The sequence below is a fragment of the Flavobacterium sp. LK-23 genome (genome assembly GCF_058135255.1).
Genome location: NZ_JBYUVT010000015.1, coordinates 57,672 through 115,342, shown reverse-complemented (window position 1 = coordinate 115,342; position 57,671 = coordinate 57,672). Strand labels below are relative to the sequence as shown.

Below are 57,671 nucleotides of genomic sequence, written 5' to 3'. Positions count from 1 at the left end.
ATCAATAATTTTCCCTTCTTTATTTAATATTGAAATTTCAGCCCATTCTAAAGATTTGGTTTCACTAGTGACTTTTCCTTTTAATGTTGCTTGTGCCAAACAAAATAAAGGCAATAGTAAAAAGATTAGGAGATTTAATTTTTTCATGATTTCTAATTTTAACTTGTTCGATTAATTTGAAGCAAAGTTGCCTTAGAAAATCTTCCTACGCGACCGATAAAAAAAGTCGAACCATTTTCTCAAATAGAAATTGGTTCGACTTTATATACGTAAGGCGTTCGACTTTTCACAAACCCTTTATTTTTAGCTATTTCTGTAGGCTGTTGGGGTTAAATTGGTATACTTTTTAAATGAAGTATTAAAAGAAGATTTGGAGTTAAAACCAACTTCGTACAATATTTCTAGAACAGTTAATTGATTTTTTGATTGATCTCTTAAAATTTGCATGGCTTTTTGAATGCGATATTCATTCACAAAATCAAAAAAATGCTGATCGATATGATGATTTATTAAAATCGATAAATCGCGAACAGGAATACTAATCTGATTGGCCAATTCCTGAATAGTAAGCGACGGATCGAGAAATGGTTCTTTCTCAGTCATATATTGTTTTAAAGTACTAATTTGTGTAGTGATCAAATCATTTTGCTGATTTACAGCTTCTGGCTTTTCATCAATTTCTGGCAGAATATCTTTTGTTAACACTAACTTAGAATTTACACCTCTAAAAAGTTCTGGATATTTTAAAGCTTTCATTATAAACCAGCACGTTATAAATAAAGCTATAGTTCCAACAAGGACATTTGCCCACAAAAAAACTTCTTTGAAACCACTATACCTCAATATATTTTTTGAAAGTACAATAGAATGTGCAACAAGAAACACGCATGTCATTTGAAAAAGCCATTTATAAGTAGAAACGCTTGGATTGGCGTAGTTTTCTAGATAAATTTCTTTGTATTTCTTCAAGATCAAAAACACACTTACGATATAAAAAACGTACTGAAATTCTATTAAAATCTGTATAAAATAGATCTCAGACATTTCATTTAAAGGACCTATGAAGTTGCCATTTACAATACTTAAATATATTCTTGGCATAAAAATTAAATTGACTATTACAAAAGGAAGCAAATGAATGAGATGTTTCCATTTTAACTTAAAGTCTGAATAACATACAGATAAAACGTACAAATAAAATGATGGCATTCCCAGTAAACAGAAAGTTGCTCTGAAAATTTCTAAATTCCTGTGATCTTCTGTATACAGATACATAAAAAAGCCACTGAGATCTATTGCCGAAAAAATAAAGAACAAAGCAAACAAGCGGTTTGCCAGTTTATTTTCTGTTTTAACGGTTAGCAGAAAAAATGCCATTAATAAGGAAACGAAAACAGAAATTCGAGCAATTCCCTGTAGTAAATCTAATTGATCCATCTATCTTTTTATATTAGACAAATATAATATTTTCGTTTTTGTAACAAAGCCACAATAAAACAGTCTTTAGAGAGAAAAAATAGAAGAAAAAAATTGATTTTAAATCTCTGAGACTTTGCAAGATTGAAATAAAATATATTAATTTTGACGAGTCTAAATAACGATAAAATGACATTTACGAAAACTACTGAACAAGCCTCAAAATATGAACATTTAGAGAAGATGTCTGTTCATGAATTGTTATCTAATATAAACCAGGAAGATAAAACGGTGCCTTATGCAGTCGAAAAAGCTTTACCACAAATAGAAGCTTTGATTCCGCAGATAGTCGACAAATTAAAACTTGGCGGCAGATTGTTTTATATTGGAGCAGGAACTTCTGGCCGACTTGGTGTTGTTGATGCTTCTGAATGTCCGCCCACTTTTGGCGTTCCTTTCGACTTAGTAAATGGCATTATTGCAGGTGGTGACACAGCAATTAGACGTGCAGTAGAAAACGCAGAAGATAATCCTACACAAGCTTGGATTGATCTTCAAAACCATAAAATCGATTCTAATGATGTTGTGATCGGAATTGCTGCTTCGGGAACAACTCCATATGTTATCGGCGGATTAGAAACTTGTAACCAAAACAATATTATCACCGGTTGTATTACTTGTAATGCAGGAAGTCCGTTGGCACTGACGGCGCAATTCCCTATTGAGGTTGTAGTTGGACCAGAATTTGTAACCGGAAGCTCAAGAATGAAAGCTGGAACTGCACAGAAACTGGTTTTAAACATGATTTCGACTGCAGCTATGATTAAGTTAGGAAAAGTAAGAGGAAACAAAATGGTCGATATGCAGTTAAGCAATGTAAAGCTGGTTGATCGTGGCGTAAAAATGATTATGGATGAAATTTCGGTTTCGTATGACGAAGCGTCTGAATTATTGAAAAAATATGGCAGCGTAAGAAATGCTGTCGACAATTATAAAAAATAAAAAGGCTTCTGAGTGGCTGTTTAACTGCAAAGTACGCTAAGATTTATGCTAGGTTCGCAAGGTTTTTGTCCAAAACTTTGCGAACTTTGTCATTATAAAAATATATCATATAAAAAACTTACCGTACTTTGCGATAAATACAAGCCAACAGCTTGCAACCTTAAAATTGAAACAAAAAAGATGGCAACAAATAAAGAATTACTAAAAAAAGGAGTGAAATATTTATCAGGCGCTCTGCCTTTAATGTTTCTTGGCCCAACATTGATTTATAATGCTTTTATGAATCAGCATACCAACTGGCATTATCTTGTTTTAGGAATTGGAATTGTGGCTTGTCTGAGTTCTATGCTTTTGATCTTTTTGGGATTGAAAATTATTATGAAAGGTATATTTAACGATTAAGAACTGAAACCCTAAATTTCAAAAACACTTATGGAAGCTCTAATTCACATTCAGAAAACATTTGAGAAAGTTGTTTATATTGATAAGAAAATAAACAATCGCGAGTTTGAAGATTGTGTTTTTAAAAACTGCGACTTTTCTAACAGCAATTTCAATTCTAATACCTTTCTTGACTGTGAGTTTATTGATTGTAATTTATCAATGACAAGTTTGGCAGGAACAAGTTTAAAGAACGTCACTTTTAAAAACTGTAAACTTCTCGGAATTGCATTTAACGAATGTGACGATTTTCTATTCCAGGTTTATTTTGATGAATGCGTTCTCGATTATGCATTGTTTTCAAACAAAAAAATGCCAAAAACCAAGTTTATAAATTCTTCTGTTCGCGAAGTAACTTTTATTGGCACCAACTTAACGAGTTCTGTTTTTGATAATTGCGATCTTGATGGCGCTATTTTCAATGAAACACAATTAGCATCGGTCAATTTTAAAACGGCTTACAATTACAAAATCGATCCTGAATTTAATCCTATGAAAAAAGCACAATTTTCTACGGAAGGAATTGTCGGATTATTAGATAAATATGATATCAAAATCGTTTAGTTATGAGTGCCGATCAATCTTATTTAAAAAGCGTTAAAAAGCAGTTTTTATATTATAAAATGCTTGGCGAAAAAGCCATTGACCAACTTGAACCTCAACAGCTTTTCATTTCAGTAAATGAAGACACCAACAGCATTGCTACAATAATAAAACACATTTCGGGCAATATGCTGTCCCGCTGGACTGATTTTCTTACAACAGATGGTGAAAAAGAATGGCGCAACAGAGATTCTGAATTTGAAAATGATTTACAATCTAAAGATGAAGTTCTTGAACTGTGGAATAAAGGATGGAATTGTCTCGAAAATGCTCTTGAAAGCTTACAACCCAATCAGCTTTCGGACATTATTTATATTAGAAATGAAGGCCATACGGTTATAGAAGCTATAAATCGACAATTGGCACATTATCCGTATCATGTCGGACAGATTGTTTTTTATGCCAAACAGCTGAAAAACAGTGAATGGAATAGTTTATCGATTCCGAAAAACAAATCGGGAAATTATAATGCTGAAAAGTTTGCCAAAGAAAAAGAAATCAAGAACTTTACCGATGATGAGTTAAAAAGATTGAAATGACCCGTTTGTCAGTCTGAGCGAAGTCGAAGACCTTTTTGTGACATAAAAATGAAATCTCTAGCTCTAAAAAAACAACTTAATTAAAATGAAAAAAATAGCATTCTTATTCCCTTTTCTAGCTTTAGTTTCATGCTATAATGCAGAACACAATTGCAAGGATTTTAAAACCGGAAAATTCAAATTTGAAACAGATGTCAATGGCGTAAAAAAAACAACTTACTTTGAGCGTAAAGACGATATTGAAATTGAAACTTACGAAGGAAAAACCGATACTGCTACAATACGTTGGGTAAGTGACTGTGAGTACGTGTTGCAAAAGAAACATCCTAAAAATATGGCTGAAGAAAAAGCAATCAGCATGAAGATTTTAAATACTTCAAAAGATTCTTATACGTTTGAATTTGGCTTGGTTGGTTCTGAAGAAAAACAGCGAGGAACGGTTTATAAAGTTGATTAAATAATAAAGGCTCCAATTGGGAGCTTTTTTTATGCCACAAAGGCACAAAGGCTCCAAGTTTTTTTATTCTCATTTTTTAAACTTTGCAACTCTGAATCTTTATCCCTCTGTAACTAAAAAAACAAACGTGTTTCTTTTACATTTCTATTTTAAATAGTACATTAGAACTCTAATCTAACCAAATGAAAAATACCATTTCGCAGAGAGTTGCCGATTTTTTAAAGAATTATCCGCCGTTTAATTTTCTTCATCAGAGAGATTTAGAAAAGCTTTCTGAACAGATTTCTATTATTTATAAAGAAAAAGATGCTGTCATTTTTGCTGAAAATGACAAAACCCACGATTCTTTTTATGTAGTTCATAAAGGCGCTGTTGCACTTAAAAAAAGCACTAAAAATACCGTTTTAGATATGTGCGATGAAGGCGATATTTTTGGATTGCGTCCGTTATTGGCACAAGAAAATTATATCATGGAAGCGGTCGCTCACGAAGAAAGCATTTTGTACGCCATTCCTATTGCAGTTTTTAAACCTTATGCACTCGAGAATAGAAACGTTGGTAATTTCTTGATTGAAAGTTATGCTTCGAATACTCGAAATCCATATTCCGATATTCACAAAGATAAATTATATGGTGATGATCAGTTAAATGAAAATCTGCATTCGAGCAATCATTCTTTTGATCTAGCGCCCATAAAATATTCTAAAAAAATAGTTACCTGCAGTCCGTCAACTACGGTAAAAGAGATTGCAAAAATTATGAATAAAAAGAAAGTCGGTGCAATTTTAATCGTAGACGAAATGCTTCCGATTGGTATTTTGACGGATAAAGATCTTCGAAATAAAATCGTTACAGGAGATTTTCCTATTACAACGACTGCCGAAACGATAATGACAAAACCTGTCATTACGTATCCTAAAAAAATGACGGTTACTGAGGCACAAATGGCTATGATGAAAAGCAACATAAGCCATTTATGTTTAACAAAAGACGGAACGGTAAACACCAAAGCGGTCGGAATTTTATCGAAACACGACGTAATGGTGGCGCTTGGAAATAATCCGGCAGTTTTAATAAAAGCGTTGAAACGCACTAAAAAAATCAAGGAAATAAAACCGATTCGCAACCGAATTATGCAATTGCTTCAAGGCTATCTGGATCAAAATATTCCGATGACTTTGATTACCAAAATCATTACAGAATTGAATGAAGCCTGCACTACTCGAGTTATCGAAATTTGTTTAGAAAAAATGAGCAGTCCGCCGCCCGTTAAATTTGCTTGGCTCGCGCTCGGAAGTCAAGGTCGCGGCGAGCAAATGTTGCATACAGATCAAGATAATGCGATTGTTTATGAAAATGTGAATGAAGTTTTTAGAGAGGAAACTAAAATCTATTTTCTAAAATTTGCCGGACTTGTCAATAAAGGGCTTTTTGAAATTGGATACGATTATTGTCCTGCCGAAATGATGGCCTCGAACCCAAAATGGTGTATGAGTGTAGACGAATGGAAAAGCCATGTGCATCATTGGATTACAAATCCGGGTAAAAATGAGGTCTTATTGTCCTTTATTTTCTTTGATTATAGTTTAACTTACGGAGATACCGAAGTAGCAAATCAATTGTCTGATTATATTTTTGAAGATTTAAAAGCAAATCCTATTTTTTATATGCATTTGGTGAGTGGTGCTTTGCAAAGCCCATCTCCTACTGGTTTCTTTAGACAATTTTTGGTAGAGCAAGATGGCGCAAACAAAGATAATTTTGATATTAAACGAAGAGCTTTAATGCCATTGACAGATGCGGCACGTGTCTTAATTTTATCCCACTCGATAAAATCGATTAGCAATACAGCAGAGCGCTTTGAGAAATTAGCAGAACTGGAACCTAACAATAGAGAATTGTATTTATCGTGCTCCTATTCGTTCAAAGCTTTACTGAAATTTAGAACCAAGCAAGGTCTTCTGCATCATGATTCTGGTCAGTTTATCGAATTGGAATCTTTGACCAAAATGGAAAAAATTAAGCTGAAACGTACTTTTAAAACCATTAAGGAACTTCAGGAACTTATTTCGGTGCGTTTTAATATCTCAAATCTGGTATAATAATGAGTTTATTTAATTTTTGGAAAAAAGAAGAGACTAATATATTCGATGAAAGCATTACGATTGAAGAAACTCGTTTTGTGGTTTTGGATACCGAAACAACTGGTTTTGATTATGAAAATGACCGTATTCTATGCATTGGCGCATTGGTTCTTCAAAACGGAATTATTAATGTTCAGGAAAGTTTCGAAGTGTATTTAGAACAAGATCATTACGATAAATCGACCGCTCAGATTCATGGTATTTTAAAAGATTTACTGATTAAACGCCCTACTGAATTGGAGGCATTACAGCAATTTTTAGATTTTCTAGGAGACTCCATTATCATTGCGCATCACACTATTTTTGATGTTACAATGATCAATAAAGCTTTAGAAAGAAACGGACTTCCTCATTTAACGAATAAAACCTTAGACACGGCATATTTGTATAAAAAGACTTTAATTCAATCTCATTTATTTGAACGAAAGGATCATTACACCTTAGATGATCTTGCAGACAAATTTGATATTTCTAAGAAAGATCGCCACACAGCACTGGGCGATGCCTACATCACTGCCATTGCTTTTCTGAAGATTGTAAAGAAATTGAGAGAGAAAAAAGCAATTAATTTAAATCAGCTTTTCAAACCTTAAGATTTTTTTATGAATCTTAACTTTACATTTAAGTACTATAATTTACCATTTAATAATACTAGACTTATAAAAATTAGCAAAAAAGAAAAATAGCCATAACCTGTATTTTGTTTTTGAAAGATAGCTTTGTCATAATCAAAAAAAACACAAAAACAATTATGAAAGCTAACTTTTTAAAATCAATTACCGTGCTTGGAATTGCAGGCCTTTCTGTAATAAGCTGCCAAAATGATGACAAAGATTCGAATAGTGTAAATGCTAGTATCGATTTTACTTCACATTCAAAAGTGCCACCTTTTGTTTATCCAATGACAGGTTTTGAAAATCTAAAAATCAGTACTTTAATTGCTAGTACAGATGTTCTTCCAGAATCTCCTTCTTTTGTGTATGGTGCACAGCCTGATGGAGCTGGATTAATGAAAGATCCAAATGGTGATGGATATATCATGATTACTAACCACGAAATTCTGCAATCTGTATCAAGAGTTTATTTAGACAAAACTTTCAAACCAGTAAAAGGTGACTATATTGTTGATGGCGTTGGTGGTTTAACTCGTTTGTGTTCTGCAACATTGGCAACTCCAGAAATTCACGGCTTTGGACCAATCTTCTTAACTGCTGGAGAAAGCGGACAAGAAAGTATGGTGCACGGAATCAATCCGTTGGGACAATCTTCAGATAAAGCAAGAAAAGACAGAGTTTTACCAGCTTTAGGAAAAGCGAGTATGGAAAACGCTGTTCCGCTTCCTAAAGAAGCTTATCCAGGAAAAACTGTAATTCTAATTGGTGAAGATCAGTCGTACGCAACTTCACACGTAAGTGCTGGACAATTAATTATGTATGTAAGTACTGTTGGTGATTTATCTAACGGAAAATTATATGCTTTAAAAAGAACTGATGGAAATCAAGTTGAAACGGATATCAAATTAAATAGCAGTTATCCCGTTGAATTTGTTGAAATTCCAAATGCAAAAAACCTTACTGGCGCTGTTATCAATACAACTGTTAACGACTTAAAAGCGATTCGTTTTTCTAGAGTTGAAGACGTAGATTACAGAAAAGGAAGCGCAAGCAACAATAGAGAAGTTTATTTTACTGCTACAGGTCAAGCAACTAACAATGCTCCTGTTGACGGTTACACAATGTGGGGAAGAGTTTACAAAGTGAAACTAGATGCTGCAAATCCGTTAAAAGGAACTTTAGAATTAGCCGTTGAAGGTGACAGTACTCCAGGAACTGGAATTATTAACCCAGATAACTTATGTGTAACAGAGAACTACGTTTACATTCAAGAAGATGGTGACAGCTACTATGCCGATGCTAAACACGATTCATATATCTGGCAATATAGCATTGCGACAAAGCAAAATAAACCTTGGTTAAATATGAACCACAAAAGAACCGATGCAGCCTGGAATGCTTTATACAACCAAACTGGCGAAATGAGATTAGGAAGCTGGGAGTTTGGTGCTATGGAAGATATTTCAGATATCATTGGTGTTCCAGATACTTTTACCGTAAACATTCACCCGCACACATGGCAAAGTGATGCATTTAAAAATGCAGACGGTTCAGGAACTCAAACCAACAAAGAGGGAGGACAAACTGTAATTATCAGAAACGTACAGAGATAATAATTTCAGTCAAAATCTATTAACAACCCTTATTTTTCGATAAGGGTTGTTGCTATTAAAACACTATTATGAAATTAAAATATTTTTCATTTCTATTTTTAGCACTTTGTTTGTTCTTTTCGTGTCAAAAAAATGAAACTTCTAAAACAACAATCAAACAGAATCTTCTTGTTGACTTAAACAAATTAAGCAATGAAATTACCCAATTTCAAAAGCTGATAGATAGCAATGCTTCTCCAAAAGAAATTGTAGAACAGTTTAAAAAATCACGCTTATTCTATAAAAAAGCGGAATGGGCAATTGAATATTTTATTCCCGAAACAGCTCGTTTTATGAATGGTCCAGCCTTGGATGAAATGGAATTGGAAGAAAACAGATCTTTTGAGCCACATGGTTTTCAAGTAATCGAAGAAATGATTTATCCTGAATATAAAATCGAGGATAAAGAAAATGTAATAAGAGAATTGAATATTTTTCAATCTAACATAAAGCAGTTGACAACTACATTTGAAGTAATCACTATTTCTGATGATTATGTTTTGGATGCACTTGAACAGAACATATTTCGTGTTATTGCTTTAGGAATTACAGGCTTTGATAGTCCAATTTTACAATCTTCAATTCCTGAAACAGGAGAAAGTTTATTATCAATTTCTAAACCTCTTGAAATCATTAATTCCGATAATAAAACATTAGTAGATTTAAAGAAATTGATCGTAAAGGCACAGCAATATTGTAACGAAAACAATAATTTCAATGCTTTTGACCGAGCCTTTTTTATTACAGAATATTTGAATCCGATTTCGAAAAAAATTAAAACTTTTCAGAAAGAAGAGAATATTAAAAACGTTAAGAAGACAAGTCCATTAAAACCAGAAATTGAAACTTTGTTTGACAAAGATGCTTTTGATGTAAATGCGTTTGTACTTTCTAAAGATTACAATTATAGCACAGATAAAGCAAAACTGGGAGAAAAATTGTTTTATGACACCAGCCTTTCTAAAAATAACGACAGAAGCTGCGCAAGTTGCCATCATCCAGAAAAAGCATTTACAGATGGTTTAAAAACAAACGTTTCCTTAACAGGATCTAATCTTGCACGAAACACACCTACTCTTACGTACGCTTCTTTACAAAATGCTCAATTTTGGGATATGCGTCAGTTAGACTTAGAGAAGCAGAGTGTAGATGTAATTCAGAATAAAGAGGAAATGCATGGTTCAATGGATGCCATTCATGCTAAAATTCTACTAAATAAAGAATACATCAGCCTTTTCAAGAAAGCATACCCAAAAACTTCAAAACCCGAAGCCTGGCAAATTCAAAATGCTATTGCGAGTTATGTGCGTTCTTTAAATGCTTTCGATTCAAGATTTGACGAATACATGAGAGGAAACAAAAATGCTCTGAACAATCAGGAAATAGAGGGAATGAATCTTTTCATGGGAAAAGCAAAATGTGCAACCTGTCACTTTACGCCTTTGTTTAACGGAACTGTTCCTCCGAGTTATTCTAAAAGCGAACATGAAGTTATCGGAACTCCTCAAGATGCTTCCGGTAAGAAATTGAGCGTAGATCAAGGGCGATATTTATACAATAAAATGACTCAATTGGTTGGCGCTTTCAAAACTCCAACAGTTCGAAATGTAATTGTAACAGCTCCTTACATGCACAATGGTGTTTTTAAAACTTTAGAAGAAGTCGTTGATTTTTACAACAAAGGAGGCGGTCAAGGTTTAGGCTATGAAGTCGAAAACCAAACTTTGCCATTCGATAAATTAAATTTAACTGTGAAAGAAGAACAATCGCTTGTTGCATTTATGAAAACGCTTACGGATAAAAAATACCAGTAAAAACCAAAATAGATTTCAGTAAATCAAAAACGCCAGAACTTTAAGTTTCTGGCGTTTTGTTTTATTCATTTTCTATAAAAAGGCGGTACGGAAATACATTTGATGATCTGTTTTTTAAGTTCTTCATAAAACTCTCACACAAATAATCCCATTCTGTTGCCGATAGATACTCTTTCTCAATCGGATTTACTTTTAAATGAATATCGACCGTTCGGCTAAAACCTGCTTTTACCGAAATCTCTTTTCGAGTTCCTTTCTCTATTTTAATATCTAAAATACAGCTTTTAAAATGATTAAATCCAAACGCCTTTATATCTGCAAACGTCACAATTCTACCGCGCGTTAGCAAAGCATTACGGTATGCTAATATTCTATCTTTATTGTTTTGTTTGTTCATTCCGCCAACCGTATTGGTAATCAGTACAGCTTCTTTACTTACAAACTGCATATCTTCTTTGGTTTCTAAAACCGTTCCTGCTTTTATATCATTCCCCTCTTCTGCACAAGTAGACCAATAATGTATTGAAAATGATTTTCCTAAAGATTCATCAAACTTAGGTTTAATCATTAAATAAGGATCATTATTTTTAGAAAAGCTACTTTCTTTAGCCTGCTGCTCTACAGAAGCCAAAAGCTGATTAATTTCGACCAAAGAACTGTTCATAAAGTCTTTTCCTAAACCTGCAAAAGAAGAACTTTCATCTTTTAAAAGATCTAATACATTTTGAAGCAGTTCTGATGCACTTCTAGAATCGAATCTTGAAACTCCACCCGTTCTTAATACTGCATTTCCTTCTTCAATAACACCATCTTTAAATTCTTTTATTTCGTAATGATTATTGAATCCATCGACAACAGTATCAACATCCAAATAGATATTATTGTCTGTTTCCAACGCAATGTACGACAAGAAATTACCTAGTGTTTTATTTATAATGTGCTTCTTTTTGTTAATTACCGGAAAGCAATTTGCGGTAAAAGAAACATTATCTAATATTTGAGGAATTAAAGATTCTGGAAAAACCATTTTCACCCAAATAATAGGATTATCATTTCTATTTGTTATCGCTTCAAAACATTTGTACTCTTCACCATATTCACTAATAGGCTTATGTTTTAACGCTCCTTTTAGTGTGTAAAAGTTATCAAAATAAAACTCATTTACCTCCTGCATTATCTCACTCAAATGCGTATAATTACGGTTTATAATGCTTTCTATATCAATGTTATTTATAGGAACATTATATCCCTCTTCTACCGTGATTTGTACCTCATCCTGAAAACACTTCATTTGCTTCAGGTAGTAATGAAACATCTCTTTCTGATGCGTGTTCTTAATATCGATGTACAGCATTAAATCTTCCAAATCCAATACTTTTGGATTTTTTAATTCAATTCCCATAAACACAATACCAGAAGGAAGAGAATGTTTATAATCACGAATTGCATCTTTATAAAAAAGATTCGAAATTTCGAATAAGTTTCTCTCGTAAGCAATATACTTTACCTCAGCAGACGCTAATTTTACTTCTAATGTCGGCGAAAGTGCAATTTCTTTGGTTATTGGAGCTAAAGGATTGTAAATATTATGAATTCTTCTACTTGCCGACATTTGATTCTGCAATGAAACTTTCATATTATTATCTATTGGCAAAGCATGCAAAATAGCTCTTGCCGGCTTTACTCCCGCCGTAACTTCTGGAAACATAATTTCTAAAACCCTTTCTACAACTCTTGTTTTAGAGTCTTCAAGTTCATGAGCTACTTTCTCCAGTTCGTAAGACAATGCATTAAGCATCATTGACACCACAGGGTCAAAAGATGTTTCCATCTCAACATCTGAAAAGCCCCATGACCTAGCTGCTCTTTTTAGCACTCTGTCTTTTATTCGATCTTGTCTCATGGTATTATTTTAATTCTATTTTTGTAATTGGCTTGTAATTTTTATAAGATACTTTTCTATATCCTAATACTAACAGCATTTAAGAATGTACTGCAAAAAATTATTCTAGAAAAACATCAATATTATCAACATTCTCAGAACTATTTTCAAAATCTTTGCTAAAAGGAATGCTCTTATAATAAAGATTACAATAATACTCACCTCTATTCTTTCCTGCATTGATCCTTGAAGCAGTATTTATAAAATCAAAGAATTTGTATTTTTTATTTTCTCCTACATCAATTATGAGAGTATCGGACTTTAAGATTTTAGAATCTATATAGTATTGACTATCTGAATCTTTAATTCTCTGATATTCAACTTTCTTAGTTTTCCCATCTCTTCCAATTAAGATTATTTGAAAATTTTTTATCATTTTCGTTTTACTTATATTTCTATAAAAAGAAATATAAATTCTTTCTCCATCTGCAATGAATTGAGATGAATTACAACGATTACTATTGGTATAATCTTGTATTTTAAAAAAACAGTAGCGGAAAACAAAAAAAGAAATGATACCTCCTAATAAGATTGATACTATTTTTTTCATTTATTTACATTTAATATACCCATTATAATTATTCGCTTTATCTTTTACAATCCACTACTTAATACATATGTAAAGCGTTATTTGTTTAATGCTTTTTTTATAATTCTTTTGATCCATAAAAATTAATACAGTTGCAAAAAACAATGTTTTTATCACCTGTTTCAAAGTGCAAATTATTCTTTTGAGAGTAATATTTCTCAGTTACAGAAATAGTATAATCTATTATTCTATTCTTTAATTCATCATCTTGTAAAAAATTGCCATCAATTGAGATCTGAACTGCTGAAGCATCTTTATAAATTTGATAAAAAGTTGAATCAATTTTCTGATAATTATAATCTAAGCATTTACTAAAGGCATATTTTTTTAATTCTATAACCTTATTCTGTCCTATACATTTTAGTGAAATTAACAATATTACTAAGATATATTTTGCCTTTTCTATTTGAGCTCCCATAATTTTATCCCTTTTGATAAATCATCAAAACTTATATCTCATCGAAATCAACTATAATAATATTATTACCTCGATCTTCTATTTTTTTGTTATTGATTGTCGATGTACAATATCGGCAAACTCTAATTTTTCTATGACTTTGATCAAATCCTTCCTCAATCAGATTAGAGAAATTATGTATTTTGATTATCTCATCTTTAATATTAATTATTAAGGTATCCTTCAATAATATTTTCTCTGATATACCGATATTATAATTATTTGCGTGCAAATAATCTTCTAAATCTTCTTTGATATATTTAACATTTCTATTTTTAACATAAATCTTAAGATGTTTTAAATCTTTCTCTGAATACTTCTTTGAAAAGTTTTTAAAAGATATCCAAAAGCCTTCTCCACCGGCCACGTAAGTATTGCAGTTATTAGCTTCTTGTGTGTTGCAACTAAACAAAACAAGAAAAAATATGCATAAAATTCTATTTAGCTTTAATGTATCCATTATAATTTTCCCGATAGTGCAGATTTGCAATCCTTGCCCGAAACAGTTTGACAGAATAAAGATCACTAAAACAAATTATAAACAATTCTTTGTGGGCACGGATTATAAATCTGCGCGATCGGGTTCATTGCGGAGACAAATCTGCGCAATCGGGTTGTAATTTTTATAGGATACTTTAGCTCACATAAATATTTATGGCCTAGTTTCTTCTGCATATGTTCTGCTGATTATTTTACCAGAGTTAGCATCTATATTTAATTCAATAAGACCAAAAGGATAAATATCTTTAATAACATTCCAACTTTTTTCATCCTCCGACAGTTTTAAAAAAACATTTTCAACATCAGGTCTGCTATCTGGATCAAGAATAAAATACTTTTTTAAAGCTTTATTGACAATATCTGGACTAACCTCATCCTCTTTTTTATTTAGTTGAAATATCTCTATAAAATGTTTACGTTCCTCTTTAGTAAAACTTACAAAAAGTGGCTCTCTTTTTAGTATTTCAAGTAAATTAGAAGGCTTGACTTTGATTTTATCATATTTTACCGATTCATCAACAGTTTTAATTAACTGACCTGTCTCATCATAATATTTTGATATTCCAAATTTTATCTGGTCACTATTTATTGACTGTCCTAAAAAAACTTCCTTTTCTCGTTTTAAAATACCGTTTTCGTAATATTCTTTCTCAATATAAGAAAGTGCAGGAACAGGAGGAATCGTTTTTTTTGCATAATACTTTTGCTTGTCTAATCCCTTTCCCCAAGAATAGTCTATAACTGTTCCGTCTGGCAAAGTATCTTTTGTTGAAGGCAATTTTTTTTCTTCCCCTAATTTCAAAACTTTTGGATAATTTTTAAACTTTTCAATATCAAATCTATCTATTGTCATAATCTTTTCTTTAGGGTATTGCACACCTTCTTCTGTTTGCCCTTTGCAATTAAACAGGCTAAATGCAATGAAAATAAAAATAATTTGTTTTTCTATTTTACCTCCCATACCAAATTTTAACACGTCTAGAATATTTAAAAACATAATTTTATTTTTGCGCACATTTTAATACACTTTGTCGAACACCAACTTCTCTAAAAATAGTTTAGATGGCTTATTCCTTTTGTGAGAACAAGTTATCCCCCGCTGGTGCAAGAGTCTCTCTTAAGTTCAATTAAGTTATTCTTTGCGTTCACAAGCGAGACGCTCACGCCAGAAAGAGGTTTAATAGAAAAATCAAGTCATTTAAAGTTCTTATTGTTTTTAATTTCTATAATTACAATTTTACTATTTCTTTATTACCAATCCTATGTTTGTTGGTATTTCAATACTTAATGGAGCATTTTTATTATCTAATTTATGACCATTTATGTCCAATGACTTTATATTATTCATTATGACAAATGCATGACCACGTGCATAAACTGTATCAATCTTACTTTCTATTTGAGTTATTTTATACTCAATACTATCATCAACAATTAATTTTATATCATAATTCATTTCTCCAATATATGCAACATTTGGAGTGAATATTCTTTGGTTAAACCTTGATTCTGAGCTATCGCAACCACTAATTTCAAAATCCGAATCTCTTTTAATTAATTTCTCAAATTTTGAGTTTTTTTTATATATTTCAAATATCATTTTTTTTGGACAAACTGACGAATTCCAATTTCTAAAATAAATTTGATAAAATGATTCATTGCTCTTTTTATAGGTTGTTTTATGACAGCTTATAAAAAAAAAGGTTAAGATTAACAATTTAGTATACTTCAATATATCCATAATAATTACTTTTGAACGATTCAACTGAAATCTTTTGTTTTCCATATATAAGAGGCCTCTTATATTTATCAGTATTCCCTAATTCATCTACTTGATTTACAGGATCAAACCCCCAGGTATAAATATTAAATCCTACAAATTTGCTCTCCCCAACATCAATAAAATTCAGTCCTCCCTCATAAACAACCCAATGCGAATCTGTCGTTAGATCTTTTACATTATACCCAGGCGAGTCTTCAATCATACTACTATCTATCATCATTAAAATTGTGTGGCCTTCTTTATATTTGCGATCAATTATTTTAAGATTTAAAATATCCATATCTCCTATTGCATCATTTAGTTTTCCAGAAACTCCTTTTTTATTAGCAATTTGAAGCAATCCTAAATCAAATGATTCTGCATTTTTAAAACCTGCAACTTCTTTACACATTCTAGTAAGCATATCTGGCCAATTGACCGCTTTTAGCATATCCATATCACCATTTTCAAAACCGGTATACACAAATTTGCTATTTAAACTCTCTTTACTACGAGTAGTGGCTAGTACAATCCAATCAATATAATGCATTTTCATCAAAACATAATTTCGATCTGTCGGTTTTGTCTCATACATACTCAACGCTTTATCATGTGGTTTCACTACATAACTCCCAACAGTGTACTCACCTGTTCTATAAAGTTCTTTTGCTAGTTTTTCGTATGCTTTAGAATCCTTTTTAGCCATTGCATAATATAATGAAGCCATTCCACAAAGAGAACTATTGCCCTGATCAATTTTCCAAGGGTCTTTAACACGATTTTCTATCTGCTCATATACTTTCATCCTGTTAAACCATCTAAAGCGATTATGCTTCCAAATTTTTAGCTCAGCTTCAGTTGCATGGTCTTTTATATAAGCTCGAACATAAACAAAACGTCCACACATATTTTTCTCATTCATAGTGATTTTGACACTATCGCCCTTTACCGATAGAGGAATTTCTTCCCATTTGTTTTCTGATAAGTTATGATATTTTAACAACCATTTTATCTCCAATTTATTTTTGGGAATATCCTTTAAATAACTTTTAACTCTAAAATGATAAGTTTTCCCAAAAATCATTCCTGGATTATTTACACCATCAGCTTTATCGTTTGTAGATCCGAAATCTAATGTTGTTAAGCACTCAATTTCTTTAACACCTTCTTTTTTTTCTTCTACCTTCTTTTCAGGAGCTTTATATTCATGATAAGTATTACCTTTTTCTTCTCCAACCCATCTATTTTCTTTAGCGGCATTAGATTTAAAATGTCCGTCAAGAACTTCTATGGTTGTAGCTCCTTTACTTGTTTTTGTTATCGTTCCTCCAACTATTCGTATCCTTGACATAATTACGCAGATTTAGTTTTTTCTCCACTATGTTGTTGTACCTCTTTAGATGATTTTACCGAAACATGCTCTTCCGAACTTTGCATAGTATATTCTTTACTTGCTACCTCCTGTCTCTCTTTTGCAGTATGTGACTCCAAATTACCTTCAATATTTTCCATGAAGTTTCCTGTAACTGATAACATATTGTCGCCACCAACTGTAGTATTAAGCATCATACCTACAACACTAGTTTTATCAGCTCCCGCACTTTCTGTAATATTCATTCCAGCGCTTACACTAATATTTTGAGAAGCATTAAAATTGATGTTTTGTGCATTAAGATCAATCGTATTATTTGCTGTAATACTAATATTACCTCCAACAGTATCCATTACTATCTCGTTACCATTTTTATCGGCAATTATGATACTTTCGTGTTCCGTAAATTTTATAACGTGTCCGCTTCTGGTATGAATTGCTTTTACATTATTCTGAGCATCAGCATAACCGCTTGAGTCTTGTCCGTTGTATTGCGCACCAATTACGTAAGGATTTTGGACATTATTGCCTTCAAAACCAATTAAAACTTCTTCTCCGATTTCGGGAACAAAATAAAATCCTTTTCCTGGTCCAGAATAAGGCTGTACCATTCTTATCCAATCTGTAACTGCTGTACCGCTCGCTCCATAAAATTCTACTTGTACGCGTCCTAATCCTTCAGGATCGTTATTATCTTTTACCTGTGCAGGCTGTGTTTCTGCTTTACCGTATACAAAAACATCTGTATAATGTGGAGCCGATACATCGGCAGGGATTGCTTTAAATTCGCAAGAATAATTTCCATGAACCTGAGAATGGTGTACAACTTCTATAGCAATTAGCTCATGTACTACAGTTTGGTTTACTATTGTAAAAACCTGTCCAAGACCAATTGGAAAATAAGAAATACCGCTGTAATATACACTGTTGGCATCACTACCCGCAGTTTGCAGTTTAATCATTTCCTCTAGTTCTTCTTTATTTGTAGCATTTGCAGTATACGCACCATTATTTAAATCAGAATTTGCAACCGTTCCCTGGTTATAACCTACAATAGCGGCAAAACTATCTTTACTTCCAGAGGAAGTCTTAGCGGCAGCATCACGAAAGGTTGCTACATTTTCATAATTATAACCATTCAGCGAAATTTTATGCGAGCTCATATTAGCTTGTATCTTAAAACTATGCAATGAAGCCCCGTTAATTAACTTGGTCTGACTACTTTTTGTTTGTCCGAACTGCATACGCATTCCGTCAAAATAAAACCATTGCCCGTAACGCTTAGCAATTCTCTTTAAGAACTCAAAGCTAGTCTCGTTATATTGCAAAAGGTTTCTAAATTCTTTAAGATAGGTTGATTTAATAGAATCTCTTTGATAAAATTCTCCAGGTCCTTCAGCAAAAATTCCCAGTACGATATCATCCATACTGCGATCTTTAAATGTTCTTGACTTTTTCATATCGTCAATTACAATACTGTGGCTTACGCCAGAAACGTGTAATCCAGCTGGGCTTCCATCAAGATCAATAGAAGAAAGTTCCGTAATGATTCCTTTACTCATTAATCTTATTCCAGTAAGACTTTTAAAGGTAAAAATCACCTCATCGCCAAGATAGGTTCTAAGTGCTTTTGCTTGATCTGCCGGATTAATTACTGCTTTACCCGTGTATTGCCAAACAAACGAAAAATGATGATGATCGGCCATTTTTTGAGATAGCTTTAAATCATAATAAACAACGTTTTGGGTAAAACCTCCTATAGTTATATGTACTTGTTCTGAAAAATGTGCCATAATAATGTGTCCTTGTTTTTTAATGAGCTTTTAAACAATTAATCTAACGCAATCCAATTATTTGAGAATTTAGCGTCTCCAAAAGTCAATTCTTTTGCCACTAATTCCATAGTAATTCTCATTGGGATTTCGGTAGTGCTTGTAAATTGCTCATCGTAACCAATACAAAATGCTTTAGTAAACGAAAGCTCTTTCATTTTACTTAATGCATCTCTTCTATAAAAAACAATTTTACCATCTTTGGTTAAATCTCCGTTTAACATCCAAGACAAAAAATGACTGTTCTGACTTGCTTCGATAATCATTTTTATTACTCCGCCTTTAGCGTTTCCTGTAGGTTTGCTTGTTGTGTCAATTTCTTGTTTGAAACCAATATTAAATTCAAGAACATTATATTCTTCGCCGTCTATATGTAATTTAGATAAAAAACTCATTTGTAGATTTGTTTAGATGATTAATTTAGGAAGTGCGAAAATCCAGGTAATCGGGAATTGAAAACCAGATATTCTAAAAAAGAAAACAAAAAAGGAAGTCCACTTATCGGACTTCCTTTTAGTTTAATTAAGATTGATAAAGTCCAAAGGATTATACCCAAGCATTATCAAATTCTCCTCCACCCATCGAAATTTTACGAGCAGAAATCATAAAAGTTTCAGTTAATGGATTTTCACTGTTATGATCAAAGTTTTCTTTGTACTTAACCATGTAAGCTTCTGTAAACTTTAGCTCTTTTAAAGTAGCATTTGAATCACGTTTGATGAATTTTACTGACCCGTCTTTTCTTTCGAAATTGTTAGTCATCCACTCAAACAATTCAGTACTTCCAGTTGATTCAACCTCAATCATGATTCTTCCTCCACGTGTTACTGTAGATGGACGCCCAGAAGCATCTGTTTCTTGAGCTAAATCATAACTAACGTTTAATACTTTGTAATCTTTTCCTGCTACTGTTAATGATGTTAAAAACGACATAATGAAAAATTTTTAATTATTAATTTATTTATTTATGCTGTAAATATATAAATAAAATCTTATTATAATAATTTATTTAATAAAACTTTCTTTACAATATATAATTATCAAATTATCAGATATTTAAAAACTAAAAAAACACACTTTTTTAGCTTATTGAAATAAAAATCGCACTAAAAAAAGCTATTTATAAGATAGCGGTCCAACAAAAAAGTACCCTCTAAAGTCAAAATCACGATTTGTACTTTTAATTGTTGCTTCAATTATTATATCGACTTTCTTTTTTGATCTGCTCACATCATCAACAAAATAGATCGTTTCAGATAATTCAACTTTAAGCTCGTTTACTTTTATTCTCTTTTCATGAAAAGCCAAAGACTGTTTCATTGTTTTTGAAATGATTTCTTTTAACGTATTTTCATTCATCAGCAAATCAAAGTCGATTTCCCAGATTTTTGAACCAAACGTTTCATCAAACTTGCACTCACCAAATGTGGTAGTAGCCAGTAAAATGATCTGTTGGGCGATAGAATGCTCAATCGAGGTTTTTTCTAACTCTTTTTTTTGCATTACGCTGTTAAAATCTATTGGAAGTTTGTAAAATGCTCCTTTCATAATTTTGCTTCTTAAATATAAATCAACTTATTAGCTTGGCCTTTTTTATCTGTTTCCATTTCTTTAGAAACTCGTCTGCGCTTAATGATATGCAGTTTAACCGATGGTGTTAGCTTTAGAAATTTTTCTCTATATAGTATATCGCCAATGAATCTTTGTCCTTTTTTCTCATCAACAACTACAAAATAGCTTATTCCCTTCTCTACTTTTAGCGTATTAATATCACCAGCAAAAAGCTGAATATTTTGTTCTCCTTTCTGAAAAGTATAAGTCAATTTATCTTGATCTAGCTTTCTGTATTTTGAAATTTCATAGGTTTCCATTTCTTCTTTTAAAGGTTCGAAAGGAATATTTTCAAAAAGAAAGTTATTTGGAGCTAAGAATTTTAAACCCAAAAAGCTCCATAATCCTTTTTTCTTTGTTTGCTGTTTATAGAAAAAAGTATCGCGAGTAACTTTGTAGATTTCTTTTTCGTTTGTTTTATCATCTGTAACAATCATTTGATAAACGGGAATTTCAATTTCAGCAGGAATTTCGACATCTTTTAAATGTGTATTCAAATAAACTGATCCAACCTCTTGTTCTGAAATTGTGATATTGATACTATGCTTTTTTAAAGCAGAATCTGTTTTTACAATCACTTTTCCTTCTCCGCTTCCTGCATAGAAAACAGAACCATCGTTATCTGTAAGTCCTAATGAAAGGTTCAATTCTGGAAATGGCATATCTTGATTTTTTATTAGAGATTATATTTAGGTTGCGTCAAATTATGTCAATCGAATTCTATTTTTTCTTTCTCACTTTATAGAGCTTTAAACAGTGTAGATAAAACCTTATATTTTGATTATCAGCTTCTGTGGGACTAAATTCATAGTCTTTTTTAAGTGTGAAAAATTTAATTGTATTGATACTATTTGACATTAATTTCTTGATGTCTCTTCGTGAAAGTTCAAGAGCTGCAGTTCCATCACAATTTACTTTGAAAGTGTTTTTGAGAATATACATTTCTCCATTTTTAAAATAGAGTTCCAGCGGCTGCTCTTGTTTTACACAGACATTATCTGTAAAAATTTTAAAGTATAAATAAATGCTGCCTCTTCTTTTTCCTAACTGAAAAACAGCATATTCATAATCTTCGTTGTAAACACGAAGTAAAATTGGGGTCGCACTTGCAAATAACTTTCCTGAAAGCAATAAATCGTTTTGCGTAATAGGGCAACTTAAAGTATCAATTTGTTTTACTTTTTGTGCTTTAATCGAACTTGATATGGAAAACAAACCGACTAAAAGTAAAATTTTAAGTACGTTCATGAATTTGAATTATTTGGTTTGATCATTCAAAAGATCAATGTTTTGTTGAAAAAGGAAGCACAATTTTATGTGCTTCCTTTTTTTATTTACTGTACAATTATTTTTGCTCGTAATCTGTATCCCATTCTGTTCCGTCATCTCCTTTGTGTCCATCCATTTTAATAAGGAAGTTTTTAGCAGGGAAATAAGGTTTCATGTGAATATCCATATAAATTCTGTCTTTTTGAATTGGATCTTGCTCGAATCTGCGGATTTCAAAATTCTCGATCAATTTATCTGGCCCTGTGATTCCGTCAAGGAAAGCCACAATCTGATTCATAATCTCTTTACGTGTTTTAGCAGTAAAGTTTTCGAATGCACGACGATTAAGGAAATCCATTAATACTTTAGTTACATAATCAAAAACACGAACTACAGAGTAAGTCTGTAAACCTAAGTTATCTCCGCTGAATAATGTTTTAGCAGAAAAAGCCATAACTTTTCCGTACTCGTTTACCATTGGAACCAAACCTAAGTTTTCAAGATTTGCGATTTCGCTTTTCTTAAGATCAAATTTTACTCCGTCTACTTCATTAATTCCTCCAAATTTCTTACCTGCAGTAACTTGAGACATTAATGTTTTGTAAATTTTTCCTGCTAATGCCGCAGAAGGCGCAACATGCAAATCTTCGCTTTCTCCAATTTGATCAAATCTGCCACGTCCAACAAGCCAGTTACATGTCATAATTACGTTAGAACGGTAAACATCTCCTCCTGTTAAAGAAGCGGCATCAAACATTTCCATTACATCATCCGGTTCATCTAAGTGTTCGAAATCTGTAACCAACATTACTTTATTTTCATGCGCAATTTTTGCCCATTTTTCAATCACTTTATTAGAACCTAAATATCCAGGAATTACCAAAATTCCGTAATTATTTTTAAGGTCTAAACGATCGTAATTATCCACTAATTCTGAGTGAATTGCATCGATAAAACGTGTGTTGTCAAGATCTTTTAACTGATCAAGTTCAGCATTTACAATCGTAACATTTTTTACTTTATCTGTTTCTGTATTTTTAAAGAATAAAGCTAAAGTTCTGTAAGCCGCTTCAATCTCTCTTGTATCTTCAACAGCTTTTGCAAGGTTTTTTTGTAGCAAAGCTTCAGATTCTTTGCATTTGTCTTCACTTTGTGCTACCATGTCAGTCAAAGCTTCATTATTACTTAAAACCGAAGTCCAAAGTTCTAATGTTTTCAAAAGCGTTTCTCTTTCTTTGGCTTTGTTTACTTCGCCTAAAAAGATTTTTCTTCTTGCTTTTCTCTCTGGATTAAGATTTTGAACTCCTTCAATCGACATTTCCAGTAAATCAAAACCGCCGTATTTAGCTAGTTTTTCAACATTTTTTTCAATCGAAATTCCTTTTACTGCTTTAGGTTCTAATACCGCTGTATCAAGATCTCCTTTATATGCTTCTTTATTTGACATATCTAAAATATTTTAAGATTCTTATTTGTTCTCTTTTAACTCATTGATCAATGCTCCAAGACTTTCTAATAAAGCTTGTTTTGCTTCTCCGTCTTCTAAAGCCGCTTTTAAAATCTTATTTGATTTTAACTGACGGATAATTTTTTGATATTGATCCTTTTCTGTCTCAAGATCAGATAAAAAACTACTCTGTGTAGTAATTCCTTTTATTCCAAAATCTCCTAAATTTTTAAAGTTTAAAGCTTCTACTTTAGTAGCTCCATCAACAGTTTCAAAATTTACTTTTACTTCTGGTTTAAAGTGTTCAAATGCTTTTTCGATACTAGTAATTCCTTCTACCAATTCAGGTTTTACTGGAGCATCAACTGTTAACTTCTGAGCAACAAGTGTTCTGTTTTGAGGGATTGCAGTGATTGCTTCATCTGCATCTATTTTTACTTCGTTACCTCCAATTCCATAATTTGACAACATAATTTGAATTTTTTAAATGATTGGTTTATTATTTTTTTACTCTTATTTCTGTTTATTGATTTTGATAAATCTGACGGCATACGTCTAAATCTCTGCTTACTTTTTCTAATTCTTCTTTGTATGTTTTGGCCGATTGGTTCAAACTGTCTATTAAGTGAGAATTGTGCGTAAGGCTTCTGATCTGCTTTTTGTAATCAATAATATTCTTGTAAGCGAGAATAACATTGTTGTATAATTTTTTATTCTCAGTCGTATCTTTTGGTACTTTCTGATAAATATTCGCAATCATAACATTTGCCAGACGCTGCTGAAAATCGTTATCTACTTTTGGCGAATTAATTGAATCGATTGTCATTCTAATACTGTCGATTTTAACCGAAAAGTTAGTTTGATAATCGTATTCTCTTTTCATCATTTCATTCTCTGCTTTCAGCATTTTATTTTCTGCTACTGGCATATAAAAGTTGAACGAAACGGCAAGCAGCATAACGCAAAAAGTGAGGATAAAGGCAATTAAAAAAGCGATAAAGGCTTTCTGGCGTTCTTGTTTATTTAATACTTCCATAATTTATATTACTATTTTACTTTTTAATCTTTGATAAAGAAACCGTGACGTTTTGGGTTATGAACGATATCTTTTTTATCTGTTTCAGCAACAAACAATTCGATGTTTTCTTTCTTCTTGCCTATGTAATCCAGTTTGTTTAATGTTTCAAACAACTTCTCTATTCTCGCCAAAGCGTTCATTACCAATGAAGCTGTTTTATCGATATGCACATGATCGTAACCTGCATTAATAAGAGTGGTAAACATGATCTCTAAATCTCCCTGTGAAATATCGCACCACTCAGCAAAATAATTTAGCAACTCTTCTTTTCCTGCTCCCGATTTCGAGTCGATAAAATTCTTCATCACTCTCGCAAACGATACTACCGAGCCTAGCATTGAAGCGGGATGCTGATGCAGTGAAAACCAACGAAATTGCGTTAGAGTACTTCCCAAATAATATCCGGTATTGTCTGCCAGCTGCATTACAGTCTGCGGTAAAACTCCTGCCTGTTGGCCTCTGTTTATTTTTTGAGAAATCTGAACAGCATAAATTTCAATCTGTCCAAACGAACGGGCGATCTGTGCTTGCATATCAACTAATTTTGGATGACAAGCCACTGTCACTGATGGCGGAATATAATCTTCATCTAAAACTGTAGTGTCTCCAATAAGCACTTTACCTATTGCTAAGTAAAAACCCCCATACCCAATTCCTGAACGGAATTCTTCGGCTTTAATTAAATGAAGTTTGTATTCTGGCTGTGTATACGGATATCTTGGCGGAACCTCATCTGGATCTGGCTCGCCAAAAGGAATTCTCTTTTTTGAATTAACCGATATACAGGCTAATAACACCAACTGTTCTCCGTCTTTTATTTCATAAGTATCTTCTGGATATGGAACCTGAAGATCTAATGTATCGGTATTGCTTTTACTGATTTCGATTCTTGATCCGTTTGGCGTTATAGCGTGGCACTCTTCTACTCGAACACGAAGCAGTTTGTGATTATCGATTCCTAAAGTAATTTTTGTGGCCTCCTTGTTTTGGTTTCCAGAATCCAGCAAGCCATAACTTATAGGTGTGGTATGAATACCAATCGCATCGTTTACCAACTCAGAAACATTGTCCTGAATAGATAAAAAATGACTCTTATTTATCTTCATCCCGTCAATCCAGTTTACGGGAAAATGACTTAATTTTTCTATCATAATTCTATTAGTTTTTATTTTGAAAATGAGAATCTTTCGTTCCTCTTTTGTTTGGTTAGATTTTGATTATTAGTGATGTTTTATATTATAACAAGATTTTACGGGTTAAATAGATACAATTGTGCGCACTCAACCTAATTTTCAACTTCCCTCTTGGATTTATATTTTAGTTTTAGAACTTTTTTTAAGTGTTGTAATGTTTTTATTCTAATTACAAAAATCAAATGCGATAAACTTATACGAGTTGTCTTTCCATTTTATCCATTTCGTAACATCTTTATATTCTTCCACATAATCACAGGACGTTTTAGAAACAGATTTAATCTTCATAGAATCTCCTTTTACTTGAAGTACTTCATAATAATATAGCTTCTCCTCTTTCGAACTATTTTTAACTTTTGGCGTCAGGTGAACAAAAGCTGTCTTTGCATATGCTTCCCATGAACTAAACTTATATTTACATCTCTGTTTACTAATTAATCTTTTCTCTTTATTTATATAAATAATTAAAAAATTATTATCGCTTTCAGGTTGTTCTGCATCGAAGCAGAATATTCTATATTCAATATTTGGAATTAATTCCCTTGCAATAACACTTTTTGGAAGTTTTATATCAAAAGGTTCTTCTACATTGCTATTTAATTTTATACTTCCAAATACAGTTTTATCAACATTTAAAATTTCGATATCCATATCGATTAATAATTGAACTACACCATCACCTCTTAATTTATCTTCAGTATAAAATTTAATTCCACCGTATTCTGCAATCATTGTAGTTAATGTATCTATTAAACCATTATCTGTAAATTTTTCCTTATCATTATTCGAGATTGATTTGTTCGAATAATTTATTTTTTCTACACTTTTATCATTACTTTTTATTGGTTTTCCAGTACAAGAAATTAACAGAGCTATTATTAAAAAATTAAACATTATTTTCATTACCATCTAAACTATAAGTATCATTAATTTTTCAAATTTTTATTAGTCGAGCCTTTTTTCAATATTTTAAAAAAGTTGTATAACAAATTTTAATTATTTAATAATTACAATTAAGCCATTTTCATCTATTTTAAATCGCTCTGTGTTTTTGATTTTTAAATCTTCACCGCTTTTTGATTTAGTATTTATCACAAAAACATAATCTCGATCTATTTCAAATTCTGTTATTTCAGATATTGTATTTGGTTCATCAATATCTTTAGCAAAACCAATATCTTGCTTTGTAATAATTTTATAATTTTTTATGGTTACTAACGTATAGGTAAAATCATCAAAATTGAAATTTGCTAAAATAAAAACCTTAACATCTTTTATGTCTGGTAATCTTAAATAATCTTTATTGTCTAAATTGGCTATATTACAATCTAGTTGATTCCATACATTATTACCATTAATAATTTTATTTGTTATAGGTAAATTTGTAATCTTAGTCTTTGAATAACAATCATCTTGATAATTGCCATTTTGCCTTTTAAAAAACACCAGATAATCATCAAATGTTATAATAATTGTATTATCAGCAATAATTAATTCGTCCCAAGGAATTTCACAAGCCTTTTCAGGATATAATGATTGATAAACCGTAATTTCATTGCCAAACTTTATTTTGTTTTTTACAAATATATCCTCATACAGTTTAGCCGTTTTAGTACTTTCATAATATTCTGTTAGGCTTTTATTACTTTTATAATAATCATAAATACATAATTCTCCTATTTTTACTTTCTTTTCATCAATTTCTATTTTAACATTTTTAAATTGACTTACAATTTCATCTTTCGTCATTTTAGATGTTCCTGAGATAGAATTTTCAGAAATTTTATAAAATGACCAATGATTCCCTGCTAAACTATTATCATTTAACTCTTTGTCTTGACTTGATTCTAATTTAGAAGCTATTTGTATTGAATCTTCTTTTAAGTCTTTTCCTAGACTGGTATTGATTTTTGAATCTCCTTTACAGTTTACAAACAATAAAGTCAAAATTGCAAAACTTAATATTTTTTTCATTTTATTTAATTTATAAATTCCCTCAGCTAACAAAAGCAAAAAACTCTTGCTAGCTAGGGCTTTTCTTTTCAATATGTCAAGGAACCTAATGTTCATTTTAAAAAACTCTCAACCTTTTATTGTATAATTATTTCTTATCGATTATTGAACCTTTATCGTCAATAGTATAAGACTTAAAAAACACTTTCTTTTCAGTTGTGTTTTTCCTTTTGTATAAACTGATTATATAATCTTTTGAAATATTAAACTCGGTAATAGATTCTCCATCCATTAATCCAATTTCTAAAGAAGAAATTACTTTATTGCCACTAAGAACTACTAAATCATACGATTCTATATCTGAATCAGTATTACATAAAATCATAGGTTGATAATCTTTAATTTTTGGGAGATACATATAATCACTTGGGTGAAAATTATTACCAAAGACCTTGGCTATTGCATTATCTTCTTTAAAATAGTATTTTGGATAATTATTATCACATTTAATGCTATCATATGGATTTACACACGCCTTATAATATTCATCAAATTCTATAGGCAAATTTGAATATTTAATTTTTTCATTAGAAAGATTTTTTTTTACTTCTTTTTTTTCTATTTGGCATAAACTGAAAATATCATTTTGTGATAAGATATTTTTATCGAACTCTACTTCAATTGGATTATCTGGGTCTGCACTTGTATTGTATAATTTACTATCATTAACATTTAATACCAACCAAGCAATTGTGCTTTCAACTATTTGCTTAACCTTTGGGTCTTCAGATACATTGTTTTCGATGTACACTTTAATAGTTATATTATCGCCTTCAATTCTATCTATTTTAGTTAAGAAGTCATTTTGTCCTCTTAAATCTAATTTACTTGATTTAACTATTTGGTAAATAATATCCTCACATGTGTTTTTCACATTCTCAGTTGATGTATTCCCGAACGATTTATTTGACTTTTCTAGTTTGGAATCTTTACAGCTTATTAAAATAAGCGATATTATTATAAATATTTTTTTCATTGTGTTTGTATATTATAGATACCCTCAGCTAACAAAAATCTACAACTTTTGCCAGCTGCGGCTTTTCTTTTCAATATGTCAAGGAGCTTAAATACTTATAATCAAATTTTTAATATTTTACCTGATTCATTAATTTTATAATTAATCACCGTCTCCGATTTAACTTTTCCTTTTACTTGCTCTATTGTTTTCACTTGTATGATATAATTTTTATCAATACTAAAGTTTGTCAATTCTACATTTTCAGGATTTTCAGGATCGTATAATTCACCTTCAACATATAAGTTTGAAACAACGCTATTATCTTTTATCGTCAATAAGAAAAATCTGTATGGATTATCTCCACAATCAAGAGGAACCATAATAAAATTAACGCCTTTAAATTCAGGTAAAACAATAAATCTCAACATTTTACTATCACAAGAAAAATCCTCAAGTCCTTTAACTTTACTTATTTCCATTTCCCTATATGATACGTTTTTAATGTCAATTTTCTCACTATAAGGCAATTGTATATTCGTTGTTTTTATATCATTATCAATTGTTTCAGATACATCTTCATTTGGAATGAAACAGTAATAGCCTTTATCATAAAAAAACAAATGATTATCCACAATAAACATGTTATTGAATGGAAATAGACATCCTTTTTCTGCTAGATCACCGTAAATATTAGATATTTCAATTATATCATTGCCGAAATTAAAATTATAATCTTTTACTAGTTGCTCTCTATTCAGATTTCCATTCTTTGCACTTTTAAAATATTCTGTAAATGTGCTTTTTTTTTGTAATATTTCTCCACTACAAATCAGCTTATTCCCATTTATAACTTTAATAGAATCAGCACTAATAGAAATTCGAATATCTTTATATGTACTATTATTATTTTGAGAAGAAAAAAAACAAGTTTTGTATTGTGAATTTTCTTTACTACCTACACTTTCTATTGTACTTTTTTTCTTTTCAGAAGTTTCTTTTAAGTCTTCGTTTTTTTTACAACTAATAAAAAAACTAACTAAAAATAAAAGCATAAAACCATTAATGTTTCGAATCATAATTTCCATTTTTTTTATCCCTCAGCTAACAAAAGGAAAAAACTCTTGCTAGCTGGGGCTTTTCTTTTCAATATGTCAAGGAACCTAAATATATTTAATAGTTTTATTCTAGTGGTTTCTTATTTCTAAGATCTATTAAAAAACCTTCATTTACGTTTTCAAATTTGACAATACCGAAATCTCTTATTGACCAAGTTTTTGATGGAATTTTCAACTCCGTATTACTTCGGTCAGTATATTTTTCCCCATATTTGTAAAGATCTATATTTCCTGTACTTTCATCTATTTTAAATGTTGTATATGAATTAATAAATAAAAAATCTACACAAAATATCTGTTGAATAGTAAAATAATTATTTTTACTTACAAAACCTCCATATCCATCTGCAGGACAATTATCATCATATTTAAAGATTATATCATAGTTATCATTTACTTTTTGATATTGATTACCTTTCTTTTGTAAAATAATTATAGGGTTAGAATTGTGTTGAGCATTGTCTTTACTTTTTATTTCATCCTTTTCTAAAGCTAATATCTTATACCCTATTTTCTTTAAATTAATAATGGTACTATCTAGAACATAAAATCCTTTAGGAAGTATTTCATTTATATTCGATTTTTTTTCTTTTTCTGAAAAAACATAATTTTGGAACATTCGATCAAAAATTACAGAAGAATGTGATTTCAAATTATCTTCAAACTCAATATTAAATTTTATGTAATCAATATTTATAAATAAATCTTCTAACTTTTTAAATTTCCTATTACTTTTCAAAAAAGCTACTGCTGATTTATAATCAGGAGAATCATTACCTCCATAAGCATCGTAGTTTTCAACTATTTTATTAAAATAATTTTGATTAACTAAATTTGCGGCATCATACACTTCTTTCTTTTCAAATTTCTTAAATACAGTTTTTTTTATGTCTTCAAAACTTGGAATTTGGACTTTTTTGTTTTCAATTTTCAACAATATTGTTGTATCTCTTTGAAATCCGAGTCCCTTTTTAATTTTTTCTTCACCGTAAAAAACGGCATCATAATAAAAAGTTATTTTGACATTTCTCACATTGCCATTTGAAAATTTTAATACTTTTCCATCCAATAAGTCACTTTCCAAAAATGCTGGTTCTATGAAAACTTTTGTTCCATCATTTTTAATGTTAAAATCTTCTTTAGCATTATCATTTACACTATTAACCCCTTCAAAAACTACAGATTCATTTTTAAATTTTAAATTAATACTATTTGTTCTATTCTCTAAATTCTCATTTTTTGTTTGAGAATTACAAGAACTAAAGTTTGCAATTGAAACTAATAACATTAGTATTTGGTGAATTTTCATACTTTTTTCATTTAATCCCTTAGCTAACAAAAGCCTAAAACTTTTGCTAGCTAGGGCTTTTCTTTTCAATATGTCAAGGAACAATTATTTCTCAATAATTGATTATTTTTAAACTCTATCATCTCAAAATACCCCATTCTCATTCTTCATATTATCAACAGCTTACAAAAAATAATACCAAGAGTTAATTACACTTACTTAAAATCACAGGATTTTCATTAGCTATTAATTGCTCTATATATTGCCTTTTCTTACTAATTTTATTATAAAATCCCAGCCATCTAAATTCAATTCTATTATCATCTAAAATTTGAATCTCAACTATTGCCTTATCATTCATATATACATCAGAAGAGACATCTTGTGAACCAATACCTTCAAATCTGTTCAGCTTATATTTAGTCCCTCCATCAATATTTGATAAATGTATATAGTATTGATTAGGGTCGACACAGATAACCATGTCACCCTTTTCATTTATTGTTATTCCAATAGGATTTTCACAATTATTTGCCACCCATTTACCGACAAGATTATTGTTGGATTTTAAATTTAATAAAACATGTTCTTTTGAAGGCAAGGAATAAGAATTTGAGATATTGGATAACTTTATATCATCATATCCTTTTCCTAATTTTATTGTTAATGAATTATCATTTTCTAAAATATTAAATCTATATTTTAACTCAATTTCATTATTATCAAATTTTGAATTAAAACTTGTATGAGAAATATATTTTATATTATCGTCAGTTATTTGATAAACATAAAATGAGTGCCCATTTTCTAAAAAAGAATCTATAATTAAAATCATTTTTGATTCATTTTCAAAGAGAAAACTACTAATACCTAACTCTGAAATAGATTCAGTAAGCGAATGATTAAAAGTTTTATTTTTATAATTAAATTCAATAATTGATTTGTTATTAACAACTGAAAATTTATAAAATAAACCCTTCTCATTATTCCCACAATTCGTGGGAGCAAATTGTTCTCCATCGCAATTTATTGGAACTTGAGAATAATTTGAATTAATTGTTGTGTTAATTGTTTTTTTACGATTAACTTGTGCTAAACTTGATACAGAATTTCCCTTATCCTCTTTACAAGAGGATAATAGAATTAGTAAAAAAATGTATTTAATATATTTCATAATTGTAAATTTTACTGACGCATAGCTTTATCTTGAATTTCTCTTTCAGCATCAGTTAACTGATCTTCATTTTTATAATCTACATAAAAAGCAGGATTATATCTTTCTGCATATCCGCTAGGATTTTGTTTACTCCTAATTTCAAAATGCAAATGAGGACCTTTTGTATTTGTTGCTCCACTAGTACCAGTTTTACCTAATACTTTATCCATATTAGATTCTGTAATTTTTTCATTTAGACTTACCGACACCTCACTTAGATGAGCATACATTAAATAAACATCTGTACTTTCACTAATTCCTTCATATTCCTCAAAATCACCATAACCTGTTATATCATATTTTTGTGAATCGTACGTTCTTTTTGATTTGACGTAATAAGGAGAATAGTCGCTTCTCCTTTGCTTTTTAAATTCGTCTAAATAACCTGCATCAATTTTAAGTACGAATCCATTTCCATAACCAGTACCTGGAGTTAATGACACTACCTCTCCTGGCAAACAAGCATAAACTTCCGTACCAATATTTGCAAATAAATCTAGCCCATGATGTGGTCGAGCTCCATTATCAGTTCCTGCCATATCAGTTCTAACTCTACCAAATGCAGAACGCCAAGGCCTTTTACTCCCTCCAAATGTATATATCGCTATTTGATTGTTTTTTAAAGGATTTTGCCATTTTACACTTCCACTATTATTATTACAACAATTATAACCAAACTCTTTTAAAAATCCTTTTTTGAGATATAAATCACTTTTCCCTGCTAATTCTTCATTAAGAAATTTCTCATAATTTTCTTTGCATTTTTCCTTTGTTTCAGTTGGTTGTCCATAGGGTGCATCTGGCAAACTGGCCCAACATAAAGCTGATAACAAAAGTGCATTGTCAAAATTATTGTCAATTAGCATTTTTACAATATCTCCATTCTTTCCTTTAAATCGTTTTCTTCTTTCTTTTACTATATTTTCTTTTTCTAAATCTCTAATTGTTTTTGCATTATCTTTCCAATAAGTAGGATTATAAAAACTATTTGGTCGATCTTCTTGATAATTATGTTTTAAAATCACCAAGCATAATTTATCTTGTGATTCTTTATCAAAATTTACAATATTATATTTAGTTCTATATGTTTTTAATCCATCATATGTATCTGCCATTATTTGATATGCTCCAGCTGCTGAAGAAGAATATCCACTAGCTGTTATCACTTCATGAGGATGATTACTCATGTCTGTAAATTGTTTTCCGCTAAATTGTTTTGTGTAGCCATCCTCTTTATCTGTTCCTTCTCCTACACGTAACATACGCATGAATGCTTTAATTCTTGCTTCGCATTCACATTTCTTACCAATCACAAAATACGCCCCATCTTTCTTCAAAAATTCCTTTTCATGTTTTACTGTCTCACCTTGGCACTCGGCTTTTAACCAAAGACTTTCGGCTTGTGTTTTGTAGGTATCAAAACTAATTGTGGCACCACTGCTGTAGGTTTGGCTTTGCAACGCTTTTTCTACATCGTCTGCAAAAGCTATTTTTCCGGTTGCTATCTTTGTATTGCCTTGTTTTCCTTCTTTTGCATTGTTTAGTATTATTGCTGCAAATTGTTTTTTATTGCTATCTGTAATTACAGTTTCGTTTTTAAATGTATAGCGGTAAGCTTCTTCCTTTTTCCCTTTAAGCAGTTTTTCTTTCCATTCTTTTAAATCTTCATCTGCTTTCGGGCGAAGCTTTATTTTTACTTTTGCCAAGCCTTTTTCAACCGTTGCTTTTAGTGTCGTAAGTTCCGCTCCATCTTCTTTGGCTTCCAAAACAGGTAGGTTTGCATCTGCATCTATCAGAATGATCTCTTTTTCTTTTATTGTAATAGATACTTCTTTGCCGTCCAATAAAAATGTTTTTGCAACGACATATACTTCCTCTTCTAAAGGAGCACTGTTTATTTTTATATAGTTTGCTCCTAACTTATACAAATTAAAAGTTACAGGATCTCCTATTCCATATGTGTTTTCCGTAAGCGCATTTTTAATTTCATCAAGTTTGGCATATTTCTTATCTGCTTTTACTTGTGCGTCTACATTTTTCTTAATTATGGCAGCAATTTTGTCTTTGTCAATATTTGCGTTTCTAGTTTTAAATTTATATTCGAATTGGTCAGCAACCTCTGCTGTTTCCATCGTAAATTCTTCCTTAGCAAAATATGCCGTAATAATACCTTCTGTTTTTATTTCTTCCTCTTTAGGAGTGTTATCAATAGTAAAAGGAGTTGTATTTGTTGGTGGCTCAAAGACAGGCATTACTCTCTTATTTTTTATAGTAAAAGAAACTATTTTATCATTGCCGCTTTCAGTTTTAAGATATTCTCCTGTAATGTCAAGTACTTTTATATAAAAATTTTCTAAATCGCTAGGCAAACCTGGAACTGCCATAAAACAAGACATTGTTGTAAACTTAGCCTTAAGTGCTCCATTTATGCATTTTACATTTACAGTTTGTATAGGTGTTTCTGTTTTTTTTGCACTATATGATTCCAATGTTAATGTATCACCATTTACACCTTCCGTTTCTAATGAAATAAATAAATCATGTCCATAATTTATCTCGCTATTATCTGCTGTATTTTCTTTTTTACTCCAAGAAGAAGAAGTTATTTTTTTTTCACATTTTCCATATACATGTAATCCAGTATTTGCATTGCGGTCATGGTTTCCATATAAACTGGCCTCCAGATAAAAAGCATACGACCCACATAGCTTTTTAGGCAAGTTGACACCGAAAGGAGTACCAGCAGATCTTATTTCTTTCTTGAAAATCTTTTTCTTTTTCTGATCCATCCATAACCATGTGATGTTTCTTCTTTTTTCTTCCTCTGTGGTTTCACTATACCATTCGTCAACCATAAATGGAGCTGTTTGGTTTGGTTTTATGCAAAGTATTTTATTCTGCAAACTAAAATCTCTTAGCGCACCACTTTGACCAACCCATTTTATTTTTTTTACTCCCTTTGCCATTTTTATACTTTTAGAAAATAATGAAACTATTTCTTAACTATATATTATTCCTTCGTCTGTATGTTCAATTGCGAATAGCTCTTTTACATCTACCATTGGGTTTATTTGCTTTAGAACTTCAGATTTAGCATTCTTCAAATTCTGTCTGTTCAATTCTGCTTTTTGCCCGTGTTTATCCACTTCTATACAGTCAGCTCCCCCAATAGGACAAGTTCCTTTACTGTCTTCCAATAAAATTTTTCCTTTGTTAGATAATGTAACTTTTTCGTAAAAACCACTCCATTTAGTAATTACTGCTTGACATGGCAAGTAATCTCCACTTCCGTTAGGTTGCATTTTACATTTTCCAAAAGTATTTTTCTCTAGTGTCTGACCAATTTCTTTATCGGTTGCTATGAGTTTGCTTTCAGCACCTTTATCATTAGCATAATGTTTACTGTGCGTTTTAACCTTAAGCGTATCTAACTTAGGCTCTACGCTAAACTTGCATTTTAAAGTTGCTCCTTGTACTACTACATGTTTTTCACTCATAACTTTACTTCATTTAATGTCAAAACAATCCTTGATATTCCTTGAATTTTAAACTATTATCTTCCTTATTATTCTAAAAGCTTAATCTCAATAGTATTTTTTATATGCTCATTTGATAAAATATTGCATTCTACATTCATTTTCTCAATTGTATACGTTTCCGAATTCAAGAAGTAAATAGCGCTATAATTCACTTTTGAAGGACTATACCCATATAAAATCCCTAAGCCTGAATCCATATAAGCGCCTTTTTGATCTACTTTAATAAAACCATCATCATCTAAAAGAGGAGTGATTTTTTGCATAACTTCAAAAATAGCTTCTACTTCTTCCTCTAAAGGGAAAGAAACTTCATCTTTAAATGAATAATCAGCTGTATAACAAACATAAATTCCATTAAAAAATGTCCTGAAAAAATAATCTGAACGAAGCGATCTTAATAAAGTATCTGAATTTGTTAAGGTTTTTTCCGTATGATCAATATAAGCTTCCGTTAATTCGCCTTCGTAATAATTCAGAATTTCATTTTTTAAATTTTCCCACCGACTTTCAATTTCATCATAATTATAAATATCAACCCATTTACCAAATTTGTCTACCACAATTTTTAGAGGATAAAGCATTTCTGCTGTTTTTCCACCAAGTTTCTCAATTAAAGAACTAGGAGGCAAACCATTGATATGAACAGTTTTACTTCGTCCAATTTCAAAAAGATGGTATCTATTTTTATCTGTAGCAAGCCATTTTACATTTATTGCCATTTCTGTGACATCAACCTGGTCTCCAACCTCAAATGTATATTTTACCTTATATCTTCCATTTAATCTTTCTGCTAAAAAGGGTAGCCCATAATCACTTCCCAAACTTATTTTTTGTCCCTTTTTCTCTTCTTTTTCTTTTCTTTCTTCAATATATTTTTCCGGCGCCAGAATCAAAAACTCAGAATAGCTTTTAAAATCAGCTTCTATTAAATCTGGAATCTCACAATACATATTATGATACCACCTAAGCTCATCGGCCTCAACGCCAAGATCTCTAGCTACGCTTGCAAGTGTATCTCCTTTTTTGATCTTATAAGTACGGAACTTACCGTATGGGGATTCTTCAGGTTTGTCTTCGTAATACATATTTTCTCAGCAACATTAAACTTCAACCTCTTTTTCTTTATTTTCCATCTTAGGTTCAAACATAAAGTCTTTACCTTTTCCTTCTTTTTTTGTTTGAGTAATTTCTTTCACTCTTTGTCTTTTACAAATAATGACTGAATTTTCAGTGATGCCGTTCATCCCTAAAGTATATTTTGCATCTACATATTTCGCTGTCTGATACCATTTAGGCTGTAAAAAGAAAACCCAATTGTAATTTTCTCCATTATGCTTTAAATCAATTTTACTTTCTGCATTATGCTCATTATATCCTGAAACGGTATGATAAAATAGAGCACCAAAATCAATTCTAACCGGACCTTTTGATCTAATTGAGGTATATTTTGTATCGCTTTCTTTTTTCTGAATCAATAATGTTATCAGTAATAAATCTTTCATTTGAACGTTTTCTATCTCAGGAAAAGGATTTTTTCTTTCGGGTATTCTCCAAGTAACATACTCTTTAGGAGGTATCTGCATCATATAATTAAATACCGCATAAACTCCTGTTGGAACGATAAATACCAAGAAGTGAGAACACATTAAAAAAGTCAAGGCAATGCCGTTTAATGCCGTGTAGATAATGACAAATAATACGCTTGAGTAAAGTGTTATTAGTAAAGAAAACAACAATTCTATACCAACAGATCCTTTTTTATTGAATTCATCAAAGTACCATCTGTACAGGTAAACATTAAGGATTCCGAACAAAAGTGATGCTATTTGATAAAATCGAAATTCGTCTGATAACTCTGTGAATAATTTGTTATACCCCAAAAAACCAACAAGGGCATATATCAATACAAATGAGAAAACATAGATGTAAAATTTTCTTTTATACTGTACTGCAAATTCTTTTATTTTATCGCTGAATACCATTGTAAGTATAAAACTCACTGCTATAATCGCTACTAAAAATACAATAAGCCTAATATCAATAAGGGCTAATAAATGCTTTTTTACCATTACTAAATTCGTGTTGTGTACCCTAACACAGGTTCTTTACTAAAATTAAACTCTTCGGTTTCTTCATTAATTAATAAAACTGTTTTTACTTCTACTTCCATCGGAAAGAAATGTTCGCAAAAACAATCTATAAATATTTTTATCTCGCCGTTTTTAAGATAATGCTGATACGGTTTATTCGCTATCGGACCTATTTTTATGGTTAAATTCATCGAATAATCCATGTAATTTTTCCCAGTAATAAAATCAACTCCTAATCTATTTTCGCCTAACTTAATCTGCTCTCCTTCTTCACTATATTCTTTTGAAGTAGTTGTTGTATAAGTTACTTTTTCTTCAATAATACTAGACAAACAATGACAAGCCAAGTCTATATCTCCCACTATTTTATAGGCGTATGGTAAAAGCTGGATAAACTTTGAAACTAAAATTTCTGGATAAATGTGCGACAATCCCCAAAAATCATAGAAAAACTCCAATGGTTTAGTTCCGTTGAGCTGATACAGAAAATTTCTTTCAACACTTTCAATTTTAGTTCGATAATGAAAAATCTCATTTTCAAAAGGAGTAAAAAAAACACGAGCTTCTGCTTCTTGCTTTTTCTGGTGTTTATGCTCCTTAATCATCTGTTTTACAGATTTATCCGCATTATTTTCAGTCAAACTATGAACAAAACCCTCAGGTAATGCATCATACATACTATCTCGCGACAGCCTAATATTAAGATACTCCTGTTTGTCGTAATTATCGTCCTGAATTCCTGCTCCTAGAATATCACTTCTGTATGCTCGTGAAAACTGTCCATGGTTCGAAATCGTGATTTCGTCTTGTGCCACGGCTTTATTCTCAAGAAGTTCATTAGCAACAACTTCTGCCCTTATATCATAGGAAATACTTTCTATTTCGTATGCAAGCTCTTCAAGACTTTTTTTACTTTTTCTTTCCATCTTCGTTGATTCGTCCTGCGCCTATATATCGTAACTGAAAGTATTCATCATTGAAATTATATATTGCCAAACCTTTGTCTGTACAAGCCAGAATTCGGTCATTATGCAGATACAAGCCAACATCAGATATTGGATGATCTTTATCGTATCTAAAGAAAACTAGATCGCCTTCGGCAAGAAAACTCCTCCCTGTAAAAATCTGGATCGATTTAGATTTCCACATTCCAGCAGGATCTTTAGGAAGAGTAACCTTGTAAACATCACTGTATAGAGACTGTAGAAAATAAGAGCAATCGATTCCTTTTTTAGAAAAGCTCTTTTCTTTATAAGGCGTGTTCAACCAAGGATCTACGTACGAGTATAATTTGTAATTGGTGATTTTATTTGGCATTACAGCCAGAATAATAGAATATTTCTCTTTGAGAGCCAATACTTCATCGCTTAAATTCTCGGAGTTATCATTTACAACTGTTTTATTCTTTAAACCTGTTTCGGTCATTTGAGACTGTTTTTTTAATAGTTCCAAAGAATAATCATATTTGAATGGAATTTGGGAAATATATTTTTGAGCATGGCATTCTGTAAATAAATGCATCATAAGAATCATTATAACAATCTGCCTCATAAAAAATAATATTAATACGCTCTTTTTAGATAATTAAAAATTAATTGACTTCCCAAAATGGGTCTTTTTTAAAATTTTAGCAACATTAAAAAATAATTTTCTCGCTCATTTTTCCTTTTTCAACCTTGAGAAAATTCTCATTTTTGGACGTAACTCGTTTATTATGAATTTATTTACATTTTGCAACGAGGTGGTTACAAACCTAACAAAATATTTTGTAAGAATACAAATCTTTTTTGTAAAATTTATAGTATAAAATATAAGTTTTTTAAAATAATAAAAACTACATTTGCTTCCGTTTTTTGTTAAAATTATCTTACATAGTAAAATATTCCAAAATTTAAAAATGAATCAAAAAAATATCGATATTAGGATTGTATTTTTTTTCACCATCCTGTTATTAGCTGGAATCATTGCCTTTATAGTTCAATTTTTTAATCATGTCGATTGTGAAGACGCCAAATTTTATATCTTTTCAGACCAATCGCAATCAGAAGAATCTATAGAATTTTATGATAAAACTCCTAATGCAAAATCATGGGTTTGGGACTTTGGAGACGGATCAGAAAAAGATGTCAGAAAGCATACTTTTCACATTTACAAAAACCCAGGAAAATACTATGTAACACTAACCATAAACGGTGGTTGCACACATACAAAAGAGCTGGTTATAAAAGACAAATTTGCTGCCGATAAAATAGGCACGCCAAAGATTATTGCACCTAGAACTATCACCGTTGGACAGCCTGCTTATTTTAAGTCAATTTCTGAAGATGCCAAGACTTGGGAGTGGGCATTTGGTGAAAATAAAGGCATCGATGAGACTTCTTCAAACCCAGTCTACAACTTCATCACTCCTGGCGAAAAAACAATTACGCTGGTCATAAATGGCGATTTTAGCCGTGTCGCAAAAAAGATAATTTATGTGCATCCAAGAGTTATAAAAAAGACCAATCCGTTGGATGTTAGTTCGTATGAATTTGAGAAAAAAGCAGAAGCTTTTGCGCTTCCTCGCGGTTCTGTAAAAAAAGATCCTCTGGAAGAAATGTTGCAATACGTACCTGTTGCTCCTAAAGCAAAAACAATAAAAGACAGTACTGCCACAGTCAAAAAAGCACCTAAAATGTCTGAAGATCAGTTTGAAATTTTATTTAAAAAAGTGGCAGAAGGCAGTAAAGTAAAAGATGATTTTGCCGAATTTTTATGTGACGATCTTGATATTCCAGTTGTAAAAAACGACGCAGATTTATTGACTTTTGCGCAATTATGCGCCTCAGTTAAAGGGAAGAAGATTAAAATCGAATCAATACGCTTAAACAAAGACAAACAAACTAACTGCATTAAAGGATTAAATATCAGCTACAAAGTAAAAAAGTATTTGATATGGTCTAAAGATTAAATTGGGTATGGAAGAAGAAAAAAACATTTTCAGTACAGAGCTGTTAAGCGCATTAGAAATTGCTAAAAAGATTGCTAAAGCCAATTCAAACAAATATTACTCGGCTCCACATTTGCTAAAAGCCATTTTAAATAGAGATTTATCACTTTTAAAACGACTAGAAGCTATGGGCAAAGATGTCTATTATCTTGATGAATGGGCAGAAGTTCGAATTGAAGAAGAGCCTAAAACCACTAATGTTTTTGATGCTGAACCACACGATCTCATTGACGAAATTATAAAGGAAGCTGAATCTGTTCGAATAGCATTAAATGAAGACGAAATTAGCCTTTATGCTGTCGTAATTGCCATCAGTTCGCCTGGTGTAGCTTTCAATTTTGACCAGATGAAATCTTATCCTATTTCTAGAAATGAATTATTGGAGGATCAGATCGTTATCCCACAAAATAATAACGCGGTCAAACAAGAAGTTAAAAAAGGCTTTTTAGGTAAATACTGCATTCATAAAAATCTTGAAAAGAACAAGAAAAGAATACCTGCAATAGGCCGTGAAGCCGAATTAAATACTATTAAAGAAATTTTATGCCGTTTCTCTAAACCCAATGTATTGCTAATTGGTGATCGTGGCATTGGAAAAACCATTTTAATTGATGCTCTGGTCGAAAATGTCATTAATAATAAAATTCCAGATGTATTAGACAAAGTGCAGTTATTCGAACTGGATTTATCTTCTTTAATTGCCGGCGCTTCGTACAAAGGAGAAATTGAAGACCGTTTAAAAAACTGCATTCAGGAGTTAAAACAGTATCCAAAAGCAATTTTAATTATAGAAGAAATACATACTCTTTTAGATAAAAATGGTGGAGATTCTGGAGTTTCTAATGTCTTAAAAGGTGAATTGGCAAAAGGTTTAAACATTATTGCAACCTCGACAATTGATGAATTTACAAAAAGGATCGAAAAAGAGCAAGGACTTTCGGGAATGTTTGAAATTGTAAAACTGGAAGAATCGGATGATGAAACCTTGTTTCGAATGATCCGCGAATCAATAAAAACATATCAGGAACATCATAAAATACAAATTGATGACGAAACGATTTCTGAATCTATTCGATTATCTAAAAGGTATTTAAAAGAAAAAAGTTTGCCAGAATCAGCCATAAATCTGATTGACCATACAATGTCTGTTCTAAAAACTTCTGGTGAAACTTTTTTAAAAGAAAAAGCTGCGCTTATTAGCAAACTCGAAGCTCTTAAACAAAATGAAAAGGGCTTATCTGAAGAACAATTAATTAAAGAATGTAATTGGTTTTTAACCGATTTAGCTAACAAAACTGCTTTTTTAATGATTGCTGATGAGGAGAATAATTCAAAAACATTTGAATCTTCTGATGTTATCATCGCCCATATTGAAAACCTCTTGCAAGTAATTGAAAAGAGAGCTTTAGACAAACGTGTTCATATTGAGGCTTTTGATTTGTCTCTTATAATTGCACAAAAAACAGGAATTCCAGCAGGCAAGTTAAACGAAGAAGAAAAAAATAAACTTAACACAATTGAAGAGGTTTTAAGCAAAAGAGTGATTGGGCAAGATCATTGTATTGCCACCGTTGCAGGTTCTATCTTAGAATCAAGATCAGGCTTAAGCAAAGCAGGTCAGCCCATTGCATCTTTTTTCTTCTTAGGTCCAACAGGAACTGGAAAAACGGAATTAGCCAAAAGTTTAGCTGAATTTCTTTTTCAAGATGAAAATGCAATTATCAGATTTGACATGTCTGAATTTAAAGAGGAACATTCTGCAGCTCTTCTATATGGTGCGCCTCCAGGATATGTGGGTTATGAAGAAGGCGGTTTGCTAGTCAACAAAATTAGACAGAAGCCCTACTCTATTGTTTTATTTGATGAAATTGAAAAAGCGCATCCATCAGTTTTTGATGTCTTCCTGCAAGTTATGGACGAAGGTAAACTTCACGATCGTTTAGGAAAAGAAGGTGATTTTTCGAATGCTATTATACTTTTTACATCGAATATCGGAGCAGATCATATTGTAGAAACCTTTAACAGCGGCGAAATTCCGAGTTCGACTTCTTTAATGGAAATTATGGCAAATTATTTCAGACCTGAGTTTTTAGGAAGATTAACTGAAATTATTCCTTTTGCCCCACTTAGTAAAGAAAATGCTCTTAAAATATTTGAAATACATCTTAAAAAAGAATTTACTGACTTATTGAAAAACATCAATGTCGAAGTCGAAATTCCGATTGAGACTAAAACTTATCTCGCCGAAAACGGATTTAATGCTAAATATGGAGCAAGACCAATTAAAAGCATTATTAGAAGCCACTTGAGAAGACCTTTGGCAAAGAAGCTAATTTCTGGAGAAGTCAAAGATGGCGATATCGTTACGGTAATTATTGAGAATAACGAAGTGAAATGGATTAAGGAAGAAATTGTTCCCGTTGAAAATTAATCGAAGAATCCATCTATAAAAAAACGCTAAGAAATTAATCTTAGCGTTTTTATTTTTTTATTCTAAAACCAAGCCTATCTGGCCATCGTCATCTAATTCTGTTTCGACTGGATCGTCTTCTGAAATTTCTGGTCTTTCAGGAACTTCTTCAACGGGTTCTTCATAAGGAAGCGGGTCTAATAAGTTTACCTGCTTTAGTTTATCTGTTGTCAACTGATTTCCTAATGCTTTAAAACCTTTTACGGCTATAAAGTCTTCCACATCAATATGTAAATCATCTTTTTGAACCCCTTTTACTTTTGCAAAAACCAATTGTGCAACCGGACGATAATCTGTTGAAACAATCTCTAACTGCGAATTCGGGTGATCGGTAATAAAGCTTTCTTCCTTACCTTCATTTTCTACAAGGAAACGTTTTAAGAAATAGCGCTCTTTTTCTCCATCATAATAAATTGCAGAAATTGGTTTTTTAGGTTTCCATTTTTCCAAAACAATCATATCTTCATCAAAATGAGTCGATAATTCAGGAATAATAACCTTCAATTTACCCGATTGACTAATTACCAATATTTTGTCACTTGGTTTAAATTCGCCTAATAATTCTCCTCTTGCATCAACATTTAAACGTTTTACTGTATCATCAAACCAAACTTTTCTTGGCAGTAAAGTCGAAATTCCTTTTTCTTTTAATTCAATTTTCTTAATTGGATATTTGGTAACCAAGTTTCCTTTAGAACCACGTCCTTTAATCGCTAAATTAGCAAAATCTATATCGAATTTCAATTTCTTAATCGTTCCAACCTGACGAAGCAAAATAGTCACAACCTCAGCTTCTCCATTTGGATTATGCGAAAAATAAACGACCTGAGAACCATTTGTTCCATTAGTTAAATCGTAAGCTTTATCACGTGTTACACCTGTAACATTAAAACGTTTTATATAAGAAGGCCCTGATTTACCATCGCGGTACATCATATTATAAATGGTGCGTTTATCGTTTTTATCAAAAACTGCGGCATGTATAATGTCTTTTCCTATAAATGTTTTGGCATCTACTTTTGTGATCATCAATGTTCCGTCTCTTAAAAACACGATAACATCATCAATATCAGAACAATCGCCCACATATTCGTCTTTCTTTAAACTTGTTCCAACAAATCCCTCTTCGCGATTTACGTAAAGTTTTGTGTTTCTTAAAACAACTTTTGTAGCTTCAACGTTATCAAAAACACGAAGTTCTGTTTGGCGCTCACGGCCTTTTCCGTATTTCTCTTTTAATTTCGTAAAATAAGCAATGGCAAAATCTGTTAAATGTTCCAGATTATGCTCTACTTCTTTCATCTCATCTTCTAACTTAGCGATTAAATCATCCGCTTTATCAGAGTCGAAACGCGTAATACGAATCATCGGGATTTGAGTCAAACGCTGTAAATCGTCGTCATTGATTTCTCTAACGAATGATTTTTTGAAAGGCTCAAAACGATCGTATAGATATTTATAAAGTGATTCTCTGTCTCCATATAATTTGAAGTCAATATACATTTCTTCACGAATGAAGATTTTCTCCAAAGTAGAAAAGTGCCACTTATTTTTTAATTCTTCTAACTGAATTTCTAATTCCTGACGAAGTAAATCGACTGTTCTTTCTGTTGAAATTTTCAACATTTGAGAAACACCAATAAACAACGGTTTATTATCTTCAATAACACACCCTAAAGGCGCTACAGAAGTTTCACAAGCGGTAAAGGCAAATAAAGCGTCAATAGTTTTATCTGGCGAAACGCCTGGGAAAAGGTGAATTAAAATCTCAACATCGGCAGCCGTATTGTCTTCGATTTTCTTGATTTTGATTTTACCTTTTTCATTGGCTTTCAAAATACTATCAATTAAACTCGATGTATTGGTTGAAAACGGAATCTGTGTAATCACCAATGTATTTTTGTCTAATTGCGAAATTTTAGCACGCACACGCACACGTCCACCACGCATTCCGTCGTTGTAATTAGAAACGTCGGCAATACCCTGCGTCATAAAATCAGGATAAAGCGTAAATGGTTTTCCTTTTAAAATCTTGATCGAAGCGTCGATTAACTCATTGAAGTTATGAGGTAAAACCTTAGTCGAAAGTCCAACCGCAATACCTTCTGCTCCCTGCGCTAAAAGCAATGGGAATTTTACTGGAAGATTGTTTGGTTCTGCACGACGACCGTCATACGAAACTCCCCAATCTGTAATTTTAGGAGAATATAAAACCTCTAAAGCAAATTTAGATAAACGTGCCTCAATATAACGCGAAGCTGCTGCTCCATCGCCCGTTAAAATATTTCCCCAGTTTCCTTGACAGTCAATTAATAAATCTTTCTGACCAATTTGCACCATTGCATCACCAATACTTGCATCTCCGTGTGGGTGATACTGCATGGTGTGACCAACAACATTGGCAACTTTATTATAACGACCATCATCTAACTCTTTCAAAGAGTGCATAATACGACGCTGAACAGGTTTGAATCCGTCCTCGATAGCAGGAACTGCACGTTCCAAAATTACATACGAAGCGTAATCCAAGAACCAGTCTTTGTACATTCCGGTTACTTTGGTAATAACGTCTTCGCCTTCTTCTTCCTGATTTTCGTAAAAATGCTGTCCTTCAAAATGCTTAGCATCTACGTCAATAATATCATCGTCATCTCCATCCTGATTGTCATCCATCAGGTTCTCATCTTGATTATTCTCGTCGTCGTTTGGAATTATGTTATCGTCTTCTTCGTCTTTCATTTAATTATATTCTAATTATAATTCTATTTGTTTTCGAGTAGTTCTTTTAAAGCTTCAACACTTGGTAAAACGGTCTTATATTTACTGGCAAATATTTGCTCATTGTTTTCTGGCAATGTATATTTTACTACAGCTTCACTTTTGGTCTGACAAAGTACAATTCCGATAGTTTTATTTTCATCTTCCAATCGCATTTCTCTATCGTAATAATTGACATACATTTGCATCTGACCTAAATCCTGATGTTTTAGTTCGCCTATTTTTAAATCTATAAGAACAAAACATCGCAGTATTCTATTGTAAAAAACTAAATCAATTCTAAAATGTTTATCATCAAAAGTAATTCTTTCCTGTCTTGCAACAAAAGTAAAACCATGACCTAACTCTAATAAGAAATGTTCCAGTTTACTAATGATTTCTTCTTCTAACTGCGATTCTGAATATTGATGTAATTCTGGTAATCCTAAAAATTCAAGAATATAAGGGTCTTTAATAATATCTTTCGGTTTCTCGATAATCTGTCCTTGCTCTGAAAGCTTTAAAATTCCTTCTTTATCTCTGCTTAAAGCCAATCGTGTATAAAGTGCCGTGTCATATTGACGTTTTAACTCCCGAACACTCCAATTATGTTTTTCAGATTCTATTTTATAAAAGCGTCTTTCTTTTTCATCTTCAATTCGCATTAAAAAGACATAATGGGTAAATGTCAATTTAAAAAATGAAGCCAAAGTTTGATAATCTACTTTATTAAATTCCGCAGACACTGACTGCGTTTTTTCAGATTTGAATTCCGCAGTCAGTGACTGCGTTTTTTGAATTTTCAAAATCCTAGTCAGTGACTCGGATTTTGAAAAAATAATATAGAATTGTCTAATTTGCTCTAAATTCCTAATAGAAAAGCCTTTACCAAACTCTTTTGTTAGCTGTTCGGATAAACCTTTTAGAAGCTGCTTTCCATATTCAGCCCTATCTTTTCCATTTTGTTCTTCTTCAACAATTATTCTTCCTATTTCAAAATAGGTAATTGTCATTGTTGAATTTACAGTACGCAAAACCTGTTGTCGGGCATTTTGCAATAACTCGGCAACTTGCTGATAAATAACTTTGTTTTGAAGACCGTCTGACACTATTTATTATTCTAAAAATTCTTAAACCTCCTCCAATTCATCAATCTCAACCTTCAGATTTTTGATAATAAACTCTTGTCTGTCTGGTGTGTTTTTCCCCATGTAGAAAGACAATAACTGCTCAATAGAAGTGTGTTTATCCATCATAACCGGATCAAGGCGAATGGTGTCTCCAATAAAGTTTTTGAACTCATCTGGCGAAATCTCTCCCAAACCTTTAAATCGGGTGATTTCTGGTTTTGGTTTCAGTTTTTCGATAGCGTCTTTTCTTTCTTCCTCAGAATAACAATAAATTGTTTCTTTTTTATTACGAACCCTAAAAAGCGGTGTTTGCAAAATATACAAATGCCCTTCTTTGATTAATTCTGGAAAAAATTGTAAAAAGAACGTAATTAAAAGCAAACGAATGTGCATTCCGTCGACATCGGCATCGGTAGCGATTACGATATTGTTGTAACGTAATTTTTCTAGTCCGTCTTCGATATCAAGCGCCGCTTGCAATAAATTGAATTCTTCGTTTTCATACACAATCTTTTTCGTCATTCCGTATGAATTCAAAGGCTTACCACGCAAACTGAAAACCGCTTGTGTATTCACGTCACGCGACTTTGTAATCGATCCAGAAGCCGAATCTCCCTCGGTAATGAAAAGTGTACTTTCTAAGTTTCTTGGGTTTTTGGTATCTGGAAGATGCGCACGACAATCTCTTAATTTTTTATTGTGAAGATTGGCTTTTTTAGCACGATCTGTCGCCAGTTTTCTAATTCCAGATAATTCTTTACGCTCACGTTCTGCCTGCAGAATTTTACGCAATAAAGCTTCGGCAGTTGTTGGATTTTTATGAAGGTAATTATCCAATTTCGTTTTGATGAAATCGTTAACGAAAGTACGAACAGAAACTGCTGGAGTTCCGTCATCAGAACCCATATCGGTAGAACCTAATTTTGTTTTGGTCTGAGACTCAAAAACTGGTTCCATTACTTTAATACTAATCGCACTTACAATAGATTTACGAACATCTGATGCTTCGAAATTCTTATTGTAAAACTCACGAATTGTTTTTACAACAGCTTCACGGTAAGCCGCTAAGTGCGTCCCTCCTTGTGTTGTGTTCTGACCGTTTACAAAAGAGTGATATTCTTCGCTGTATTGCGTTTTACTGTGTGTAAGCGCAACCTCGATATCATGCTCTTTTAAATGGATAATTGGGTATTCTAAATCGTCTTCATTGATCGTTTCTTCTAATAAATCACGAAGTCCGTTCTCTGAATAGTATTTTTCTCCGTTGAAAATAATAGTCAAACCATTGTTCAAATAACAATAGTTTTTGACCATTTTGATTACATATTCTAAACGGAATTTATAGTTTTTGAAAATCGTTTCGTCTGGCGTAAAAATTACTTTTGTTCCTTTACGTTTTGTTGTATCGATAACGTCTTCTTCTAGAACCAAATTTCCAGCAGAGAATTCAGCAGCTTTTTGTTTGTCATCACGAACCGATTCTACACGGAAATAATTAGACAAAGCATTTACTGCCTTTGTTCCGACACCATTCAAACCAACCGATTTCTGGAAAGCTTTAGAATCGTACTTTCCACCAGTATTCATTTTCGAAACTACATCGACTACTTTACCCAATGGAATTCCACGTCCGTAATCACGAACAGAAACTGTTTTGTCTTTAATACTTACCTCGATAGTTTTTCCGGCACCCATAACGAACTCATCGATACAGTTGTCTAAAACCTCTTTTAAAAGAATATAAATACCATCATCTGGTGATGATCCGTCCCCTAATTTCCCGATGTACATACCCGGACGCATACGAATATGTTCCTTCCAATCGAGTGAACGAATATTATCTTCGTTGTATTGATTTTGCTCTAGCATAAATGAATTTAGGATTTTTGGCTAATGTACCATTTATCGGTAAAAAATAAAAGCGTATTTCTTTTTTGTTATGAATAATAACAGTTTAAATTCTATTTAAATTGATTTTAAAATAAAACAAACGCTAAAATTATAAAAAACTGCTTTTTCAGCAAAAAAATACTATTTGATTCCCAACACTTGTTTTGCCAATGCAATCATTTCGGGCGTTCCCGTGTTTTTATTTTTTTCGTCAGAAAGTTTAACAACTCCCTGCCAATGTATATTGTCAGGTTTTGTATCTGTCAATTTTATAACCATATTCATTGCTGGAAGACCAACATCGTTGGTAAAATTTGTCCCGATTCCAAATGACATTTTTATTTTGTCCTGACAGAAATCGACAATCTTTTTTACTTTATCGTAATTTAAAGAATCTGAAAAAACAATAACTTTTGATTTTGGATCAATTCCCATTTTGGTATAATGAGCAATTACTTTTTGGGCAAACTCAATTGGGTCGCCGCTGTCATGTCGAACACCATCAAAAAGCTTAGAATATTTTTTATCGAATTGGTTGAAAAATATTTCTGTAGTATAAGTATCCGTTAAAGCGATTCCGAGATCACCGCCATAAACTTTGGTCCAGTTTTCGAGACTTATAAAATTCGCGACCTGAAAACCATATTGCGCGGCATGAAACATAAACCATTCGTGTGCATGTGTTCCTAAAGGACGCTTATTATTGACCATTGCAAAATGCACATTACTTGTTCCAATAAAACTTTGTCCACCATAAGTGCTCAACGTTTTATTTACTAAGTCGTGAACTTCATAAGAATGGCGACGTCTGGTTCCAAATTCTAAAACTGAAACTCCTAGTTTATTATAGTTTTCAATTTTTTCTTTCGTAAGATTCTTTATGGCTTCATCATTTAAGCGAATCAGATGGCTCGCTTTATAAAACAATTCTGAAATCAATGCCATTAGCGGCACTTCCCACAAGATTGTTCTATACCAGAATCCTTCTACAGTAACACTGATTTCTGACCCTTCTTGACTGATTTGCACCTCAGAAGGATCAAAACTATATCCCTGGAGAAAATCTAAATAAGTGGGATCCAAATAAGGGCAATAATGGGCCAGATAATTTTTTTCTTCTTTTGTTAAACGAAGATCCGACATTGCATCTACAGAAACGCGAAGTAAATCTGCAAAACCTTCTGGAAAAATATGTTTACCCCGATTTATGAATCCGTAACGGACTTTTGCCTTTGGAAAAAGCTTTATTACAGCATGCTGCATTGTAAATTTGTAGAAATCATTATCTAAAATTGATTTCAAAAAAGTTGTTTCCATAGCATCAAATTCTTTTCATTTCCTGCTAAGATACGGCAATTTCAGAAAAGATAAAATATTGAAGAACTCTTATTTTCTAGACAATTTTAAAAGACACAATACTATCGGTGTCCACAAAAATCGTGATAAAATTACCAACATTGCTGTCAATAAGAATTTGAAACTCTAAGCCTCCTCTTTTTTCCTTTGGATTTTGAACTTTAACTGGTTGATTCTTTTTATTTAAATAAAAAACCTGATTGGTTTTGGAAACATTTTTAATTTCGACAGTTATTTTATCTCCATTTTTTACTTCCATTATTCCGGAACTTGGCGTTTTGATTTTATAATCGTTTTCGATCGTTTTATTATAAATCAATGGACCGTTTAAGAAATCATCTTTGTTTAATCGATCTCCTAAAAACGATCCAGAATCTGGAAAATGTTTGGCAAAAAAGTAGTCAGGATCGGTATCAAAATAAATCGGATTAAAATCATTAACCATTCTTCCTTTATTACTATCATAATAACCTTGACCCCAAGTTACATCGATCAAGCGCCATTTTTTGTTAATCAAAACCATATTCCAAGCATGGTTTGACGAAGTGTTTTTTCTTCCAATATCAGCCAGTCTCGTTTTAGAATCTCCTTTAACAATTTCGCATTTCAAACCAACTTGTTCAGCCAAATTCTGATACAAAGCAGTAAAACCTTCACAAACCGCTTTTTTAGAGTTAAAAGTCTTTTGAATGAGGTTATCATTCAACTGTTTTATTTTTTGCTGTTTTTCGGCTTCGGTAGAATAACTGAAACCCTGCACTCTTGGCGGATTTAAATAGGCGTTGTAATCATATCTTATATTAAAAGCAATCCAAGTGTAAATAGCTCGTGCACGCTCGGCATCCGAATCAAAATCTTTCTCGATTCTGTCGGCTAGTTTTTCGGTGCTGTCAAAATTTTTTGGATATTTTGCGACTATTTTATCGACTTCGCTAATCTTTTGAGCGAAAGTAAAATTGATAGAAAAAACATTTAATAAAAGGAAAATAAGGGCAATCTTTTTTTGTGGCATTTAAAAATTTGATTTAATAATATTTTTCAGTTCATTATCTAACTCAACGTTAGAAATTTTATTTTCCTGTAAATCAAAATTCGAGCCAAATGCTGGTAATGAGAAACTTCCTTTAATTTCTGCACCATAACGCGGGAAAAGATTCTGGGCAATTCCTAAAACAGATGCGCCTCCTCTTCCGCCCGGAGAAGTTGCTAATAGCAACATTGGTTTATGCTGAAAAACATCTTTTTCAATTCTGGAACTCCAATCGAAAACATTTTTGAAAGCAACAGAATAGTTCCCGTTATTTTCTGCCATTGAAACAACCAGAAGATCAGCTTCTTTAAGCTTGTTCAAAAATGCTTGCGCCACTTCATGCTGACCAATTTCTTTTTCAAGATCTACACTAAATACAGGCATTGCAAAATCGTTAAGATCTAAAACTTCAACTTCTGCATTTTCAAACAAACTAGACGCATAAGTAGCCAAACGTTTATTGATTGATTGTGAACTGTTACTTCCTCCAAAGGCTATAATTTTCATGGTTTCTTGTTTAGTTATTTTTCTTCAATTAGTTCTTTTTTTGGTTCGTCGATTTCATAAATCTCCTTTGCAATTTCTACAGAATATTCGTTAGGATAGATTTTTCCTCCGTAAGACTTTGCATAGACCTTAGTAAATTCTGCTCCAAAATACAGAATTATTGCTGAATAATAAACCCAAACCAGAATAATAATCACAGAACCCGCTGCACCATATACAGAAGCTACTGTCGAACTACCTAAATAAAATCCAATGGCAAATTTACCAATCATAAAAAGTATTGCTGTAACTCCTGATCCTATAAAAGCATCTTTCCATTTTATTTTTCCATCTGGTAACGTTCTAAAAATTATAGCAAAGAGAAGTGTAATACTGGCTAAAACAATGACCACGTTTACAATGTAAAATAGGTAGACGGTACTTTCTGGAAAATAGACTTTTAAACGTGCACTAAGTAAATCTAAGGTTGTACTTATAAAAAGACTGACTAGCATTAAAAACCCAACTGAAGCAATCATAGAGAATGACATTAATCGATTTTGAATAAATTTCTTAATTCCTTTATCTGGTTTTGCACGAAGTCCCCAAATAAAATTAATAGAACTTTGTATTTCTGCAAAAACTCCCGAGGCTCCAATTAATAGCATTACGATTCCAAAAACGGTTGCAAAAACATTATCGCCAGATAATTGCACATTTTTAATAGCTTCCTGAATTTGAGTTGCAGCGCCATTACCTACCAAACCATTAATTTGTCCGTATAATTCTCCAGTCACTGCTTCTTCTCCAAAAAAGAAACCGCAAATTGTGATAATAATAATCAACAAAGGTGGTAAGGCAAATATGGTATAGTACGCCAATGCAGCGCTTAACTTAATGGCATTATCATCATTAAATTCTAAAAAGGTATTCTTTAAGAGAAACCAAGTTTTGGAGAATATATTTTTGATTTTCATTTGCTACTTATTTGATATTCTCTCAAATTTACGCAATAATGAAAACTCTTAAATTCTTGGATTTTAGGCAGATTTTACATTTTTACCATGTTTATTTAGAAACTTTTTTATATTCCTGATCATATCCTAGATTTCTAATTTTTAAAATATTTTTAAATTCTTTCTTTGTTGGTTTGATCAAATAAGAAAGCGAATCTAGCATTTTTGATTTTATAGCGGTAACGGAGTCGAATTTCCTCAGGTCCTCTAGTAAATAAATATTTTTAATTTTAAGAATATTCTTTTCTAATGTAATCGTTTTTATCTTCCAAAAAACCGAATCTCTTACACTTAAAACCAATTGTCCGTTTATACGCTTTAATTTCTGATTATATGACAATCTGAATAATGTATCCGTATCTCTTTGAGACAATTCAATAGAATCTCCTTTTTTAAGCACATGAAATTTATCCTTTCTATCCTTAGTAATTAATTTCCCACTAATGAGGTTGTATTCAGATTTTAAAGAATCTAATTTTTGTCTGTGAACCTTGAATTTAAAATAATATTCTATAAAGATTCCATTATCGTCAATTCTTAAAAAAGTAGAATCTGAATTCATATATAGTCCTTTAAATTTAGAAGGAAAGCTATTTAGTTCAGAATCATCAATCGGTTGAGGATTCTCAAAATAAAATGTCAAACCACCAGACTCTGCAGCTGCATCAGCCTTTTTACAGGAAAGAATCAATACAATTATTACGATAATCGAAACTGCTTTCTTCATCGTAGGATCATTTATAATGACAAAAAATCCCCTTATCATAAACCGTCCACAAACTTGCTTTTTGATTGGCTGCTTTTAAAGCATTATTTGCCCAAGTGTTACAAGTATAGAAAAGGCTATAACTTCCTTTAGCTTCATAAAAAGCATCTTTTTTACCATAACTGTGGCCTTCAATCCATTGTGGACGAACTGGATCGCTGAAACTACCTGAAATATAAGTGACTAACTTTTGATAATCTTCTTTTGAAACCAAAATACGCTTGCAGTCGTCTCCTTCTCTTAATTGTTTAAAAAATGTAGCATGCACCGCAGATGAACTGATTCCGAAAGCAGCTTTGAAGGCTGTACTTGCTTTTAAATCTGACCATTCTGGTGTTTCGAGATAAAATCCTTTATCGCCCCAGCCAAAAGCAATATAATTCATTAACGAATCTTTTGATTGAGTTTGACTGAATTGAATTTCGTTTCGCCAATCTTTAACTTCGTTTTTAATCGGAACTACAATATCGGTATGGACTCCGTTTGAAAGAATGTAAATCGGAATAGCATTTTGTTCTTCGACTTTTGCTATATCTGAGTTGACTGTAATTTTAGAAATAATTAAAACAGAAGTAATGTAAAGAGCAAGAAAACTGAAAATTCCGAAAAGCGTCCAGCCTAGAATTTTAAAAGATTTTTTTAGCATTTTGATTGGTTGATTTTAGATTAGTAATTGGTTAATTATTCTCTAACCAATTTTTGAGCCAAAAATTTTGTTTCCTGAAAATGGTACGCAGATTTTTCGGATTCGCTTTCTCGAAAGCGCGGATTTAAACGGATTTTTTATTCTTATTTTTGTCATCCTGAGCGAAGTCGAAGGACATACAAGAAGCTCCGAAAAGTATCAGACAATCTTCGCGTGGGCTTCGACTTCGCTCAGCCTGACAAAACAGAACTTTGATTTTTAGGTAAAAAAAACTGCTGAATCTCTCCAGCAGTTTTATCTATTCTCTTTATTCTTTACTCTATTTTCTAAAGAAAAAAATTAAACGTTAAAACGGAAATGCATTACATCACCATCTTTTACAATATATTCTTTTCCTTCAACTCTGAATTTTCCAGCTTCTTTTGCTTTTGCTTCAGAACCGTATTGAACGTAATCATCATATGAAATTACCTCTGCACGAATGAAACCTTTTTCGAAGTCAGTATGAATAACTCCCGCTGCTTGTGGTGCAGTTGCTCCAATATTGATTGTCCAAGCACGAACTTCTTTTACACCAGCTGTGAAATAAGTTTGCTGTTTTAACAATTTATAAGCCGCACGAATTAAAACTGATGCTCCTGGCTCTTCCAATCCCATATCTTCAAGGAAAACCTGACGCTCTTCGTAGCTTTCTAATTCTGTGATATCTGCCTCCGCTCCTACTGAAAGAACAATAACTTCAGCTTCTTCGTCTTTTACTAATTCGCGAACTTGATCTACATATTTGTTTCCGTTTACTGCAGAACTTTCGTCTACATTACAAACATATAAAACTGGCTTAGCTGTAATTAACTGGAAAGCTTCCATTAAAACTTCTTCATCATTATTTTGAGGTACAATTGTTCTAGCAGATTTTGCTTGTAACAAAGCCTCTCTAATTCTATTTAGTAAAGCCTCTTCAGCTTGAGCTTCTTTATTTCCTGTTTTTGCAGCACGTTTTACTTTTTCTAAACGTTTTTCAACAGTTTCTAAATCTTTTAGCTGCAATTCAATATCGATAGTTTCTTTATCACGAATTGGATTTACATTTCCATCAACGTGTACAATATTATCATTATCAAAACAACGTAAAACGTGAATAATAGCATTACACTCTCTAATGTTTCCTAAAAACTGGTTTCCAAGACCTTCACCTTTACTTGCTCCTTTTACCAAACCTGCAATATCTACGATATCTACAGTTGCCATTTGAACGCGCTCTGGTTTAACCAATTCTTCCAATTTGTTAATTCTTGGATCTGGAACGTTTACAACACCAATATTTGGCTCGATTGTACAAAACGGAAAGTTAGCACTCTGCGCTTTTGCATTAGATAAACAATTAAATAATGTTGATTTTCCAACATTTGGCAATCCTACAATTCCTGCTTTCATCTGTTTGTTTCTATTTATTTATTCGACCTCTTAAAAAGGTCTTCAACATTAAACCCTGTTATTTAATGTATTATGATTTACGTGTTTTTCTTTATTTCTGCCAAAATGATATTTTTTGGCTTTAAAATTTTGCAAATATAAGATTTAATAGCTCTTGCACGAAGTAAAAATGTTCAATAATATAATTTTAGACCTAATCTTAAAAATTTTTAAACACTTTACTAATTTTTTGTTAAAAAAAAGTACTTTTATAAAACTAATCAACAAAAAACAAACCAAAAAAACCAAATGCCATGAAAAAGATTGCATTATTACTATTTCTGCTGAATTCAGCGTTTCTTTTTGCACAAAAAGAAGTCTCGGGTATTGTAAAAGACAAATCCGGTGCACCGCTTCCTGGTGTAAATATTGTCGAAAAAGGAACTTCAAATGGTGTTTCTACCGATTTTGAAGGTAGCTATAAAATAAAAGTAAAAGAAGGCGCTACTTTAATTTTCAGTTATGTAGGATTCGCAACAGTCGAAAAAGTAGCTTCTGCCGACAAGATCAATGTAGTTTTAGGCGAAAGTGAAGGTCAAGTTTTAAGTGACGTTGTTGTTACAGGGTCCAGAAGCACGAAGAGAACTGTTGTAAATTCTGCTGTTCCCATTGACGTTATTAGTGTAAAAGATGTTACAACACAAAGTGGTAAAATTGAAATTAATCAATTACTCCAATATGTTGCTCCTTCTTTTAATGCCAACAAACAATCGGGTTCTGATGGCGCCGATCACGTAGATCCCGCTTCATTAAGAGGTATGGGACCTGACCAGACTTTGGTTTTAATAAACGGAAAAAGAAGGCATCAATCGTCTTTAATTAACTTATTTGGAACAAGAGGTCGTGGAAACACAGGAACAGATTTGAACGCAATTCCAGCCGCTTCTATTAAAAGGATCGAGATTTTGCGCGACGGCGCTTCGGCACAATACGGTTCTGATGCCATTGCGGGAGTAATCAATATCATTACAAACGATAATGTAAACGAATTAACTGGATCTGTAACCTACGGAGCTTTCAACACAAAGGCAAAAGGCGATTTTCTCCCTGGAACACCAAATACAAAAGGCTTTAGATTAGATCAAGATGGAAATGGAAATTCATACGGAAAAGATCAGGATTTTGATGGTGGTTCTGTGAGAGTTGCTGCCAATTACGGAGTTGGCTTAGGAACCAAAGGGGGTTATATAAACTTTACAGGGGAGTTTTTGAACAAAAACAAAACCTTAAGACCTGCTTATGATTTTAGAAAAGGTTTTGGCGATGCAAGTATGCACGGAGTAAATTTATTTGCCAATCTTTCTATTCCGATTGCAGACAAAACAGAGTTCTACGCTTTTGGAGGAAGTAATTTCAGAGATACAGATGCTTACGCGTTTACCAGAAATGATGGAGAAAGAGTTGTAGAATCAGTTTATCCTGGAGGTTACACACCAAGAATTACATCAAAAATCAATGACAATTCAGTTGCTGCCGGAATCAAAACAGAATCTACTGGAGGATGGAAATTTGATTTGAGTAATACTTTCGGAAAAAATAAATTTCAATATGATATTAAAGGAACAATAAATGCTTCCCTAGAAGAAAAATCTCCTCATGAGTTTGATGCTGGAGGACATAGTTTGCTTCAAAACACTACTAATTTTGATATTTCTAAAAGTTATGACAGTGTTCTTGAAGGCTTTAATATTGCTTTTGGAACCGAATT

The 57,671-nt window shown here is 31.9% G+C and carries 53 protein-coding genes (2 of these 53 cut by a window edge); 12 read left to right on the top strand and 41 right to left on the bottom strand.

Translation table 11 applies throughout. The annotated features are described in order from the left end of the window. On the bottom strand, window positions 1–147 hold the beginning of the coding sequence (locus AC3Y25_RS19015; protein ID WP_489903822.1) for a TonB-dependent receptor domain-containing protein. It extends 2,232 nt beyond the left edge of the window; only the first 147 of its 2,379 coding nucleotides appear in the window; it begins with the start codon at window positions 145–147; its stop codon lies off the left edge, out of view. Window positions 148–303: 156 nt separating this feature from the next. Continuing rightward, the gene (locus AC3Y25_RS19010; protein WP_489903821.1) at window positions 304–1,437 is read right to left on the bottom strand and encodes a helix-turn-helix domain-containing protein; all 1,134 of its coding nucleotides are present in this window, start codon (window positions 1,435–1,437) and stop codon (window positions 304–306) included. A gap of 168 nt (window positions 1,438–1,605) precedes the next feature. Between AC3Y25_RS19010 and murQ the strand changes: the two genes are divergently transcribed. From murQ to AC3Y25_RS18965, 9 genes are all read left to right on the top strand, one after another. Beyond that, a complete protein-coding gene (gene murQ, locus AC3Y25_RS19005; RefSeq protein WP_482500658.1) occupies window positions 1,606–2,418 on the top strand; it encodes an N-acetylmuramic acid 6-phosphate etherase in 813 nt (270 codons plus the stop codon). A gap of 180 nt (window positions 2,419–2,598) precedes the next feature. After that, window positions 2,599–2,820: a DUF6095 family protein gene (locus tag AC3Y25_RS19000; RefSeq protein ID WP_095930955.1), complete on the top strand. Its 222-nt coding sequence runs from the start codon at window positions 2,599–2,601 to the stop codon at window positions 2,818–2,820. Between the two features lie 30 nt (window positions 2,821–2,850). Beyond that, on the top strand, window positions 2,851–3,423 hold the full coding sequence (locus tag AC3Y25_RS18995; protein WP_250835504.1) for a pentapeptide repeat-containing protein: 573 nt from the start codon (window positions 2,851–2,853) through the stop codon (window positions 3,421–3,423). Between the two features lie 2 nt (window positions 3,424–3,425). Next, window positions 3,426–4,001, top strand: coding sequence for a DUF1572 family protein (locus AC3Y25_RS18990; protein WP_489903820.1), 576 nt, complete (start codon window positions 3,426–3,428; stop codon window positions 3,999–4,001). A gap of 85 nt (window positions 4,002–4,086) precedes the next feature. After that, window positions 4,087–4,458 carry a DNA topoisomerase IV gene (locus AC3Y25_RS18985; RefSeq protein ID WP_250835502.1) on the top strand — a complete coding sequence of 124 codons (372 nt, stop codon included), beginning with the start codon at window positions 4,087–4,089 and terminating at the stop codon, window positions 4,456–4,458. Window positions 4,459–4,640: 182 nt separating this feature from the next. Continuing rightward, a complete protein-coding gene (locus tag AC3Y25_RS18980; RefSeq protein ID WP_489903819.1) occupies window positions 4,641–6,560 on the top strand; it encodes a DUF294 nucleotidyltransferase-like domain-containing protein in 1,920 nt (639 codons plus the stop codon). A 2-nt stretch (window positions 6,561–6,562) separates the two neighbouring features. After that, on the top strand, window positions 6,563–7,195 hold the full coding sequence (locus AC3Y25_RS18975; protein WP_489903818.1) for a 3'-5' exonuclease: 633 nt from the start codon (window positions 6,563–6,565) through the stop codon (window positions 7,193–7,195). A 158-nt stretch (window positions 7,196–7,353) separates the two neighbouring features. Next, window positions 7,354–8,829: a PhoX family protein gene (locus AC3Y25_RS18970; RefSeq protein ID WP_489903817.1), complete on the top strand. Its 1,476-nt coding sequence runs from the start codon at window positions 7,354–7,356 to the stop codon at window positions 8,827–8,829. A 68-nt stretch (window positions 8,830–8,897) separates the two neighbouring features. Next, window positions 8,898–10,682, top strand: a complete 1,785-nt coding sequence (locus AC3Y25_RS18965) for a cytochrome-c peroxidase (RefSeq protein WP_489903816.1) — start codon at window positions 8,898–8,900, stop codon at window positions 10,680–10,682. Window positions 10,683–10,743: 61 nt separating this feature from the next. On the opposite strand, the gene AC3Y25_RS18960 is transcribed toward AC3Y25_RS18965, so the two are convergent. From AC3Y25_RS18960 to AC3Y25_RS18820, 29 genes are all read right to left on the bottom strand, one after another. Further along, a complete protein-coding gene (locus AC3Y25_RS18960; protein WP_489903815.1) occupies window positions 10,744–12,585 on the bottom strand; it encodes a type VI secretion system baseplate subunit TssF in 1,842 nt (613 codons plus the stop codon). 100 nt (window positions 12,586–12,685) lie between these two features. Continuing rightward, complete coding sequence (locus AC3Y25_RS18955) at window positions 12,686–13,174, bottom strand: hypothetical protein (protein WP_489903814.1); 489 nt, start codon at window positions 13,172–13,174, stop codon at window positions 12,686–12,688. 97 nt (window positions 13,175–13,271) lie between these two features. Then, complete coding sequence (locus tag AC3Y25_RS18950; protein ID WP_489903813.1) at window positions 13,272–13,631, bottom strand: hypothetical protein; 360 nt, start codon at window positions 13,629–13,631, stop codon at window positions 13,272–13,274. A gap of 31 nt (window positions 13,632–13,662) precedes the next feature. Continuing rightward, entirely contained in the window at window positions 13,663–14,130 is a 468-nt protein-coding gene (locus AC3Y25_RS18945; RefSeq protein WP_489903812.1) for a hypothetical protein, read from the bottom strand. Window positions 14,131–14,322: 192 nt separating this feature from the next. Further along, window positions 14,323–15,168 (bottom strand): hypothetical protein, encoded by an 846-nt coding sequence (locus AC3Y25_RS18940; protein ID WP_489903811.1) that lies wholly within the window; start codon window positions 15,166–15,168, stop codon window positions 14,323–14,325. A 243-nt stretch (window positions 15,169–15,411) separates the two neighbouring features. After that, complete coding sequence (locus tag AC3Y25_RS18935; protein WP_489903810.1) at window positions 15,412–15,771, bottom strand: hypothetical protein; 360 nt, start codon at window positions 15,769–15,771, stop codon at window positions 15,412–15,414. A 118-nt stretch (window positions 15,772–15,889) separates the two neighbouring features. Beyond that, on the bottom strand, window positions 15,890–17,284 hold the full coding sequence (locus tag AC3Y25_RS18930) for a hypothetical protein (RefSeq protein WP_489903809.1): 1,395 nt from the start codon (window positions 17,282–17,284) through the stop codon (window positions 15,890–15,892). A 2-nt stretch (window positions 17,285–17,286) separates the two neighbouring features. Continuing rightward, complete coding sequence (locus tag AC3Y25_RS18925; protein WP_489903808.1) at window positions 17,287–19,098, bottom strand: type VI secretion system Vgr family protein; 1,812 nt, start codon at window positions 19,096–19,098, stop codon at window positions 17,287–17,289. Window positions 19,099–19,136: 38 nt separating this feature from the next. Then, on the bottom strand, window positions 19,137–19,532 hold the full coding sequence (gene tssD / locus AC3Y25_RS18920; protein ID WP_095930969.1) for a type VI secretion system tube protein TssD: 396 nt from the start codon (window positions 19,530–19,532) through the stop codon (window positions 19,137–19,139). A gap of 151 nt (window positions 19,533–19,683) precedes the next feature. Then, a complete protein-coding gene (gene tssD, locus AC3Y25_RS18915; RefSeq protein ID WP_012025247.1) occupies window positions 19,684–20,070 on the bottom strand; it encodes a type VI secretion system tube protein TssD in 387 nt (128 codons plus the stop codon). Between the two features lie 183 nt (window positions 20,071–20,253). Beyond that, on the bottom strand, window positions 20,254–20,685 hold the full coding sequence (locus AC3Y25_RS18910; protein WP_095930970.1) for a GPW/gp25 family protein: 432 nt from the start codon (window positions 20,683–20,685) through the stop codon (window positions 20,254–20,256). Window positions 20,686–20,696: 11 nt separating this feature from the next. Beyond that, a complete protein-coding gene (locus tag AC3Y25_RS18905) occupies window positions 20,697–21,410 on the bottom strand; it encodes a hypothetical protein (RefSeq protein WP_489903807.1) in 714 nt (237 codons plus the stop codon). Window positions 21,411–21,468: 58 nt separating this feature from the next. Continuing rightward, window positions 21,469–21,996, bottom strand: a complete 528-nt coding sequence (locus AC3Y25_RS18900) for a hypothetical protein (RefSeq protein ID WP_250835491.1) — start codon at window positions 21,994–21,996, stop codon at window positions 21,469–21,471. Between the two features lie 97 nt (window positions 21,997–22,093). Then, window positions 22,094–23,464, bottom strand: a complete 1,371-nt coding sequence (locus AC3Y25_RS18895; RefSeq protein WP_095930973.1) for a DUF5458 family protein — start codon at window positions 23,462–23,464, stop codon at window positions 22,094–22,096. 21 nt (window positions 23,465–23,485) lie between these two features. Then, window positions 23,486–23,935, bottom strand: a complete 450-nt coding sequence (locus tag AC3Y25_RS18890; protein ID WP_095930974.1) for a hypothetical protein — start codon at window positions 23,933–23,935, stop codon at window positions 23,486–23,488. Between the two features lie 52 nt (window positions 23,936–23,987). Next, window positions 23,988–24,500 (bottom strand): type VI secretion system TssO, encoded by a 513-nt coding sequence (gene tssO / locus AC3Y25_RS18885; protein ID WP_095930975.1) that lies wholly within the window; start codon window positions 24,498–24,500, stop codon window positions 23,988–23,990. A 23-nt stretch (window positions 24,501–24,523) separates the two neighbouring features. Beyond that, complete coding sequence (locus tag AC3Y25_RS18880) at window positions 24,524–25,693, bottom strand: hypothetical protein (RefSeq protein WP_489903806.1); 1,170 nt, start codon at window positions 25,691–25,693, stop codon at window positions 24,524–24,526. Window positions 25,694–25,900: 207 nt separating this feature from the next. After that, entirely contained in the window at window positions 25,901–26,638 is a 738-nt protein-coding gene (locus tag AC3Y25_RS18875; RefSeq protein WP_489903805.1) for a hypothetical protein, read from the bottom strand. A 93-nt stretch (window positions 26,639–26,731) separates the two neighbouring features. Continuing rightward, window positions 26,732–27,709, bottom strand: a complete 978-nt coding sequence (locus tag AC3Y25_RS18870) for a hypothetical protein (protein ID WP_489903804.1) — start codon at window positions 27,707–27,709, stop codon at window positions 26,732–26,734. A gap of 127 nt (window positions 27,710–27,836) precedes the next feature. Then, on the bottom strand, window positions 27,837–28,724 hold the full coding sequence (locus AC3Y25_RS18865; RefSeq protein ID WP_489903803.1) for a hypothetical protein: 888 nt from the start codon (window positions 28,722–28,724) through the stop codon (window positions 27,837–27,839). A gap of 101 nt (window positions 28,725–28,825) precedes the next feature. Then, window positions 28,826–29,791 (bottom strand): hypothetical protein, encoded by a 966-nt coding sequence (locus AC3Y25_RS18860; RefSeq protein ID WP_489903802.1) that lies wholly within the window; start codon window positions 29,789–29,791, stop codon window positions 28,826–28,828. 94 nt (window positions 29,792–29,885) lie between these two features. After that, a complete protein-coding gene (locus AC3Y25_RS18855) occupies window positions 29,886–31,199 on the bottom strand; it encodes a hypothetical protein (RefSeq protein WP_489903801.1) in 1,314 nt (437 codons plus the stop codon). 115 nt (window positions 31,200–31,314) lie between these two features. Then, on the bottom strand, window positions 31,315–32,283 hold the full coding sequence (locus AC3Y25_RS18850) for a protein kinase family protein (protein ID WP_489903800.1): 969 nt from the start codon (window positions 32,281–32,283) through the stop codon (window positions 31,315–31,317). Window positions 32,284–32,294: 11 nt separating this feature from the next. Next, complete coding sequence (locus AC3Y25_RS18845; protein ID WP_489903799.1) at window positions 32,295–35,291, bottom strand: peptidoglycan DD-metalloendopeptidase family protein; 2,997 nt, start codon at window positions 35,289–35,291, stop codon at window positions 32,295–32,297. 33 nt (window positions 35,292–35,324) lie between these two features. Beyond that, window positions 35,325–35,822: a DUF4280 domain-containing protein gene (locus AC3Y25_RS18840; protein ID WP_427872880.1), complete on the bottom strand. Its 498-nt coding sequence runs from the start codon at window positions 35,820–35,822 to the stop codon at window positions 35,325–35,327. A gap of 68 nt (window positions 35,823–35,890) precedes the next feature. Beyond that, window positions 35,891–36,949 carry a LysM peptidoglycan-binding domain-containing protein gene (locus tag AC3Y25_RS18835; RefSeq protein ID WP_489903798.1) on the bottom strand — a complete coding sequence of 353 codons (1,059 nt, stop codon included), beginning with the start codon at window positions 36,947–36,949 and terminating at the stop codon, window positions 35,891–35,893. A gap of 15 nt (window positions 36,950–36,964) precedes the next feature. After that, the gene (locus AC3Y25_RS18830; protein WP_489903797.1) at window positions 36,965–37,933 is read right to left on the bottom strand and encodes a TssN family type VI secretion system protein; all 969 of its coding nucleotides are present in this window, start codon (window positions 37,931–37,933) and stop codon (window positions 36,965–36,967) included. 2 nt (window positions 37,934–37,935) lie between these two features. After that, the gene (locus tag AC3Y25_RS18825) at window positions 37,936–38,880 is read right to left on the bottom strand and encodes a type VI secretion system baseplate subunit TssG (RefSeq protein WP_320495178.1); all 945 of its coding nucleotides are present in this window, start codon (window positions 38,878–38,880) and stop codon (window positions 37,936–37,938) included. Continuing rightward, a complete protein-coding gene (locus AC3Y25_RS18820) occupies window positions 38,864–39,505 on the bottom strand; it encodes a C40 family peptidase (protein ID WP_489903796.1) in 642 nt (213 codons plus the stop codon). Before AC3Y25_RS18820 ends, AC3Y25_RS18825 begins: the two co-directional genes overlap by 17 nt. 346 nt (window positions 39,506–39,851) lie before the next feature. Here AC3Y25_RS18820 and AC3Y25_RS18815 point away from each other — a divergent pair, with 346 nt between their 5' ends. Then, the gene (locus AC3Y25_RS18815; protein WP_379797826.1) at window positions 39,852–40,904 is read left to right on the top strand and encodes a PKD domain-containing protein; all 1,053 of its coding nucleotides are present in this window, start codon (window positions 39,852–39,854) and stop codon (window positions 40,902–40,904) included. Between the two features lie 7 nt (window positions 40,905–40,911). Then, window positions 40,912–43,374, top strand: coding sequence for an AAA family ATPase (locus tag AC3Y25_RS18810; RefSeq protein WP_489903795.1), 2,463 nt, complete (start codon window positions 40,912–40,914; stop codon window positions 43,372–43,374). A 57-nt stretch (window positions 43,375–43,431) separates the two neighbouring features. Here the strand turns inward: AC3Y25_RS18810 and AC3Y25_RS18805 are convergent, their stop codons facing one another. The 10 genes from AC3Y25_RS18805 to ychF all read right to left on the bottom strand — a co-directional run bounded on the left by AC3Y25_RS18805 (window position 43,432) and on the right by ychF (window position 55,924). Beyond that, window positions 43,432–46,152: a DNA gyrase/topoisomerase IV subunit A gene (locus AC3Y25_RS18805; protein ID WP_427872870.1), complete on the bottom strand. Its 2,721-nt coding sequence runs from the start codon at window positions 46,150–46,152 to the stop codon at window positions 43,432–43,434. Window positions 46,153–46,175: 23 nt separating this feature from the next. Beyond that, window positions 46,176–47,279, bottom strand: a complete 1,104-nt coding sequence (locus AC3Y25_RS18800; RefSeq protein WP_427872869.1) for a PDDEXK nuclease domain-containing protein — start codon at window positions 47,277–47,279, stop codon at window positions 46,176–46,178. A 21-nt stretch (window positions 47,280–47,300) separates the two neighbouring features. Then, on the bottom strand, window positions 47,301–49,169 hold the full coding sequence (locus tag AC3Y25_RS18795) for a DNA topoisomerase IV subunit B (protein WP_095931725.1): 1,869 nt from the start codon (window positions 49,167–49,169) through the stop codon (window positions 47,301–47,303). Window positions 49,170–49,331: 162 nt separating this feature from the next. Then, a complete protein-coding gene (pncB, locus tag AC3Y25_RS18790) occupies window positions 49,332–50,507 on the bottom strand; it encodes a nicotinate phosphoribosyltransferase (RefSeq protein WP_489903794.1) in 1,176 nt (391 codons plus the stop codon). A gap of 76 nt (window positions 50,508–50,583) precedes the next feature. Next, window positions 50,584–51,558 (bottom strand): transglutaminase domain-containing protein, encoded by a 975-nt coding sequence (locus AC3Y25_RS18785; protein ID WP_489903793.1) that lies wholly within the window; start codon window positions 51,556–51,558, stop codon window positions 50,584–50,586. Beyond that, window positions 51,559–52,083, bottom strand: a complete 525-nt coding sequence (locus AC3Y25_RS18780) for an NADPH-dependent FMN reductase (protein ID WP_489903792.1) — start codon at window positions 52,081–52,083, stop codon at window positions 51,559–51,561. Window positions 52,084–52,097: 14 nt separating this feature from the next. After that, window positions 52,098–53,039, bottom strand: coding sequence for a YihY/virulence factor BrkB family protein (locus AC3Y25_RS18775; RefSeq protein ID WP_379797840.1), 942 nt, complete (start codon window positions 53,037–53,039; stop codon window positions 52,098–52,100). 91 nt (window positions 53,040–53,130) lie between these two features. After that, window positions 53,131–53,805 carry a hypothetical protein gene (locus tag AC3Y25_RS18770; RefSeq protein WP_489903791.1) on the bottom strand — a complete coding sequence of 225 codons (675 nt, stop codon included), beginning with the start codon at window positions 53,803–53,805 and terminating at the stop codon, window positions 53,131–53,133. 7 nt (window positions 53,806–53,812) lie between these two features. Next, window positions 53,813–54,490: a TIGR02117 family protein gene (locus AC3Y25_RS18765; protein WP_489903790.1), complete on the bottom strand. Its 678-nt coding sequence runs from the start codon at window positions 54,488–54,490 to the stop codon at window positions 53,813–53,815. Window positions 54,491–54,829: 339 nt separating this feature from the next. Further along, complete coding sequence (gene ychF, locus AC3Y25_RS18760) at window positions 54,830–55,924, bottom strand: redox-regulated ATPase YchF (RefSeq protein ID WP_012024533.1); 1,095 nt, start codon at window positions 55,922–55,924, stop codon at window positions 54,830–54,832. A 293-nt stretch (window positions 55,925–56,217) separates the two neighbouring features. Between ychF and AC3Y25_RS18755 the strand changes: the two genes are divergently transcribed. After that, window positions 56,218–57,671 carry the 5' portion of a TonB-dependent receptor gene (locus AC3Y25_RS18755; RefSeq protein ID WP_489903789.1) on the top strand. Its footprint extends 1,180 nt past the window's final position, so only the first 1,454 of its 2,634 coding nucleotides appear in the window; the start codon lies at window positions 56,218–56,220; its stop codon lies off the right edge, out of view.

What these genes read in the sequence shown, in the direction of transcription:
- AC3Y25_RS19010 (WP_489903821.1), bottom strand. Translation starts at nt 1,437, where the DNA reads ATGGATCAATTAGATTTACTACAGGGAATTGCTCGAATTTCTGTTTTC.
- murQ (WP_482500658.1), top strand. Translation starts at nt 1,606, where the DNA reads ATGACATTTACGAAAACTACTGAACAAGCCTCAAAATATGAACATTTA.
- AC3Y25_RS19000 (WP_095930955.1), top strand. Translation starts at nt 2,599, where the DNA reads ATGGCAACAAATAAAGAATTACTAAAAAAAGGAGTGAAATATTTATCA.
- AC3Y25_RS18995 (WP_250835504.1), top strand. Translation starts at nt 2,851, where the DNA reads ATGGAAGCTCTAATTCACATTCAGAAAACATTTGAGAAAGTTGTTTAT.
- AC3Y25_RS18990 (WP_489903820.1), top strand. Translation starts at nt 3,426, where the DNA reads ATGAGTGCCGATCAATCTTATTTAAAAAGCGTTAAAAAGCAGTTTTTA.
- AC3Y25_RS18985 (WP_250835502.1), top strand. Translation starts at nt 4,087, where the DNA reads ATGAAAAAAATAGCATTCTTATTCCCTTTTCTAGCTTTAGTTTCATGC.
- AC3Y25_RS18980 (WP_489903819.1), top strand. Translation starts at nt 4,641, where the DNA reads ATGAAAAATACCATTTCGCAGAGAGTTGCCGATTTTTTAAAGAATTAT.
- AC3Y25_RS18975 (WP_489903818.1), top strand. Translation starts at nt 6,563, where the DNA reads ATGAGTTTATTTAATTTTTGGAAAAAAGAAGAGACTAATATATTCGAT.
- AC3Y25_RS18970 (WP_489903817.1), top strand. Translation starts at nt 7,354, where the DNA reads ATGAAAGCTAACTTTTTAAAATCAATTACCGTGCTTGGAATTGCAGGC.
- AC3Y25_RS18965 (WP_489903816.1), top strand. Translation starts at nt 8,898, where the DNA reads ATGAAATTAAAATATTTTTCATTTCTATTTTTAGCACTTTGTTTGTTC.
- AC3Y25_RS18960 (WP_489903815.1), bottom strand. Translation starts at nt 12,585, where the DNA reads ATGAGACAAGATCGAATAAAAGACAGAGTGCTAAAAAGAGCAGCTAGG.
- AC3Y25_RS18955 (WP_489903814.1), bottom strand. Translation starts at nt 13,174, where the DNA reads ATGAAAAAAATAGTATCAATCTTATTAGGAGGTATCATTTCTTTTTTT.
- AC3Y25_RS18950 (WP_489903813.1), bottom strand. Translation starts at nt 13,631, where the DNA reads ATGGGAGCTCAAATAGAAAAGGCAAAATATATCTTAGTAATATTGTTA.
- AC3Y25_RS18945 (WP_489903812.1), bottom strand. Translation starts at nt 14,130, where the DNA reads ATGGATACATTAAAGCTAAATAGAATTTTATGCATATTTTTTCTTGTT.
- AC3Y25_RS18940 (WP_489903811.1), bottom strand. Translation starts at nt 15,168, where the DNA reads ATGTTTTTAAATATTCTAGACGTGTTAAAATTTGGTATGGGAGGTAAA.
- AC3Y25_RS18935 (WP_489903810.1), bottom strand. Translation starts at nt 15,771, where the DNA reads ATGATATTTGAAATATATAAAAAAAACTCAAAATTTGAGAAATTAATT.
- AC3Y25_RS18930 (WP_489903809.1), bottom strand. Translation starts at nt 17,284, where the DNA reads ATGTCAAGGATACGAATAGTTGGAGGAACGATAACAAAAACAAGTAAA.
- AC3Y25_RS18925 (WP_489903808.1), bottom strand. Translation starts at nt 19,098, where the DNA reads ATGGCACATTTTTCAGAACAAGTACATATAACTATAGGAGGTTTTACC.
- tssD (WP_095930969.1), bottom strand. Translation starts at nt 19,532, where the DNA reads ATGAGTTTTTTATCTAAATTACATATAGACGGCGAAGAATATAATGTT.
- tssD (WP_012025247.1), bottom strand. Translation starts at nt 20,070, where the DNA reads ATGTCGTTTTTAACATCATTAACAGTAGCAGGAAAAGATTACAAAGTA.
- AC3Y25_RS18910 (WP_095930970.1), bottom strand. Translation starts at nt 20,685, where the DNA reads ATGAAAGGAGCATTTTACAAACTTCCAATAGATTTTAACAGCGTAATG.
- AC3Y25_RS18905 (WP_489903807.1), bottom strand. Translation starts at nt 21,410, where the DNA reads ATGCCATTTCCAGAATTGAACCTTTCATTAGGACTTACAGATAACGAT.
- AC3Y25_RS18900 (WP_250835491.1), bottom strand. Translation starts at nt 21,996, where the DNA reads ATGAACGTACTTAAAATTTTACTTTTAGTCGGTTTGTTTTCCATATCA.
- AC3Y25_RS18895 (WP_095930973.1), bottom strand. Translation starts at nt 23,464, where the DNA reads ATGTCAAATAAAGAAGCATATAAAGGAGATCTTGATACAGCGGTATTA.
- AC3Y25_RS18890 (WP_095930974.1), bottom strand. Translation starts at nt 23,935, where the DNA reads ATGTTGTCAAATTATGGAATTGGAGGTAACGAAGTAAAAATAGATGCA.
- tssO (WP_095930975.1), bottom strand. Translation starts at nt 24,500, where the DNA reads ATGGAAGTATTAAATAAACAAGAACGCCAGAAAGCCTTTATCGCTTTT.
- AC3Y25_RS18880 (WP_489903806.1), bottom strand. Translation starts at nt 25,693, where the DNA reads ATGATAGAAAAATTAAGTCATTTTCCCGTAAACTGGATTGACGGGATG.
- AC3Y25_RS18875 (WP_489903805.1), bottom strand. Translation starts at nt 26,638, where the DNA reads ATGAAAATAATGTTTAATTTTTTAATAATAGCTCTGTTAATTTCTTGT.
- AC3Y25_RS18870 (WP_489903804.1), bottom strand. Translation starts at nt 27,709, where the DNA reads ATGAAAAAAATATTAAGTTTTGCAATTTTGACTTTATTGTTTGTAAAC.
- AC3Y25_RS18865 (WP_489903803.1), bottom strand. Translation starts at nt 28,724, where the DNA reads ATGAAAAAAATATTTATAATAATATCGCTTATTTTAATAAGCTGTAAA.
- AC3Y25_RS18860 (WP_489903802.1), bottom strand. Translation starts at nt 29,791, where the DNA reads ATGGAAATTATGATTCGAAACATTAATGGTTTTATGCTTTTATTTTTA.
- AC3Y25_RS18850 (WP_489903800.1), bottom strand. Translation starts at nt 32,283, where the DNA reads ATGAAATATATTAAATACATTTTTTTACTAATTCTATTATCCTCTTGT.
- AC3Y25_RS18845 (WP_489903799.1), bottom strand. Translation starts at nt 35,291, where the DNA reads ATGGCAAAGGGAGTAAAAAAAATAAAATGGGTTGGTCAAAGTGGTGCG.
- AC3Y25_RS18840 (WP_427872880.1), bottom strand. Translation starts at nt 35,822, where the DNA reads ATGAGTGAAAAACATGTAGTAGTACAAGGAGCAACTTTAAAATGCAAG.
- AC3Y25_RS18835 (WP_489903798.1), bottom strand. Translation starts at nt 36,949, where the DNA reads ATGTATTACGAAGACAAACCTGAAGAATCCCCATACGGTAAGTTCCGT.
- AC3Y25_RS18830 (WP_489903797.1), bottom strand. Translation starts at nt 37,933, where the DNA reads ATGGTAAAAAAGCATTTATTAGCCCTTATTGATATTAGGCTTATTGTA.
- AC3Y25_RS18825 (WP_320495178.1), bottom strand. Translation starts at nt 38,880, where the DNA reads ATGGAAAGAAAAAGTAAAAAAAGTCTTGAAGAGCTTGCATACGAAATA.
- AC3Y25_RS18820 (WP_489903796.1), bottom strand. Translation starts at nt 39,505, where the DNA reads ATGAGGCAGATTGTTATAATGATTCTTATGATGCATTTATTTACAGAA.
- AC3Y25_RS18815 (WP_379797826.1), top strand. Translation starts at nt 39,852, where the DNA reads ATGAATCAAAAAAATATCGATATTAGGATTGTATTTTTTTTCACCATC.
- AC3Y25_RS18810 (WP_489903795.1), top strand. Translation starts at nt 40,912, where the DNA reads ATGGAAGAAGAAAAAAACATTTTCAGTACAGAGCTGTTAAGCGCATTA.
- AC3Y25_RS18805 (WP_427872870.1), bottom strand. Translation starts at nt 46,152, where the DNA reads ATGAAAGACGAAGAAGACGATAACATAATTCCAAACGACGACGAGAAT.
- AC3Y25_RS18795 (WP_095931725.1), bottom strand. Translation starts at nt 49,169, where the DNA reads ATGCTAGAGCAAAATCAATACAACGAAGATAATATTCGTTCACTCGAT.
- pncB (WP_489903794.1), bottom strand. Translation starts at nt 50,507, where the DNA reads ATGGAAACAACTTTTTTGAAATCAATTTTAGATAATGATTTCTACAAA.
- AC3Y25_RS18785 (WP_489903793.1), bottom strand. Translation starts at nt 51,558, where the DNA reads ATGCCACAAAAAAAGATTGCCCTTATTTTCCTTTTATTAAATGTTTTT.
- AC3Y25_RS18780 (WP_489903792.1), bottom strand. Translation starts at nt 52,083, where the DNA reads ATGAAAATTATAGCCTTTGGAGGAAGTAACAGTTCACAATCAATCAAT.
- AC3Y25_RS18775 (WP_379797840.1), bottom strand. Translation starts at nt 53,039, where the DNA reads ATGAAAATCAAAAATATATTCTCCAAAACTTGGTTTCTCTTAAAGAAT.
- AC3Y25_RS18770 (WP_489903791.1), bottom strand. Translation starts at nt 53,805, where the DNA reads ATGAAGAAAGCAGTTTCGATTATCGTAATAATTGTATTGATTCTTTCC.
- AC3Y25_RS18765 (WP_489903790.1), bottom strand. Translation starts at nt 54,490, where the DNA reads ATGCTAAAAAAATCTTTTAAAATTCTAGGCTGGACGCTTTTCGGAATT.
- ychF (WP_012024533.1), bottom strand. Translation starts at nt 55,924, where the DNA reads ATGAAAGCAGGAATTGTAGGATTGCCAAATGTTGGAAAATCAACATTA.